The organism is Lentilactobacillus parabuchneri DSM 5707 = NBRC 107865 (genome assembly GCF_001435315.1).
GTDB lineage: Bacteria > Bacillota > Bacilli > Lactobacillales > Lactobacillaceae > Lentilactobacillus > Lentilactobacillus parabuchneri.
Map to the genome: position 1 here is coordinate 1 of NZ_AZGK01000013.1, position 53064 is coordinate 53064.

Genomic DNA, 53064 nt, shown 5'->3' on the forward strand with positions numbered 1-53064 from the left:
GCTTCAAAGGTGCCACTGTATGGCTGACCGTCATAGGTCTTGCTTGCAGAAGGAGCGGTAATCGTAATTGGTGCCTTGGTAATCGTATACTTACCACCAGTAATTTCAGAATTATCAATCGTGTAATTGGTGTTGGCCGCCTTTAATTTGGCAATTCCCGCTGCACTCAAGGTAACATCGTAACTACCGACATTTTGACTGGTAATTTGAGCGTCAAAGTNCCCGTCATAAACCTTGGTTCCGCCTTTAACTGTGACCGTCCCAGTCTCTGACTTCGGTGTGATGATCAACTTACCAGGAACCGTCTCAATCGTGTAGTTAGGGTTGTCGGTCGCGGTAGCAGTGACTGTCACGTCATACTCACCAACGTTAACGTCCTTGCTGATGTCGGTCATGGTATATTTGACATCATCGCCGTTAGCCGGCTTGCCATCAACTGTTGCTTTGAATTCGCCAGTATATGGTTGACCATCATAAGACTTAGTAGCTGAAGGAGCCGTGATCTTAATCTTGGCTGGGTTGATTGTAAATTTACCGCCAGTAATATCATCATCACTAATCGTGACGTTCTTATTAGCCGCCTTCAACTTCGCAATTCCTGCTGCACTCAACTTAACGTCATAACTACCAACATTTTGGCTGGTAATACCTGTTGTATCAAAGTCGCTGGCTTCCCAAGTACTTGGTGCTTTCAGGTCTGTCGGCAGGTTCACTGTGAATGTCTTAGGATCAGTGGTTGCATCCCCGTCATAAGTCTTGGAGCCCCCGTCAATTGAAACCTTACCAGCAACGATACCCGGTGTAATTGTCAGCTTTCCAGCTACAACTGTGATGGCGTAGTTCGGGTTGTCCGCATCCGTTTCAGTCACTGTAATTGGGTATTCACCCACTTCAGTATCCTTACTTACATCAGTTAAGGTGTACTTCGGATCAACACCGTTTTTCGGCTTGCCATCAACGGTTGCAACCACCTTGCTGGCATCAATTGGATTGCCATCATATTGCTTCGTCAAGGTTGGTGCTGTGATGGTCAGTGGTGCCTTCTTAATTGTGAAGGTTGTTCCGGTGACATCATCTTTGGTAATAATCTTGTCAGTGTTAGCGGCCTGCAGATCCTTCAATCCTTGATCACTCAAAGTAATTGAATATTCGCCAACGTTCTGGCTGGTAATACCAGTCGTATCAAAGTCGGCTGCAGTCCATCCCGCAGTTGGTGCTTTAACACCGTTAGCAAGCGTGACGTCAAATGTTGTTGGGTCAGTTGAAGCATCGTTATCATAGAACTTATCCTTAGGATTCAAGACCACGGAATTCTTATCGACAGGTGTCGAAGTGTAAGTAACTGTAAATACCTGTGTTGCAGCAGTCGCATCGGACTTCAAGTCAAAGGTTGGGTTGGCAACCAGTGCTTCTGCGAGGGTATCGTAATCCTTACCATCCGGACCCGTAACCTTGTAAGTTCCAGAAGCTGCCAAATCCTTATCGGTCGTCTTGAAGGTAATGTCATTGGTGCTGGTTGCAGTTGCTGCACCGGTATTCTCAGCAGTATCACCAAGTGCTTCATCAAGTGTCTTGCCATCTGAAGTCTTCAAATCTGCTTTTGATACCTGGAAGTGGTTAACAGCAACGGCTGAACCATCGAGCTTGATAGTCGTATCACCATCGGTATTAACAAATACATAACCAGGAATCGTTGGCACATTGTTGGCAATCGATGAGCCAGCAACACCAGTTGGTGGCGTTGCCTTGCCATCCTTGTCAAATCCACCAGTTGATCCAGGGTATCCATTAATGACCTTGCCATCTTGATCCACGTTCTTAATGGCAGCAGTGGTAGCAAACGAATCCTTAATTGAACCGGTAACGTTGTTCAATTTGTCAGCACGGAAGTAAGTTGGGATCGTGACGCTCTTACCTTTGTCATTGGCACTGTTTGGATCCTTAACAGGCAGAATCGTATCAGCCTGGTCTTGAGCACCAAGTTTCGGCATGATCGTCACAATTCCGACAATCTTGGACCAATCACCGTCCTTAACGGCTGATGCATCTACCAACTCATCAGCTGTCGTGTCACTGGTTCCATCGGCAGAATTAAAGTAGTACTTGTGCCCACTGGCCGTTGTGACATATTTACCGTCGCTTGATAAGGTAAGCTTTCCCGTTGAATAAAGGGTCTTAGTCGAATCACCTGCAGCACTCTTACCTTCAGTTGCTGGACCTGTAAGTTGTAGTGCAAACTTGCCCGGTGTATCTCCCGAGTTTTCAGTAACTTCTGTTGGTAAGTTGATAACGCCCGCAACATTATTACTTGTGTTAGATGTGTTGTTTGCTAAACGGAGCCGAATGGCTTGTTTGTCATTTGGAACTGGGTTGTTAATTCCTTCAGAACTAAAACTTGTTCCTGCGTGCTGGTTATCTTGAATGGTTCCCTGAAGGATCATGCTTTGAGGAGCGGATATATAAACCGTCCCTGCGAGTGACTGGTTATTTGTAAGTAATGCTGCCCCATTTGAGTTTGGATGGTAGTTTTGAATAGCAGATAATCCAGTAATCTTTTGCCCATCTGCCGTCTCAATATACAGATTTTGTAAATCTGCCTGGCTTGTTTGAAGAGAATTTGATAATTCTTTTCCTTGTACCATAACGACAGCAACTGATTCACCTGATGTTCCGAATTTTGTAGCAGCATTGTTACTTGACGTAAGTCCACTGTCCTTAAAGTCACGAGTATTAACGTAATTAACACCGTTAAAGCTTCCGTCACCAGTTGCTGTTGAACTATTCCACGGAACAAACGCAGAAACCGCATCATCATTTACCTTAAATGAAACAAGCATGTTTTGATTGATAGGCGTCCATTCAAATCCGGTTCCCGTATAGTCCAGCTTTGTTACAGTCAAACCATCCTTGTTAACAAAAGATGTTACTTTTGGAGTTGGTTTGACTGTCCAGCCTGCACCGTCTTCAGTTATTGGAAGTCCGGTTACAGAATCAGGAACTAATTTCATTTGTGCTGGTGTAGTGATATAGATAACAGGTTCGTAAATTGATCGACTATTTCCGTTAAAACCTGTCTGATCATTTAGATCTGTCGCCGAGGGCTAATTAATAACCTTTCCTTGGCTATCACGATATGCATTTGCGTTAAGGTTAGCCCCCACTACGCTATCTTTAGAAGTCCCATATGATGCACCAATTACAGTTGTGTATGTTTGACCAGGTTGTAAAAGCGATGGTAAATCTGAATCATTGCCTAATGTTAATTCGGTAGTAGCATCTTTGGTAGCAGTGAATGACAATATACCGTTTGATGAATAATTCGAATTTTTATCTGAGTAATCCATCTCGATTGACATCTTCTGCCCATCTGAAACAGGGTATGCCGGATCCGTACCAACATTCCCCAAAAGCGTGAAAGCATAGGTCATTGCATCGTTATCGTTTGTTTCGCTAGAACCGACATAATACGCTTCTCCACCATTGGAAATTGCGTCAAAATACCCCAGATAATTGTCCGGTTGAATCGGTTCAGATTGTGTGACAACATAACTGGTGACATGCGCGCCAGTTGGAATCTGCATCAATTGAACATCTGTACCATCAATAGACGAAACAGTTGTTCCAGATTTTAGACCAGTAAACGACTGCGACGCGTTATTGCTATAGTTGACAGTAACGTCATAGGTAGTATCTTTTGGCCAATTCGAATTGCCTGCTTCATTTAGAGGTAAATTAATTCCAGTTGATTCTACTCCATCCGGAATCTTGAAAGTAAAGATTGGATCAATCGCCGTGTTCCCAAAATTTGCCATTGTAAAATTGCCTAAAATATTATTAGTGTTAGTGGTTGCGCCGATCACTAATGAATCGGAAGTGTTAACCCACGCCCCTGTATTTAAAACGGTTACGTCCTTTGTCGTAATCGTATCTGTTAATGACAAATTTGGATATTTTTGCGGGTCAAGAGTATAAGTGTGGCCTGAATTATAATCAGATTGGGTCGATGTAACTTGACCAGTCGGATCAGATGTAAACTGTTTTTCACCACCATTGTCGGCCAGAACAGGAGCGTTACCACTCGAATCAGGCATATATGCAGTCTTAACACTTTCTAAATTGAAAGTCTGATTACCTGTTGTTCCAGCTGTATAATGACCAACAAAGTAGACTTTACCATTTGAGAAAGCATTAAAGTTATTCTTGCCACCAACAGTAATTTCTAGCTTGTTACCATCAAGAACTTTAAATGTATTTACGTCGATTCCTGTTCTGAAACTATTCTTTTGAACATATTCCGTCTCATCTGGGTCAAACACAAAGTTTGTTGGTAAATCAATAACTGCAGTTAAAGCGCCCAAATTATCGAAATCATTTGATCCATTGTATCCAAAAGTATAAATATAATTTTGCCCTGCTTTTTTTGTGGTAGTTGACTGTAATGAACCGACAGTTAATGCACGAAATTGTTGCTTATTGCTGAATGTAATTTTTTTATACTGCGTATTTTGATTAGTTCCACCATACGTAACTGGAATAATCAAGCCATCGGGGACACCACCATTGTAAGAACCTGCTCCAGTCCTGTTTGAACCTGGAATAAATTTACCAGTATCAGGAGACTTAGCAATATTGTCATAGCTGTCAGCATAGTTCCCACCATAACCAAAGGTAATGGTTTCATTCTTTGTTGATCCATCGGCATCGAGTGTCCACGTGATCGTTGATGATCCATCACTATTGGTCGTTTTTGTTGCAATTGATCCGTCAGTCCAACTGTTAACACTTGGAACAGTAATAAAGAATTTATCTCCTTTGTTACCGGAAATATTGAAAGAAGCAGTAATGGTTGAACCACTGAGCGCATTGGCTTTAGTCTGATCAATATCCATGTTGCCATCAGCATCAATCGTTGATGCACCATCAGGCCCGCTCAACGTCAATGACATTGCCTGCTGCGGATCCACCACCTGCCTAAAGCTCCCAGTCAACCCCTGCTTATGTAAACTGGCGAGAACTTTGTTGTAGGTCTTTGTGTTGCTGGCCGTGACGATTAAGTCGCCATAGGCATCGACTTTGGCTGAAGTGCCGCTGGGCATGCTTACCTTGTCGTATGCTGCTTTGGCGTTGGCAACAACGTGGGCTTGGACACCCTTTTTGTCTGCGGAGACCAGAGCGGTTGCCTGGTTCAATTCATCGTGCATGTTGGCAACGACTGCAAGGGCCGAATTCAGCTTCATGGTGGCCTGTTTCTTGTTCTTCACCGCAATCTTTTGGGCAGCTTTAACCGTCTTCAAGACTTGGGCTTGTTGGGCCTTTTGGTGAGTGCCGATTGCGGTTAAAGCGTCATCAGTTGGGATGTTGTCGTCAGCTTTGGCATTGGCGGCAGCGTTTCCCTTTTCAATCTGCTTTTGAGTTGATTGCATGAGCTTGTTGGCTTGGGCAACGATACTTTGAGCAGATTTTTTAGTATATTTAGTGACTTTTTTAGGAGTTGTCTTCTTCACTTTGAGATCGTTAGAAGTCTTGTTGGTGATCTTGGTTGACTTCGATGAAGAGGTGGCAGTTCGGCCAACGCTTGAGGCACTGGCATCACTCGACTGAGTGTCGCTGCTTGAAGATGCGGCAGGTGTTGTCGTGGAACTGCTGGTGGCGCCTGCTGATTGTGTTGAGCTGGCGGTTGCAGCTTGGTCCGTACCGGTTGTGGTGCTGGAACTGTTGGCAGCCGTTGTCGTAGAACTGTCTGAACTTTGGCTGGTGCTGGTAACGTCAGCTTGTGGTTGCGTTGCCGTTGCAGTTGCCGCGCTAACGTCACTCACCGATTGGGTGTTGGCGTCATCGTAGGTTGCAGTTGTATCGGCGTGTACCGGATGCGAGCTTAACATGCTGTAAGTCAGGCCGGAAGTGAAGACAGAAATGCCGGCAACCAACCACAGCTTGCCCTTCTTATAAAGCTTGTAGTGTTCCTGCTTTTCCAAGCTGTCACGATACAAGCGTGAGTTATATTTGTATCTATTCATGAATGATACCCCCTTAAAATATTGTTATTTCTCAATTCGTTTCATGCGGGGAAAGGTCCCCACGTCCACGATGCCATCCACTTCAAAAGTCGTTTTCAGATCGGTCATCCGAACGGTCGGCTTTTGTTTGGCATGTGCGACCGACACGGCAACCAGCGTCTGATGCTTGGTTGCTTGTCGTTTGCTTGGAACAGTGTGTCCAAATTTTTCCATTTAATACCCCCCAATGATTTATGAAGATAGCCAACCAGTCCGTTTGTAAAAGGCGTCGACATTGTGTTTGACCTCATCGCCTAAGCGCCCTTCCAGGCGACCGACGATGATGTCGGCGCCATATGGCAGATAGCGGTGCGCGGCCATTGCGAGCTTGCGGGACACCTTCACTTCAAAGTCGTTGGGTTTGCCGCGATAATCGACCAGGACTGTGTATTGATAGCTGTTATCGTTATTGGGCTTTAGCTTGATCAACCAAGCTGCTTTGGCTTTGCGAATGTGCCGAAGCGACTGGCTCAAAGTTTCCTCAAGCTTCGTAGGCGTCGGGTTGATCAATTGGTACTTGAAGTCTTCGTCTTGATTCTGCGAGGCGACGACTGGTGCGACTTGGTGAATGTAATCCCAGTACTCCAGGGTCAACGGAAAGCTTTGTTCTCCCGGATTGATCAGAATCCCTTTCAGATTGTACTGTTCGGCTTCTTCCATCAGCTCACTGCTGGTGAACTCAAACGATCGGAACGGATCCATGTTGGGTGATCCAGCCATGAACCGTTGCATTTTTGCCAAATCTGTGAAGACTGGAATGTACTTGTAGCCATCAGCCAGGTAAGTCGTAACGGCAACCGATAAGGTAAATGCCGGTCGCGGTTGTTTGGCTGACGCGTGTCTGCGGCCGGATTGAACCGGCGCGTAAAAGCTCATTTCCATTAAGGCAGCGGCGAAGCGATGTTCCAGCTCCGGATCCATCGGCTGATTCATAAAGGACTGAAGCCGCTGACTGAAGCCGGACGTCCGAAATGACATGATGCCGTCTGGATGACGGTCTGGGTCATGCTGCTGTTTTGGCTGCTGTACCGGATGGTTATTGGTTGCTGAATCAGTTTCCATCATATGATCCCCCCCTTGCGATACGAGCAGCTATTGATTCAGCTGTGAAATGGCTTTGAGTAGTGACTCAGCTGAATCAACCAGCTTGAGGACTTGTTGCTTATTGCCATCTTCGGCAGCGTCATCAATTGCTTTGGCAACGTTGTTCATGCTTTGACTGAGAACCTTAACTGGTGTGATGCTGGCCAGTGATTCGATATCATTTTCTGTTTGCATTTTGAATTCCCCCATTTATATTGTTGCGACATTAGTAGTGATCGAGATTGGCCAAGGTGCGGATGGCGGACAACATCTGATCGGCAGATTTTGTCAATCCAGAAATGGCTGCTGGATCGTTGGTGTCTGCCAGGCTCTGGCTGATCAGTCGAAGCGCGTGGGCCAAAAGCTTGATTGGTGTTGGCTGCGGCTCGGTGCTGATTGGCTCTTGGCTGGCGGCTGCGTCAGTTGGTTGGGCTTCGGTAACTTGAACGTTGGTGGCTTGAGCTTCAGGTACTTGTGGACTTGAGGCTTCGGCTTGTGGTGCCGGATTTGGTTCAAATGTCGATTCCGATGAGCTTTCAACTGGTGAGCTTGGCTGTTGTTGCGTCTGCTCGGTTGGATCGGGCTGCTCGGGTGACGGTTCCGATTGGTCATTTTCTGGAGTAGCTGGTTGATCGTCGCTCGATTCATCTTCCGGTTCCTCATCCCCCGGATAAGTTGCTTGTCCGAACGGTGATTCGTGATCCGGCTCATCGTCGTCGAATTCATCCAACGGTCTTTCAAGCTCACTCTTCAAATTATCGAAATCTAAGATACGTTCGTTATCACCTTCGCTTAACTCACGTTCCATTTTGTCCACCCTGGCTTTTTCGGCATCCGTCAAGCTGACTAAGCTGACTTTTGACGTCGGGTTTGCGGGTTGGTAGTTATTGACCTTGGTAATTTCTTCGCCAATTCCCTCCTCGTCCATGACGTAGTAATGATGGTCCTCGTCGATATCTGGTAATTTGACGGGGGCGACCTGATCGGGCTCGTCGCCATTTTGCAACGGTATTAATTCGCCTGTCATATCTGTCAGCCCGTGATAGATATGCAGTGAGCCAATCTCGCCGTACACCAGATTGATGATCGCGGGTTGGACGCCCATGACTCTGGTCAGGTGCTGCGGCTTGTTGACCAAGACGTAGCCGTTTAAGATTGGTAACGCGATGTGATACTCTTCGCTGACAGCTCGGAAAATTTTCAGCGGTTCAATAATTTCATCGCCATCGCGGGTGATAAAATGAATCTCCGCGTAATTCTGAACTTGTCGCGCGGCTCCCTCAGCTTCTGACATCACTAATTCCTCCCATCCAATTAAAAAAGTTAATATAAATAGATGAAAAACCGTCGCTTGGATCCCCGTCCATGTGCTTATGTATGAATTGGGTTCCCCTCAATATTCATTAACGGTTATTTATTTACACTCCTAATTCTAATTTAACGGGAATATATATCTATACGTATAGAACTGGTTTTGTCCGCACTTTTTTGCAGAAAATAAAAAATATAAAACTATATGCTAATTTTTTAAGAAAGTGATGATATTAAGATGTGTGGCTGGGGAAAAGTGTTGATATACCGCGGTTCATTGAACATATTAAGGATTGGTAATGATTTTTAGTAAGCATTCTTTTATGTATGTGTTCGCATTTTTTTGCGGGTTGACGGGCATTGTCGGCACGAAAAAAGCCCCCAGCATTTCTGCTGGGAGCCATGTTTTATATGTGAATTTAGATAGCGGGAGTGGGTTTATTGGAGTTTGCTGAGGCAGTTGTTGATGGCAGCCACTGTGCTTTCAAAACTAATATTTTCTGCAAAAGAATGCTTCTTTGCATACCCCTGCCATAAGGATTTCATCCGTACTGATGTTCTGATTTGGGCTGTGATCGAGTGCCACTCCTCCCATTCGGCCTGGGATTCACGTTCCAATAATACTCTCGTCCAAGCGGTCTGTAGGATTTTGAAATCAATTATCTCGGTCGTCATCAAAATATAAATATCATAAAAATCTTTCATCCTCGTATTGGCACTACGTCTGGACAACACAGTTTGTAGTTTCTCAGCTAGCATTCGTTCTGGCCGATAGATTAACAGATTAATCGTTTCTGTCCCCAGTAACGGTTTATACGCATAATTGACTTCACTCGGGATGAGCACTTCACCAGTAGCCACATCTAAATGAAACGAATCTTTAATTTTTGCCAAGCTGGCTTGAAAGCGAACGCGTTGTCCAACATATTCTTTTTCTTCTTGAATGGGTTGAATATCAATTAATTGATACCTTACTCCGTGATAGTCTCGTTCGGCAATAATTTCGTTGAACATCTTCTTTAAATTTTCGGATTCGATACTGACACCCTCAACCATTGTATCAAGATCAATCGTTGTTCGTTCATGAACGCCAGTGACTGCTGAAAGAACCATCCCACCTTTCCAAATAAAATGTGATTGATATTTAGATGTCGCCAGTAAGCTCAAGAAACCATCAATGAAATACTTTCTTTGTAAACTGGTGGTATTAATTCCAGTCTGAGCATGAATATTTTTCAGCTGATCACGCAGCCGGTCACGTAGTTCTTTATCATTCATAGAAGAATCCCCACAAGTGATTGAATTTTTTCAAGCACATTCAAACGTTCAGCAACTTCAAGTAACGTCCCCAAATCTTTTTGTGATGATTTCAAATATTGATTAAAGCCAAATTTTATTGCTTCGATATCATGATCTGGTGACTTAACCATCTCAACTAATACCCGTTCAGGTGAGTATACCTGTATCTTACGTGTCGTGTCCGGCACCGAGATTTCTCGCACATCCTCACTGAGTCGGGGTTCACGAACTTGTTTGAACTGAACGTTTTGCGTCCAATCAGGATATCGTCGACTTGGTGCCTGATATCCCATGCGAACCGCCATTTCAATCGTATAAGGAAAGTTTTCACTCAATTCCCATAGATAAAGTGCTGTGTCTCCAGTGTATATTCCCTGTCCCAAAATGAGTTGCCGCATCAACATATCATCGATTGGTACATCGTGAGTCGCATAGACTCGTTCATCCATATCCTCCAAGAGACCTGACTTCACCATATCCTTTGCAATACTTTTCTGAAATGGTGTCAGTTCTGAAGCAACCAATAGCTGATCTTGATCGAGCTTTTCTGTTACTTCATTAAGTTGAGAATAATAGGATCTCAATTTGCTGTGGATTGATTGCATCATTATCACCTCATCGAAAGTATATCATAATTTTTAAGTATTGTAATTGAATTCCATTTCATCATTACAATAGTAGTCTGGTGTAATCTTATTTTAATAAACCATTACATATATTTCTAAAACTAGAAAGGAGTCAAAATATTCATTTCAACTATTTGGTTGCTCTCATCCACTGATCAAACTTAGGTGGCTTTTTCCAGTGCACCTTGCTTTCCAATTCCGCAAATCCGTTTATAATTAGCGGCAAAAGATGCAGTTATCAGGAGGGGAACATGAAAAAAAGAGGACTGGCCGTACTCAGCGGCTTACTATTAATCGTGGGATTTCTCAGCGCCTGCTCGATGTCAGCCACGCAAACACCCAAAATTGCCGGTGCCAGCAAGGCCACTCCCACACTGTTTTTCCATGGCTTTGGGGGTAGCTATCACGCCGAAAATCATATGGCGCAGGCAGCAGTGACCGCCGGCGTCACCAAGACGGTCATTCGAGCGGACGTCACCAATAGCGGCAAGGTCACGTTGATTGGTAATTTCAAACCTAACGATCGGCATCCGATTGTTGAAGTCAACTATTTGAATAACCGCAACCCCAACTATCACACCGACGCCAAATGGGCCAAAAATGTGGTGGTCAAATTACAGCAACGTTATGGCATCAAGAAGTTCAACATGGTCGGCCATTCCGTCGGCAACATGTCGATCGTCTTCTACCTACTGGATAACGCCGGTAACACCAAGCTGCCGAAGCTTCAAAAACAGGTCGACATTGCTGGGCACTTTAACGGCATTATTGGAATGGACGATGCGCCGAACCGGATGAAATTAAAGGCCGACGGTGAGCCGACCAAAATTAACAGCCATTACCGCGAGCTGTTGGGATTACGACATGATCAGCAATTAAAATCATTGAAAGTCTTGAACATTTACGGCGACAAAAATGACGGCACGCACTCGGACGGCGACGTCAGCAATGCGTCCTCGAAGTCTCTGAGATACCTGTTGCCACAAGTAAAATCATATCAGGAAAAACGAATTGTTGGCCCCAACGCCCAGCACAGCAAGCTTCATAACAATCCCCAAGTGGACCGATTACTGATTCGATTTTTGTGGGGAAAATCATAAAAGAAGACCCGCAGCCATTTTGAGGTGGTTGCGGGTCGTTTTGATGAAACGATTTATTCTGAAGATGAAAGTGAGTCCAACATATCAATATTTTTCAACTTGTAATGGGTAATCACGCCGACAATCAGGCTGAAGCAAGCCGTCAGCACCGCCGACCAAATATATCCCGGATAATGAATGGTTAAAGGGAACAAGATCGCGCCGGTCTGGGCCTTAATCATGATGAAGTGGTGCAAAATCAAGCCGATGAACCAGCCGAAAACGATCCCGGCTAACGTTAAAACAACATTTTCTCTGGCGACGTAGGCCGTGACTTCATTATCGTAAAAGCCCAGCACCTTGATTGTCGACAGTTCGCGCATCCGCTCGGAGATGTTCACGTTGGTTAAGTTGTAGAGAACTACTAACCCCAATGCGGCGGACAATGCGATAAAGATCAGCACAACCGAGCTCAGGCCGACCGTGCCAAGTGAACTGCTGGCATACCTTGGATAAGTCACGTTGAGTACACCGCTTTGTTTGAGCAGATTGCGACTGGTGGTGTGTCGCTGAGCAGCCGATTCCTGCTTGAGCTTGAGCAGTCTGGCCGTCGGTGTGTAACGCGTTGTGGCAACTTGATTAAAATACTTGGGCGTCAAATACAGGTAGTGGCCGGCATAGTTCTTAGTAATTCCGGCAACCCGGACTTTGAAGAGCTTGTTACCCAGCTTGGCGGAGAGGACACTCCCCTTTTTGGCCGCCATATCAGTGGCTAGTTTTTCGGTGATGATAACACCTTCATCGGTTAACTTTTCTGATTGACCCGATTTGGAGTTGGTTAAGGTCACATACTTGCTAAAACGAGTCGTCGATTTTGGAGCGACCATTGTAACCGTGGCATTTCGCTTGGTCCCTTTGGTTGGTGAGACCGTAATTGATTGGACCATTGCCGGCAGCTGTGCGTCGATATTTTTATCATGAATATGCTTATTTGAACTGGATAGGGTGACAACTCCCTGATAGTGTTGAACTTGATTGAACTGATCCGGCACTAAGTCGTTGACGCTATCGCGAATGCCAAATCCCGCCAGCATCAAGCCCGTACAACCAGCAATCCCGACAATCGTCATCATCATCCGAGTCTTGTAGCGGAACAGATTTCGATAACTGACTTTTTGATTGAAGTTCATCCGATTCCACAGCGGCTTGATCCGCTCCAGCAAAATCCGTTTACCAGCTTTGGGCGCCCGCTCGCGCATCAGCTCGGTTGGCTTTTCCCGCAAATTGATGATGAGCACCACGGTGGCGCTCCCGAGAGTCGCAATCAGGCCAGCGATAATGGCTTCAATGATAAACGCCCACGGAATCACCCCTTGATACTGGTTCAAGTTATTATTACTGAGCATGCTGAAAATAAATTTAGGCAACGTCAGCGCGCCAAACACCCCACCGGCAACGGAACCCAACACACCGGCCAAAATCGAATAGATAACGTACTTCATAGAAATAAATCCCTTGGTGTAGCCGAGCGCCCTCATCAGGCCAATCTCCCGTCGATTCTTCTCAATCATCCGAGAAATCGTGGTAAAGGTAATCAGGACAGCAATAAAGAGAAAGAAGCCGGGGAAAATAACCGCAATTGCGGCAATACTCTTGGACTCGTCAAAATAGTCCTGGTAGCCGACATTGGCAGTCCGATCGTTATATAGATATGTCGCCTGTGGCGTTTGATTGAGCTCACGTTTGGCGGCCTGCAATTTGGTGATGGCCGCGCTCAACTTGGCTGCTGAAGCCTTGGTGCTGGTGGTCTGATAAGACTTGGGAACGGCATTTAGCTGCTTTTCCTGTTGCTGGAGGTTTGCTAACTGGGAATTGACCTTGGTCAGCGCAGGTCCGACTATTTCATGACGCCGCTGTTCTGGACGGTTGGCGAGTTGGTCTTCCAGCCGGTTCTGGTCTTGGTCGACTCGTTTGTTATACTTGCTGGTTCCGGCAGCCAGGTCCTGGGTGTTGTCAAAGCGCACCGCAATCGTCGCGTAGGCTGACTGGTTAAATGCCTGGTTAGGCACATAGGCAAAATAATCTACTTCACCGCTGCCAACGTTGGTGGTGCCACGATCCGTGGAGCTGACAAATAACGGCGAATTGACGAAGCCAACCACTTTAAACGTTTGGTGGCGTAACCCAGTCGTCTTTGGCAGCCGGTAAGTATCACCCAGTTGATATCCAGTGGCCTTCTTATCAAGGACAATCTGGTTGGCGTTTCGCGGCAAATGACCGGAGACGACTTTGAGCTTGTTTAACTGAGCTGTTTTTGAATACGAATAAATCTGGACCACTTGGCTTTGCGACTTTTTAACCGTCACCATGTGACTGGCTTCGGCCGTTTGAACGTGTTGGGCGTTTTGAATCAGATCAAGGTCTTTATGCGTCAATCCAAGCGTCGAAGTGACGTTGAGATCACCAAGGTGCTGCTGGGTAAAATAGGTGTCGGCTGAATGATCCAGATCAGGTCCCGTTGCCCGAATCCCGACATACAGCAAGGACCCAAGCATGATAATTAGGACAATCGAAATAAACTTACCCCAAGCGTAAGTGATTTCTCGAATGGTGGCTTTAAAGTAAGTTGAATTCAACTTCCCACCTTCTTTTTAGATAACATTTTTCTTGTTAAGTGCGGCGTAGATGTCTTCTTCCATCGACTCCGGCTTGGTAATCGGTGCGAATCGGTGAATCAGCGTGCCGTCCTTGCCAATGAGAAACTTCGTATAGTTCCATTTAATCTTGCCATGGCCGGATTGTTCTTTAAGATGGGTAAACAACGGATCTTCATTGGCACCATTGACCGCAACCCGCTGAGTCATTAGAAAGGTGACGCCGTAGTGAATGCGGCAGTAGTCGTCAGCTTCCTCATCGGTATCCAACTCTTGATGAAATTGGTTGGAAGGCAGGCCCAAAATGACCAGGCCGTCGTCCTTGTACTTTTTATACAATTTTTCCAAGCCCTCAAGTTGAGGGGCCAGGCCACATTTGCTGGCAGTATTCACAATCACAAGGACCTTATTTTTAAAGGCACTTAAATCAATGGTCTTGCCGCTCATTTCGGTTTCTTTGTAATCATAAATCGTCTTCATTTTGTTCACCTGTTTTCTGTATTTAAGATTAGTTTATACTAAAAGGCCCAAAAACAAAACTGGTTTTGTTTTTGGGCCTCATCATTAACAAATGATTCAGCAACAAATTTCTTTTCATATATTTGTTTAAATGCAACGCATCTAATTTACGTATATAACTATTAAGCACAAAAATTCACGCTATTCGAATTGGGCCTCGTACAATTGCTTGTAGTAGCCGTTTTCCTTCATCAACTCATCGTGCGTGCCCCGCTCCACAATTTTGCCATCATCTACTACCAAAATTTGGTCTGCATTATGAATGGTCGATAACCTGTGGGCAATGACCAATGATGTCCGTTGTTCCATCAGGTTTTCCAAGGCATGTTGGATCGTCTTTTCCGACTCATTGTCCAGCGAAGCAGTTGCTTCATCCAAGACAACAATCTGGGCATTTTTCAGTAACGCTCTGGCAATCGCAATCCGTTGCTTTTGGCCGCCGGACAATCGGATTCCGCGCTCACCAACTTGGGTCTTCATTTGATCAGGCAGGCTCTTGATAAATGTATCAATATCGGCCAATTTGGCGACGTCCCACATCTGCTCCTCGTTGGCGCCTGGCGTTCCGTAGCGGATATTATCGGCGATCGTGCCGTCGATAATGAAAATATCCTGGGACACAATGGCGATATTTTGGCGCAGTGACTTTAACTTAATATGGTTAATCGGGATGCCGTCAAAGTAAATCTGGCCACTGTTCACATCGTACAAGCGATCCAGCAAATCGGTTATCGTTGACTTCCCAGCACCCGAGTGGCCGACAAGTGCAGTCTGTTTGCCAAACGGAATATCAAATGTGACATCTCGAATTGCGGCTTTATGACTTGATTCCGGTTCGTCCGAGGCGTAGGAGAATGTGACATGATCGAATTTGACACCTGATTTGATGGTTGGAAACGCTACGGCATCCTTGTCATCGACAATCGCCGGCTTCAGACCCATGATGCTGACAATGCGGCCGTATGAAACCAGTGACTGCTGGAACTGATTTAGCAGTCTGGAAAATGCACTGATTGGGCTTTGCAAGATCCCGACATAGCTTAAATAGGCCACCAATTGTCCAACCGTCAACTGATTTTTGAAGACAAATAAAGTTCCAAGGAACAGCACGATTGCCGTTCCCAAATATTCAATAAATGTTACTAATGGTGAAAAAATCGCTTGATTTCGCGTTGCTTCAATAATATTATCCTTGTTCATATTGGCTAATTTATCAAATCGTCGTGATTCCAAATCTTCAGTTGTATAACTCTTAATCAGTTGAATTTGGGTCAAGGTGTTTTGCAGCTGATTGGTCATTAACGCTTGGGACTGGCGCGCCTTTCGATAGGAATTTCGAATCCGAGTCCTAAAGATACGGACAACGATAAAAATCAGTGGAAAGGTCAAACTGACAGCCAAGGCCATTTCCCAATTAACAAAGAAGATAAACCCCAGAACGCCGACAAACGTGAACAAGCTGCCAATCAACGATAACATGTTTGGCGAGATCAGGTTCTGCAGGTTGTTAATATCCGACGTCAGCCGGACCATCAAATCACCCGTCTTACTGGATTCGAAGAAATGGGTATCTAACCTGATGAGGTATTGATACAGCTGATTTCGCAAGTTGGTAATTGCACCCTGACTCATGACCCCCATGTAATAAGTAGAAATATACGTGAAAATGCCCGAAATCGTCACGGTGAGCAGCAGCAAGCCCACAACGATAACCAGTTGGGCGGTACTTTTATTTGGAATAACGTGGTCGATAATGTACTGATTAAATTGTGGCAGTAAAAAATCCATTAACGACAGAACGGTTAGCACGACAACGTTCACGATTAAAATCCACGGCCGCTTGAGGACTGTTCCAAAAACGAATTTGAACATCCCCATCATCGTCACGCCGGATTGAACCTCGTCGTCACTGTGATCTGGTGCCTGTTTCATATCCTCACCCCCGTATCTTACCGCATTACTTATGACGGTATATTATTCCACGAATGGGTAGGTGAGGTCAACGGATTAGCTTGACTGTGTGTGCTTAACTAAGTTTATTTATACTTGTATTAAGTCTCGTTCGACTAACAAAAAACAAATACAAAAATGCAAGTTAAGTGTTTTTACAATGAAAAATAAATATTCATACCTTCAGATAATTACCGGCAAACATCCTTATTGACGATTCATGATACTTCATGTATGATTTAGTTAATCAAATCAATGACCGCTTGCGGTCCACTAAGGCAGGCCCAGTTAATTCTGGGCTTGCTTTTTTATTTGCCGTGAAAGGAATTCCATTATGGGAGACAACTTGAAACCATTCAGACAGATCGAGGACCAGATCAATATTTTGAAAAAACGAAATATGATTTTTTTAAACGAAGATGCAGACGCCAATATTTTACGCGACTATGGATACTATGAAATTATAAATGGGTACAAAGATAAATTTATGATTGATCCTCAAAATGATGATAAAGGATTTAAACCTAATACGACTTTCGAACACATCTATGCACTGTACAATCTGGACAAGCAACTACGGGACTTGACTTTGCAGACTCTAGCCCAGTTTGAACAAATTTTTAAGCAACATCTGGCTTATGTAATTGCTCGCGATATATCAGATGATCAAAACCAATACACATTACAATTGCATTATAATGTGGGAAAAAGTTATCGTCACAATGCAACAGACAGAGACGGTCTCATCAAAAATTTTAACAAAACACTTAGGTCAACCTATCAGCCATACAAATACTATCGAGATGTTCATGGGAATATTCCACCATGGATTATGATCAAAAGTTTTACCTTTGGAAATAGTATTTACTGGTTTCAGCTCTCTAAGAAATCAATTCGAGAAAGGGTCATTGCCAGGATGTTTGGAATCCAGTCTGATTTATATCCCGAAATGGATCAACTATTCAATCTAAACCAAGCATTTGGAGACTTATTGGCACTCTACCTGGATTATAGAAACTTGACTGCTCACGGAGGTAGAGTTTACAACCATCGTTCAATTCGACATGGAATCCGGCACTATTCCCCGTTTATTTATCGAGAACAGATTTTACCCATCTCGAGGAGAAAATTTAACAGAGGCCTTTACAGAAGCAGCTTAGGCACATTATATAAATCCTTACTTGTTTTCAAAAATAAGGATCCATATGTGGAACTTCAATCATGGTTGACCATCAGGCTTGAAAATTACTTAAAACAATATCCCGACGATCAACAATATCTGATTGATGCAATGGAGCTAGACCTTACTGACATTCCCAAAGAATTAAAAACACAGTTATCTGAATCTTCTACAAAGAACGAATCATAGTCTATATTGTGATATTTTGGGACCAGGAAAAGTATCACCAATTGGTCGTCCGCTTTTAAGCCAAAATTTCAGTTATTTATGAAAACCCGTGCACATGAAAAAAAGAGTTCCACCTGGTTATACTGGAACTCTCCAAAAAAACATCACCACAACTAAATCTCAGTCTTCTCCAGCAATAAATCCGCCAATTCTTCCGCAGAAACATCCCCCAGGTTCGCCTTGATATCAACTTGATTCAAAGCGGCAACCAGTGCATCCTCGCTGAGTTCAACGCCTTTGAGGGCTTTTTCAATAATTGAAATATCACCACCCGTGATAAAGTCACCATAGATTTTAATATCAGAAATCTGATTGCCGCTCAATGAGTAATTAAAGCTAACCGTGCCGATATCGTAATGCTTGGAAACGTAGTAATCAAAGCCGGGATTCTTGCCGTAGTTCCATTCATCGGTATCGTATTTACCCTTCAATCGGTCGTCAATAATTGACCAATCATGATCGTTCAAATGATAGGTTTCAATATCATCCAATGATTTAGCGTCGAATAACCTAAGCAGTAACTGCTTCTTAAACCCTTCAATATCCAACTGCTGGAATTCTGGTTTCAAGAACGGCTTGACGTTTGTCACACGACTTTCAACCGACTTAACACCCTTGGATTCCAACTTGTCTTTTTCAGGCGTCAAGACTTTAGTGGCCACGTCCATGTCCAAATCAAACATTAACGTACCGCCAGCTGCATAAGACTTGCCAACTTTAAACATCGTCATGCCGGAGAACTTCTGGTTGCCGATGACCATATCATTTCGGCCACGCATTTCAGCATTCGTTGCCCCCATGTCGTGCAGCGCATCAATGATGGGTTGGGCAAAATATTTAAAATCGCCAAAGTGTTCATCGTCGTTAATCACTATGTTTTCAAAAATAATATTGCCATAATCATGATAAACCGCGCCACCACCGGATGTCCGGCGAACTAATTTGATGCCCTTTTCTTTCAAATAAGGCATGTTAACTTCTGCATAAGCGTTTTGATTAACCCCCACGATGACTGCTGGTTGATTCACATACATAATTAAGCCGTGACCAGGCAGCTTCAAATCATTAACTAAATAATTATCCAAAGACTGATTCACAATCGGATCATAGACTGGTTTGCCATTTCTTGATGTATCAATAAAGAACATAAAAGCGCCTTCCTTTCCAATCTGTTCAGTGAGTTCTGGAACCGCTACCATCATGATAGAACGAAAGTCGAAAAATGTATACACCGTTGCGCATTATTTGCATTAAGTTATAATAACCATATAGGGAGATGACTTGAATGACAATGCACCAACTCCGTGACAGAATGATTCACTATTTGATCTTTACAGTGCCAATCGTCGGGCTGATTTTAACCATTCTTGAACTTTGCTACTTCATGTGGTGGCATGGCGACCACTCAACTGGTGCGTTAATTTATAGTTTCATCCCAGTAGCCATGGGGCTTTTGCTTTCAATTCCCGGTTGGTTTTGGAAAAATGAAGCTGAAAAACACGATAAAACCAAAAAATAAAGCATTGACCTCACCAACTTGGTCAATGCTTTTTACTACTTAAATTCTGGATCATCACCGCCATGCGCCTTAGCAGTGTATGATTTCACAGCAATCTTGATAATCCCAACGTATTCAATCGTCTTCTCAGAAACATCAAAATCGCTCAACTTCTGGCCGGTTTCATGTGCCAGGATAACCTGAAGCGCGTGCTTTTTGATTTCTGGATCTTCGACTAATTCTGCATCCCCATAACCCATCACACTTCGATAAGCAAAGCTGGGAGTATTTTGCTTGGGATCCTTTGGCACCATCAATTGGCCGCCATCATCAATTTCAAAGCCCATTCGACCATCCTTTTGAATCAGCTCGCGTTTGGTGCCGACCGGTGCGCCGTGAATATATAAGGTTAAGTTGTTATCATCATTAAACTCATAGCCAAAATTAGTCGGGACCACGTATGGATAGTCATCCGTTCGAAACCCACTATGAATGACGTGGGAATCTTTGAGTATTTGCTTGATTTCATCAATAGCCGTTACTTCTCGATCTTTTCTACGCATGCGATCAGCTCCTTTGATTTGTCTTCAGTATAGTCATTTTATATCACCTCGTACATAGACACTTTTGCCCAGCCAAAATTTCCAAACCAATTCGTTGCGCACAATCGGTTTACAGGTTACGATTTTAGTAGTTGTAGATGTAACCGTTTCCGAGCAGAATTGGGAGGAATATTTTATGGCAAATTATGATTATGATGTCTTATACATTGGTAGCGGCCACGGCACCTTCGATGGGGCGATTCCATTGGCCGCCCGCGGCAAGAAAGTCGGCGTTATCGAATCCGGCTTAATCGGCGGCACCTGTCCCAACCGCGGCTGTAACGCTAAAATCACGTTGGATGCACCAGTTGCGCTTACCCGCTTAACTGAAAGAATGCAGGGCATTGTCAACGGTGATTTGGCAATTAACTGGACCGCCAACGAGAAGCACAAGCAAGAAGTCATTGAGGGCTTACCTGACATGATCGGCGGCTTGATGAAGTCGGTCAACATCAATATCATCAAGGGTCGTGGGACATTTGAAGATGCCCACACCGTCATGGTAGACGGAACACCACACACCGCTGAAAGCATTGTGATTTCAACCGGTCAACATCCACACCGTTTGGACATTCCAGGCACCGAATTAGCCCACGACAGTGCCGACTTCATGAACCTGACTCATTTACCGGCCAACATTACCATCATCGGTGCCGGCTACATCAGCTTGGAATTTGCCACAATTGCCAACGCTGCTGGCGCCAAAGTAACTGTTATCACCCACGGCGACAAGGTATTGCGAAAGTTCTACCAGCCATACGTTGAACAAATTGTCGCTGATTTGAAATCCCGAGGTGTTGACTTCATTAACAATGCCAATGTAACCAGCTTCGAGCAGGACGACAGAGATTTCACCGTCAACTACGACGGTGGAACGGTCAAAACCAACTGGATTTTAGACGCAACCGGCCGGGTTCCAAACGTTGACGGAATTGGGTTGGATAAAGTCGGCGTTGACTACAGCGAAAAAGGCGTCAAGGTCAACGATCACCTCGAGACCAACGTTGATAACATCTATGCTTCAGGCGACGTTATTGACAAAGATCAACCAAAGCTGACTCCAACCGCGATTTTTGAGTCCACTTACTTGATGCACGTCTTTGCCGGCGATACCAGCGACCCAATTGACTACCCGGCAATCCCGTCAGTTGTCTTCACATCACCGAGAATCGCCAAAGTCGGCGTTTCGGTTGAAGAAGCTCAGAAAGACGACCTGACAATTAAGGAAAATCATTTGCCAGACGACTGGTATCGTCAAGTTACCAAGGAATCAATTGGCGATAACGCTTTAATTTACGATAAGCAAAACCACCTGGTGGGCGCCACTGAAATCAGTGACCAGGCAGAAGATGCCATTAACGCCTTCCTACCGGCAATCGTGTTCAAGTTTGAACCAGCTCAACTGGAACGACTGGTCACACTGTTCCCTACGATTGCGGCAGATGCTTGGGGCCAGATTTAAGACTTGAGAACTGTTGTTTCCAAGTTCGTGCCATTGTCAAACATATCACTAGAATAGTCAAAAGAAGGGTTGCGACAGTTGTGTCGTAACCCTTCTTTTGACTATTCCGTAGATGAAAATAGATGCCGGAGTTTATCCGAGCCTTTGTCGCACTTTTTAATTATTCTGCTACTAACTTTCCGCCGCCATTTAGACTGTATGTCTTGCCATTCAACCATGAGTTTTCACTGTTACTTTTATCGTAATAAACATTGTGCCCATTTGACTTGATGTTCTTTAAATGTGCCTTGCTTGACTTGAGTACCGTCACGTGTGACGTTCCGGTTACATTCCAAGTGGAAGATCCGTCAATGGTGAGGCTAACAGTGCCAGACGTCTTTGTCTTGTTAATGTTGCCGGTCAGTTCACTACCGTTTTTCAATAACAGCTTGAGTGAACTTCCTTTATTGACCTGAACGTTCCCTTTAAGGGTTTGGTTATTGGCATTAAATGTTAATTTACCACCGTTCTTACCACTTGTTCCCCAGCGGTCACTGGCCAATCTGATTAGTGTATTTGATGCATTGCTTAACTTAACGTTTGTCAAAGAAACCTTAGCATCCGTATTAGTCACATAGAATAATGCACCGGTATTGTTGGTTGTTCCTTTTGCCCCGGCCTTAACCTTTGAAGTCAGTGATCCATTTGTCATGGTAAATGAAGCAGTTCCTGTTTCTGCGTCACCTGATTGACTCTGATACAACATCACACCATTATTCTTTGATCCGGTTAATGTTGAATCATTGACCGTGATATTGTTGTCCCCTTCAATAACGGCTGCTTCAGCTCCAGAAGCGACACCATCGATGTTGCTTGCCGAAATATTTCCGGTTGAATACAAAATTGGTGAGCCATCTCCCGAAGTTCTTAAAGTTCCCTTATTGATTGAAACTGTTCCACCGCCACGATCGGTTGCAACTGATGCTGAATGACTGCCTTGTGTGGAAATATTCGTATCAGTTGCGGTTACAGTTCCCTTTAAAGTGGCATCCAAGCCACGAGAAGAACTCTTGCTGGTTTTAATGTTGGAAGACGAAACCGTAACTTTGGCGTTGCTTCCACTTGCAAATATTGCATTGGCACCAACAGCATCAGTTGTTTCATTCAGGCCGGAAATTGTGGCTGAGCTATTTTTAGTGACCAATACACCAGCATTTTGGCCAAAGAAGTTACTATTGTCGGCGCTGGTGGTATCACCGGTTTTAGAAACAGTGGTGTTTTCCGAGGTCAAGTTCCCGCCATCATGAACATAGATTGCTGACTGGTTAGCTGTCGTGCTGTTAACCTGATTTGAAGAAACCGTTTGGGTTGAACTGACACTTAACTGACCACTTCTTTTGGCATCAGATTCCGAACTCTGACCAGGCGCAGAACCTGTTGGCTTTTTCCCAGGTTTTGAAGTCGGCTTAGACTTCTTCGTAGTTGATGTTGCGGCATAAGCCGTAGATTGACTCACGATTTCGGATGAGATGGTTCCAAGTAGTGCGGTGCTGATCAAGATTGTTGAGAGTAATTTGATTGGTTTATTCATTAATTGTGACCCCTTTAATTATTTTGATTCTTCATAGAATAGTCGTTATGTCATAAATGAAGCTTAAAATTGCAAATTTATAATTAAATTGTTTGAATGAATCACTCAAAGTCCTTCATATCGTCTATATGTATAGAAAAACCACCCAAACCGTTCGGCTGAGTGGTTATTTTGTCGATTGTATAGAATTTACCACGGGCTGCCAAGATCAACACCGCAAACTCAGTTCCTGACATAATGTCCCTCCGCTAAAACAATCACACTACCCGACCTCATGGGGGCTCTTTTCACCATTCAAAATCGTGACCACATCATTTAACGCAATTTCAATCATGTTTTGAACCGCTACTTCAGTATAAAAGCCAATGTGTGGGGTGACGTTAACGTTTGGCATTGCCAGTAACTTCTTTAAGCTGTCGTTATCAATTTCTTGGCCGGTCAAATCCTGACCCACAATGGTATTTTCACCTTCAAATGTATCAATAGCTGCAGCTGCAATCTCTTTATTTTCAAGCGCAGCAACCAACGCCGGAGTATCGACAACCGGTCCCCGTGAGGCATTGATGAAAATCGCTGACGACTTCATTTCTTTTAAAACGGCCGCATTAATCATGTGCTGGGTTTCATCGGTCAACGGCGTGTGCATGGTAACAATGTCTGCGGTTTTGAAAACTGTTTCGTGGTCCACGTAGGTCAACGTGTCGTTTAACTCTGGTCGATGAATCGGATCCGCCGCAATTACAGTGGCACCGAGTGCTCGGAAGATTCGGGCAACCGCGCTGCCGATTTTGCCGGCGCCAATAATGCCAACCGTTAAGGTGTGAATTTCCCGAGCTTCAACGCCTTTCCAACTGAAGTCGCCATGTTTTTCACGTTCGCCGACTTCGCCGATGTGACGCAGAAGCCCCATGACGTCAGCCAAAACAAGCTCACTGACTGATCGTGGTGAATAAGCCGGCACGTTGGTCACCACCAAGTCGTTTTTCTTGGCTTGGTCAAAATCAATGATTTCATAGCCGGTAATCCGCAACGTAATCTGCTTGATACCAAATGAATGGAGCTTTTCATAAATTGCTGGGTCGGCGACAGGCCCGTGTTGCTGGATGACAATGCCATCGTATCCCTTGGCAAGGTCAACGGTTTCTGCGTTCAGCGGTACTGAATTGGTATCGACTTGAATGCCATTTTTTTCAACCCAGGCATCAAGTGGGGTTTGTTCGTCTGGTCGAACGTTATACATTAATATTTTCAAGATAACTCAAGCTCCCTTTATTTGACTGACTTTTGATCAACGTATGTTTGAATGCGGCTGACAGCTGTTTGGATGGTGTCTTCACTAGCTGCGTAACTGATTCGAACGTAGCCTTCACCACCCGGCAGGAAGTATGAGCCCGGAATCAACGCCACTTTGGCTTCCTTAGCCAAGTCGTAACAGAATTCTTCACTATTTTGGTTCAAGCCGTCAGGAATCTTGGCAAAGACATAGAAGGCGCCATTTGGATTCGGGCAGCTAAAGCCGGCTTTTTCCAGCCCTGCTACCAACAAGTCGCGGCGTTTCATGTATTCTTCCTTCATTGGTAACGCATCGTCCATGCCATTCTTGAAGGCTTCTTCGGCTGCGGCTTGGGCGTTGGTCGTTAACGAGGTGATGGTAAACTCGCTGACCTTGGCCACCTCGTTGATAATATCTTCAGGCCCACAAATCATGCCGACTCTCCAGCCAGTCATCGCGTGAGACTTGGAAACCCCGTTCATGACAAGGGTTTGTTCCGGCAGAATGGTCCCCATCGAAACGTGGGCGCCGTCGTAGGTTAATTCGCTGTAAATTTCATCGCTCAAACAAATAATGTCGTGCTTGGAAATGACGTCTGCCAATTTTTGGAGGTCATCTTTGTGGTAGGTCACACCAGTTGGGTTGTTAGGGAAGTTCAGGATAACTGCCTTAACAGTATCCTTGTTAGCTTCAATGGCAGCCGACAATTTTTCGGGTGATAACACAAAACCGTTATCTGATGTGTCGACAAAAATCGGTTTGGCGCCAGCTAGCATCAGAATTGGGACGTATAGTGGGAAAATCGGTGTTGGCACGATGACCGTGTCACCGGGATTAATCATCGCGGTTAAAGCCGAGTAGATCGCACCAGTCGCACCTTCTGTCATGATCACCTGGGTGGCAGGATCGTAATTCAAGCCGTACTTGGTGTTCAAGAAATGAGCGGCCGCTTTGCGTAACCCATCCGTTCCCCGTGAATTCGTGTAGTGGCTTTCATTGTCTTCAATCGCATTAATTGCGGCCTGCTTCACGTGCTCCGGGGTGTTGAAGTCCGGCTCGCCCAGCGTTAATTTAACAATGTCTGGAATCGCTGAAATCTTCTGGTTGAAAGTTAAAATTGCTGCTGGGGTTAACGCTGCCACCCGTTTGTTCATTTTATCTGATAATTTGCTCATACTGTTTTCCTCCTAAAAATAGGGTCCTCAAAGTCAAGGGACTGACTGTGAGGACCCACCATTGGTATTATCCCGCACAGTCAATTGCAGTGATCTGTGCGGCCTTTAATTTGCATTACGAAATGCTTTTGGCTTATCCACAGATCACACTCGGAAAAACCAAAAGTAATATCGACAACTATTCATTTGGATGTTTAAATTACCGCTCATAATTAAAAACTCCTTAGAATATGTTAAACACATGATAACGTTTTTAATCTTGTGAATCAAGGGCTATTTTGTCATGGCTTGATTCCCAGGTGAAAAGCTGCAGCGCCAAAAGTAAAGGTACGGTAGTGGACGTCAGTCAGGCCGGCATCTTGAAACATCTCCACTAATTTTCCGGCAGACACGAATTCTGCGGTAGTTCGCTGCAGGTAATGGTATTGCTGGTACTTGTTAACGGTCAGCTTTGCCATAATCGGCACCAGGTTAAAATAAGCCTGCCAGCCCAACTTGATGATCGGATTCGTGGGCTTGGACGTTTCCAGGCAGGCCACTTGACCCCGAGCGTGGACAACCCGGCTCATTTCATGCAGGACGCGGTCGGCATCGGGCACGTTTCTCAAGCCAAAGCCAATCGTGGCAACATCAAAATAATTATCGGCATACGGCAGATTCATTGCATCCCCCTTCACCAACGTCACCCGATCCGAAAGACCGGCCGCCCGAACTTTTTGATCGGCAATTTTGAGCATTTCCTCACTAAAATCAAGCCCGACAACCTGACCGGATGGCCCAACTGCCTTGGCAAGGGCGATCGTCCAGTCCCCCGTTCCACAACAGACGTCAATCGCAAAGCTGCCGGGACGGACATTGAGTTGTTTCATCACCAATTTTCGCCAGTGCTTGTGATTGCCCAAGCTGATCAGTGAATTCATTTCATCATAGTTGGCGGCGATTTGGTTAAATAAAGATTCAACCTTTGCTTCCGGGGTTTTGTTTGTCAGACTCATTTTCCTGCTCCTTTGTTATAATAAGTTATGTTTTTGAAATTATTTTAGATTAATTTGGAGGTCAAGATGAGTTTATCAACTTTTACAGAGCTCGTCGAGTTGAGGGCCAAAGCCGCAAGCATTTTCCCATTCTTCACGGGACTTTTCTTCAGCTGGTACCTGCTGGACTCGGTCAACGGACTTTACGCCACACTCTTTTTTATCGCAATGTTGTTATTCAACATGACCGTGGATACGTTGGACAATTATAACGACTACATGCATTCCAACGAGGAAAAATGGAAAACCGGTACCAATATCATCGGTCGAGAACATATCTCGTTGAACCTGATTCGCACGATGATCGTGGTGATGGTCGTGCCATCCGCTTTGATTGGCATCTTTTTAGTCTTTAAAGTGGGCTTGCCACTGCTATGGATGGGCTTAATCTGTTTTGCCATCGGAATTATGTATTCGTCGGGTCCGCACCCGATTTCCAGTACCCCATACGGCGAAGTCGCATCCGGATTTGCCATGGGCATTATGATTACGCTGATTTCAGTATACGTCAACTCCTACCAGCTGTTCACGTGGAACGCGCCTTTACTGTTACGAATTCTGCTGGCATCGTCCCCGTTATTCTTCTGGATCGCCAATATCATGTTGGCCAACAACATTTGCGATGACCAGGAAGACGAGGTCAATCACCGTTGGACAATCGTTCACTACATTGGCGTTAAAAATTCATTGCTCATGTTCAATGCTGCCAACGTGCTGGCGGTTCTCTTAGTCTTTTACGCCATGTATGTCGGCGTCTTCCCGCTGGCCTTATTTTCAATCTTGTTAGCTGTCCCACTGATTATCAAACAATCACTGATTTTCAACCACGAACAAATTAAAACCAAAACATTTGTCTGCGCGGTTCAAATCATGATTTTTGGCTCACTCAGCTTGTGTATCGGCTTCTTGGGTTATTGGGTCTATACGCTGTTCATGCACTAATCAATCAGGTGATCGCTGTCCTTATTAAACCGGGCACCGATGAAGACAATCATCAATACGACAATGACCATCTGAAGTGCCGGGACGTATACCAACGCCACAACCGTCACAATGCCTTGAAGCAGATCCAATTTCCAATTTGCAATATATCGATAAATGACCATCGACCGAATTGCCGCTGCGGCTTTTGGTTGGTGGTCTTTTTCGTTTGCCTTGACCAGTTGATAGGACAGGAAAAAATACGCGGCCGTCCAAGAGGCAAAGACAATAAAATAAAAAATTTCAGGCCCCTGCTCATTTAGTCCTCGCCCAACCCAGGCAGTCGCCACCGGAACAAACGACGTGGTAAACAGCCACATATTATTCGCCCAGTAAACCCTTCGAGAAATCCACCGGGTTTTGGCAAACATATAGTGGTGGTTATACCAAGCCACCCCAATGAATAAGTAGCCAATCGCGTAAGATATCAGATAAGGAATTTGAGAATAAATCGCACTAAACTGGAATGATTCCGGCGTTTTGAACTCCAGGATCATAATGGTCAAAATAATTGCCAAAATTGCGTCTGTAAAAGCTTCGAGTCGTCCTTTTTTCATATGATCACCTCATCGGTTGATACTTCTAATATATACTAAATCGGGCCTTGAAACGGACAAAAGCCCCTCCAATTTTGGAGAGGCTTCGATATTGATAAGAAAAGCGGTGTTATTCTACCGCAAAATCCTTTGCTTTTGATTCTTCGAACTTTTCGTTAATGATAGTTGCACAGTTTTGCAGTTTATCTAATTCTTCATCTGTTAAGTCAAGTTGCAGCTGTTGGACAATACCGTCACGACCGACAATGGCCGGATATGACAGGTAGGCACCAAGTTCTTCACGATAGTTTGATACCGGCAGTTCAGTTCTGGCATCGTTTAAGACGACGTCGGCCAACCGGACAGCCGCACTGGCAATCGCATAATTTGTGTAGCCTTTGCCACGGAAGACAACGAAGCCACCCATTCGGGCATCCTCATCAATTTTATCAAGATCAATGCCTTCCTTGTCAGCTAATTCCGTGATCGGCTTACCCAAGACCCGAACCGTTGACCAGGCAGTAAATTGGGAGTTTCCGTGCTCGCCTAAGTTGTAACCAGATACTGAACGAGGATCAATATGTAATTTTTTTGCCACCGCCCGTTTCATCCGTGATGAATCAAGCAAGGTTCCAGTTCCGATAACATGGTTCTTGGGAAGACCCGTCACTGCTTGATAAATTGACGTGATCGCGTCAACTGGGTTGGTAATGACGATTAAAATCCCGTTAAAGCCGCTATCTTTGATTTTGCCAGCAACTGCAGCGGCTGCCTTTTGTGTAAACGGATATTCAATAAACCGGTCGTTGCTTGGATTATCGCGTTGCAGCTGAAGTTTGCCAACTGCTGAAATCACAATATCTGCATCCGCCAGTTCGCTGTAATCGTTCACGGCAATGTTAGTATGCGTTGGCAAGTTGGCCATTGCATCTTCAAAATCCAGCGCATCGGCTTTAACCTTTTTCTCATTTACATCAATTAATACCAAGTCGTCAGCAAACCCACCCGATACAATATAGTGAGCAACCGTAGATCCTACACTACCCATTCCAATAACACCAATTTTTCTTGTCATTCAATCACCTCAAAAATTTTTAATGGTAACAGCATAACACATTGAGAGGTGAGTTCAACAGTAAATTTTAATTTTATGAGACTTTTCTAAGACAACGTATTCCTCCAAATTTCATCCGTTAGATAAGGTAATGCCTGAAGCCGTTGCTGAACTTCCCTGAGCCGATATGTCAACATCCGGTTAAACGATCGCCGAAAATCCTTGCCATTTGTGGCGTAATCCGTCCCCTCGAATCGGGAAATTCCGCTATTATCCCGATAGTCAATGGCCACGTCCCGCATCAGCCACTCATGACTTTTCATGTAGCGCATGATGGCGGCTGGGGTTCTGACACTTAACAAAATCCGGGTGAGAAATTGCTGGTCTTCCGCATGCGTCTGGTAGTATTCCGCTTCCCGAGCTGAAATATAATTGGTGTCTGCGACGATTAATTGATTATCCAGCAATGCTTGATACTTATCATAAACAGCCAGTTCACGGGTCTGTTCCGGATTTGTATAGATAATTCGACTCAATTCGTATTCCTGATGCGCGTTCAGTTCCTGAATGACCTGTTGCTTGGTACCAGCCTCGCCGCCCATTTGGACGCGGAAATTATTCATAATCAGTGGCATGTCCAAGGTTAGATCAAGCTGTGACACTTGTGGGTGAACCATGATTGGCAAAACTCGCTCTACCAACAAAGTAATGAGCGGTTCAGCCATTAAATTCAAAAACCGGTTCGGCTGAATTGAGAGGGTCACCGTCAAATCGTGGTGCGGACTGCTTAAAGCCGGCTTGCTTGAAAGTGAAAAGTATTTGCTGACGGTGTACCCGAACCCCAGTGGATTGCGAACGACATACTGAGTGGCGTCGAACAACTGATAGTCGTCATATAAAATAATGCTTTGGTAGTCATCTTTACCAACGACTGGTGTCGTACCGTTTCGTTGCTTTTGTGGGAAAGCTTCCACAAAGCCCTGCAGCTTGAGATATTGCTGCTGGCTCATGGTACTGGTTATCTTGACGGTATCAACTTCAAATTCCAGCTGCTTCATTGGATAATCAATTTGTCGACGGGAGAATAAATCGGTCATTTTCTCCTGGTAGGAATGATTTAATGCGTGATAGGCTTCTGAGTGATAGCCGTTTGCTTTGAAAATATCTTCGTCGTTTTCCAAAATTTGTGGCTCCAATCGTCATTATTGGCTCAATTTTAAGCCGAATCTGCCACCCGGTCAAACTCGAATTTATTTTAGTGGCAACGTTGACAAAGGTGTTTTTTCGCGTTAAAATACAAGTATATTAACAATTCGAGTTAGATAAATTGATTAAAGCCTTCAGTTCTTAATTGCTGGGGGTTATTTTTTTGCCCCAAATGCGATCGGCAATGATTGAATGCTGTTAAAATAATAATCAAGTTGCTAACACTTCATTTCTGAAATTGGGATACTGATCCTAAATCTTTGTAAAGGCAGGTATTCATTATGCGATACACGATTACTGGCGCAACGGGCCATCTTGGCAGTGCGATCACGGAACAGTTACTGACTCAAACAGATGGTCATCAGATTCGCTTAGCGGTTCACACCGTTCAAAAAGCCGCTAAATTTCAAGATTCAGGGGTTGAAATTGTCCCAATCGACTTTTTTGACGAATCCAGCCTGATCAAGGCTTTTAGTGATACTGACGTCTTAATTTACGTTCCCAGCAAGAGCGACCAGGCCTTTGCGCGGGTAACCGAACTTGAACACGTCATTAACGCTGCAGAAAGGGCACGCGTCCACCATTTGTTATCAATGGGATTTATTGCCGATCAGGTCAATAACCCGTTTGCGCTCAGTCCGTTTTACGGGTACTTGCCACGCCGTTTAGCTGGCTCAGGTTTATCATACACGATCATTCGCAACGCGTTGTACGCCGATCCATTGAAGCCGTACCTTCCTGAACTCATTGAGCGGCATAATGTCATCTACCCTGTTGGTGATCAAGCCTTAACGTTTATCACTTTAGCTGACAGTGCCAAGGCGTTTGCCAAGGTTGCCGTCACACCGAAGCTTCTCAAAAATCACCAAATTTACACATTAACTCAGTCGCGAAACTACACAATGCCACAACTCGCAGCCCTGCTGTCAGAGGCATCCCACGCGCAAATTGGTTATTCCCCGGTTACATTGGCTGAATTTGAGGCAATGTATAACCAAGACGGAGAAGGCCACATGCTGGCATCGATGTATGCTGGTGGTGCACTTGGCTTACTGAATGAAGTTTCAGACGATTATCAAACCATCATGGGACATCCGGCGACGCCATTAGCTGAATTTATGGCGGAAAACTAATTATCTGGTCTCAATCAAAAAGGTTGACGTAAAATTTTTGCGTCAACCTTTTTGATTACCCTTATTTAATTTTCCATTGATTCTTTAAATTTCGTTTTAATGTAGTCTGCTGAAATCTGCAACTTTTTCTTTTCTTCATCAGTTAACTGAAGTTGAACCTGCTCGATGATTCCATCGCGGCCAACAACAGCTGGATATGACAAGTAAGTTCCCAGCTCTTCTCGATAGTTGGAAACAGCCAGTTCAGTATGCGCATCACTCATAACCGTGTTGGCAAGTCTAACTGCTGCGGTTGCAACGCCATAGTTGGTATATTTCTTACCATGGAAGACGTTAAAGCCACCTTCTCTGGCTGCTTTATCCAATGCATCAAGATCCAAGCCACGTTCTTCGGCAATTTCTGTGATTGGTTGACTCAAGACTCTAACAGTCGACCAAGCGGTGAATTGAGAGTTTCCGTGTTCGCCAAGGTTAAAGCCTTCAACTGAACGCGGATCCAAATTTAATTTCTTGGCAACTGCCCGTTTCATTCGTGATGAGTCCAACAACGTTCCGGTCCCAATGACGTGTTTCTTAGGCAGGCCGGTAATTTGTTGGTAAATGGACGTGATGACATCCACCGGATTCGTGATGGCCACAATGATCCCATTGAAGCCGGAGTCTTTGATCTTTTGAGCAACTGATTTAACCGCTTTACTGGTAAATGGCAGTTCAGCGAACCGATCATCGTTTGGATTGTCTTGCAGCTTGATGTTTCCAAGTGCCGAGATAATGACGTCAGCATCCTTTAATGCCGAGTAGTCATTTACCGTGATGTTGGTGTGGACGGGTAGGTTGGCCATTGCGTCTTCAAAGTCAATTGCATCAGCGTTGACTTTGTCTTCGTTGATATCAATTAATACCAAATCATCCGCATAGCCGTTTGCAACAATGTAATGTGCAGCGGTTGAGCCAACGTGCCCCATTCCGATAACACCAATTTTTCTTGTCATGTTTATCACCTCAAAAGTTTTTGTTGAGAAAAGTGTACCATGATAACCGGCTAAACGGTGAGAAACTTCTCATTTTATGACAATTTTTTAAGCCTTAATTAACAATATTACTGTAATTGGCCACTATTTATACCTAACCCGTACGAATTCCGAAGTACAAATCCACCATCCCAATTAAAAATAAAATGAGAACAACCACAAGTAACATGACAATGAAGCCAACACTGAAGTTCTTTAATTTGTAAGAACCGTCCATGACCCCTTTGTAAGCCTTTCGCCCCACATAAACCACACCAACTATGATGGCAATTAGTATGACCCATGAAATAACCACATAAATCAAATCAGGAACGTTCAAAATTGAACCCATCGTAATCTCCCCCCCTATAAATATGTTATAACATAGGTTAACTATTAACAGAATAGGCATATTTAAAAAGTGACGCAAAGGCGCCGGCTGCGTTTCTGATGTCACAAAAAGATCCAGCTAGAAACTAAAATGATCAATTTCTAACTGGATCGAATTTTTGATTTTTTGATTCAACTTAGGGTTCGCTTACTTCATATAAGCATACTTATAACTCCACTGAGTGCCAGCAGTGTTATGAATAACGCCCTTCACACTTGGTTTTTGCAGGTAAGAAGTTACCTGTTGATACAGTGGGGTCATGCCTTGGTCAGCGTTAAATAATTTCGCTGCTTTGACCAAATCATTCCAACGTTTGTCCGCATTGTTGGCATCCCGATTCTGCGCTTGTTTGATCAACTTGTCATACGCAGGGTTACTGTACTTGCCGCTGTTGTATGCCGTGCCGGTCTCTGGAATCTGCAGGAACGAGATTGGGTCGTTGAAATCAGCTCCCCATCCTGATAACGACAGGTCAAAGTCACCCTTCAGGACTTCTTGGTTGGCAACTTGTCCCGGCACGTTTCTAATGTTGAGTTTGAATCCCGGTAAATCCTGTTGCAACTCCGACTTCATATACTGAGTAATCGGGTTGCTGGTTGGGTCATCGTTTGAAGCCGTAATCGTCAAGGTGACGTTCTTGGTTCCCAACGCTTTCAATCCCTTTTGCCAATGCTGCTTAGCCAACTTGACATTGTAGTCCACGGTGTTTGGCACCGCCTGTTGTTTCGCAAAATCAACGCCAGTCTTTGGATCCTTGGCCAATCCCGATGCCACAAACCCAGTTGGCGTGTCCGAGCCGTCTCCCAAGACTTTCTTGGTCAGCTGCTGGCGGTCAATGGCTAACGAAATGGCGAGGCGAATGTCCTTGTTGCTCATCGCCTTACGTTTTGTCTGGTTGGCATCTTTAAAGTTGTACTTCAAGTATCCAACGTAAGAGTATGGGTACTGCTGGAATTCTTTATTGCCCTTATAATGCTTAACCTGTTCGTTTGACAGTGGGGTTAAATCAAGCTTGCCTTGCTGATACAGTTCGAGTCCGGTCGTTGGGCTGCTAACAACTGTGTATTTGATTTTGCTTAATTTGACAACCTTCTTATCCCAATACTGATTGTTCTTAACAAACTGCCACTTGTTGCCGGTTCCGTTCCAATTTTGAATCTTAAACGGTCCCGAGTAGACCATGTATTTGGAGTTAGTGCCGTACTTCTTACCGTATTTGTCGACCACCTTTTGATTCTGGGGGCCAAATAATGGATAGGCCATCAGGACCTTGAAGTAAGCGATCGGCTTGTCCAATTGAATCTGGACGGTCTTGCTGTTAAGGGCCTTGATGCCGATTTTATCCGGTGATAATTTACCGGCATTCACTTGATCGGCGTTCTTGATCCCGCTAAATAAATAAGCGTAAGTCGACTTGGTCTTTGGCGCCAACGTTCGTCGCCATGAATAGACAAAGTCTTGGGCCGTAATCTTGTCACCGTTACTCCACTTGGCATTTCTCAAGGTAAATGTCCACGTCTTACCGTCTTTTGAAACTTTGCCGCTCTTGGCCAAGCCCGGGGTGGTCTTGCCATCCTTTCCCAGGCGATAAAAACTTTCAAAGACATTACCGGTCTGCCCATAACCAGTCGCTTTGGAAATGTCAATTGTGTCCAGTGGTGCTGTGGTGCTGAGGTTTAACGTTTGTTTTTGACTACTGGTTTTGGTGGCTGACTTGCCGCAGGCGGCTAATGTCACAACCAGCACGGCAGCAAGTGTTAATAATAACAGGGATCTGAGTTTTCGCATGAATCATTCCTCCAAGAATTAAATTAGTTCATTTTCACTTCAATCAGCATCTGACTACACGAACACATATGACCGCCACCTTTAAAATATTTTTTAATGAAAGAGTTGTTTTGAACAAATAAAAAGTGCCCTCGTTCAGTGATTAACACTGAAACGAGGGCACTTTAGCCATTCAATGAGAGATGTGTCTATGTAAGTTAGACTCTTCTCCACAAATCGAATGTTTGACCAAAGAAGCCACGATCAGCGCTAACCTGAGCTTGACACATTGAACAGCACATGAAGTTAACAGCTGATGTTTGCATGAAATGGCTTCCTCCTCTTTCGATAGTTGTTGGCATTAATATAAATGATTCAAATTCGTTTGTCAAACAATTACTAAAATTGATCACTCACAACCCGGTTATAGTAGCGCAAATAATAAGCACTGGTGGCTGGGTCATAGGTAATCTTCGTCACGCTGGTATTGTCGGGTTCTTCAATGACCATCATGTTGTCCGGACGGCCAATCGCCGCTAAAACCGCCGCCTTAATCGTAAACCCGTGGGTAACGAGAATTAACTTCTGGTCGGCGTACTGCCGCGACATATCTGACATCAAATCAGCCACCCGATCAATCACATGCTCAAAGGTTTCTCCGGCAGCGGTGGGGGCATAACTTGGGAGAACGTCATTCAACGTGTGGTCAAACAGTTCGGGGTACTTGCTTATCAAATCAGCGTTTTTTTGGCCATCCCATTTACCGTATGAGATCTCGAGTAACCGTTTGTCATAAGTTACCGGAAGGTTTGCACTTTGATTAAGGGTGTCTGCGGTATCCTTAGTCCTTTGCAGCGGGCTTGCAATAATTCTGTCCGCAAACGAAATATCGAAACCTTTCCGCAAACTTTCCGCTTGTTTCTTTCCGGTTTCCGAAAGATATGTAATCTCGGTATTAATGGTCCCCTGCTTTAATCCAGCCGCATTAGCCGCCGTTTGGCCGTGTCGGACAAAGTAAAAATCAGTCATGTAAGTTCCTCCCAATAAGCAGTTTATCCATTGAATTTACCATGTTATTTATGCACTTGCAAACACCATCGTGTAAAAATATTCAAAATGGGTGTTGCTTTTATCTGTGAGTTCTGTTAGATTTTAGTTATAAGAAATGGAGGGCGTTCACATGAACAATCAATTAGCTGACTTAACAACAACTAAATCATCCTCCTGGTCTACAGTCACATCTATGTAGGCCATCTTTTGATGCATGTATTCAACAAAGGGCCTTACATGGATGAATGAATGATTTTCATCACTGTGAGACCGCTAAAACGAAAGTTAGAAGCTCTCACGGTGCCGGCTGTGGGGGCTTTTTAATTTATATAAAGGGGTTTTGGTAATGACTGTATATAATTTTGCGGCGGGTCCGGCAACGCTTCCTGATCCGGTCATCAAACAAATTCAAGAAGAACTGCCATCAATTAACGGCAGTGGTATGAGCATCATGGAGATTTCCCACCGCTCCGCTTTATTCGACGATATCATCAACGCAGCGGAACAGGATGTCCGAGAGCTGATGCATGTGCCTGACAACTACCACGTTTTATTCTTCCAAGGCGGTGGGACTGGTCAATTTGCGGCCGTTCCAATGAACCTTGCCACTAACCACCATAAAATTGCCTTACTGGATAGTGGCCACTGGGCAACCAAAGCAGGCGATGAGGCAACTAATTTAGGCTATCAGGTCGACGTTTTGGCTTCCACCAAGGACCAGCACTACCAAGCACTGCCACATGCTAACACCCCTATCTCCGCACAGGATTATGACTACCTGCACATTACCACTAACAATACGATCGAGGGCACGGCCTACCATGAGCTGCCTGAACACGGTGACGTCACGTTAGTCGGTGACTTATCTTCCAATTTTATGGCAGAAAACTATAACGTCAGCGATTTTGGTTTGATTTTTGGCGGTGTTCAAAAAAACTTGGGGCCAGCCGGAGTTACGCTCGTCATTGTCAGAGATGACCTGGTTAAACCAGGTGAACATATTCCAAGTATCCTCAATTACAATTTATTCGTTAAAAAGAACTCGATGTACAACACGCCACCCGTCTTCAATATTTACGCAACCGGCTTAGTTTTAAAGTGGTTAAAAGAACAAGGCGGGATCGAAGGAATTGAGCAGGTTAATCGACAAAAGGCAGCTCTGTTGTACGACTTCTTAGATGACTCCAAGTTATTTGCCAACCACATCAAGCCAAGCGACCGTTCACTCACCAACGTGCCATTTACCACTGGTGACGCTGCAGTCGACAAGGAGGCCATTACTGCCGCCACAGACGCTGGTTTAATGAACCTCAAGGGTCACAGAAGCGTCGGTGGACTGCGGGCCAGCCTGTACAACGCCATGCCGTTAGCGGGTGTCCAGGCACTGGTTGATTTCTTACACAACTTTGAAAAACAACATTAGGGGGAACTTAAAATGTATCAAGTAAAAACATATAATGCCATTGCCCAAGCCGGATTAGACCGGTTCTCCGATAATTATCAAATTAACAAAACAGACGAGGCCGACGCTTACTTAATTCGTTCGGTCAATCTCCATGATCAACCATTTCCCAAGTCTTTAAAGGTCATCGCCAGAGCTGGGGCCGGATTTAACAACATTCCGCTCGAACAGGCAACTGAAAATGGAACCGCCGTCTTTAACACGCCCGGAAGTAATGCAAACGCCGTTAAAGAACTGATCATCGCGCTGCTGGTGGCTTCATCCCGGAACTTATTTGCGGCTGCTGACTACGCTGCTCATAATAGTGGCGCTGACATTTCGCTGCGAACCGAAAAGGATAAAACCAAGTTCAAGGGAACCGAACTGACCGGCCGCACGTTGGCTGTCATTGGCGTCGGCCACGTTGGCTCACTGGTGGCCAATGCTGCCAGCGCCCTGGGCATGAAGGTCATTGGTTACGACCCATATTTGTCGGCTGATGCCGCTTGGCATATTTCAACCACCATCACTCGGGCTAACACCCTCGGCGAAGCCCTGCAGCAAGCCGACTACGTGACTGTCCACGTGCCAAAGAACGAAGAAACAACCGGCCTGATTGGCGCTGAACAGATGGCGATTATGAAGGATGGCGTCAAGTTGTTCAACTACTCTCGAGACGGAATTGTGGATAATGAAGCGGCCGTTGAATATCTGGACGCCAGAAAAATTCGTACCTACTATACTGATTTTGGTGAAAATATTCTCTTGGATCGAGAAGACGTTGTCGTTACCCCGCACATTGGCGGATCAACCCTGGAAGCTGAAGCCAATGGCGCAACTCAAGGGGCTAACACCATTATGACGTATCTTGAAACCGGAAATATCCAGAACTCAGTCAACCTCCCCAATCTCCAAGTACCGTTTAATACGCCATACCGACTGACACTGATTCATAAGAACATTCCAAACATGGTCGGCCAGATTGCCACCTTGTTGGCGGATGCGGGTATTAACATCGAAAGCATGAGCAATGCCGCTCGAAAAGACGTCGCCTATACGATCGTTGACCTGGATAATTTAAATAACGAAGAAGAACATGCCCTAGTGGAGCGGCTTGGAAAGATTGACGCTGTGTTCAGGGTCCGGGTGCTGAAAAAATAATCTTAATTGCTAACATGGGTTTGATTATCTGAAAATTCACTTTCAAATCCAAATGTGCTACACTATTAATAACTTGATATTCGACTGCCACCGGGCAGCAACAACAGGTACTTTTTGCAATTCCGTTAGGTCATAGAAGGAATTGTAAGGGGTACCCTTTTTCTTTAGGAGGACTTTTTATGAATTGGATATTTTTGATTATTGCGGGCATTTTTGAGGTGGTCTGGGCAACGGCAATGAAATACAGCCATGGATTTACCAACTTAACCCCATCGATTATCACAATTGTCGGAATGTTAATCAGTTTTTTCTTGCTGGCACACGCCACCAAAACACTCCCATTGAGCATCGCCTACCCTGTTTGGACAGGAATCGGGGCAGTCGGAACCGTCATTGCCGGAATTATTTTATTTGGCGACAAAGTGTCACCAATTACTTGGGGATTTGTGATCCTTTTGTTAGTTAGTATTGTAGGAATTAAAATCACCAGTTAAGCATGCTTGGTTTATCAAAATCTACGACTATAATCATTTTTGATACGTTCAATATAAGGAGATAATACATTGTTTAAAACATGGCACCAACCCGGAAAGGTCCTCGACCGCAAGAATGTCTACACCGGCCGAGTCTTTGCCGTCGATCAGCTGCATATTCAAACACCGGATGGCTTAACCATCGAACGGGACTTGATCAAAACCGACCCCACCATCACCATTCTGGCCATGACGGAAGATGAACGAGTTGTCATGAGCAGTGAGTATCGAGCCGGCGTTAACAGCGACTCGGTCTCGCTGCCGGCAGGAATTGTCAATTCTGGTGAAACCAGCGAGCAGGCAGCCGCACGTGAATTACGTGAGGAAACTGGCTACGTTGCCAAATCGGTCACCAAGATGACCCGCATCACCTCTTCAGAAGGTTTCATGGATCAATTTGCCGACCTGATGCTAATCAAATTTGACCCGACCGAACGGGTTTCACGTCACTTCGATCAAGACGAGTTTGTCAACAGTGAGCTCGTCCCCCTGAAACAAGTCCTCACCTGGATTCGGGAAGGGAAAGTCAACACCGCTCAGGCAGTTTCTTCAATTGGCTACTACATGATGTTTCTCAAATAAAATAAAGCTGCAGTCCACCGAGTTAGGAGTCTCGATGAACTGCAGCTTTGTTTTTTTCTTATTTTTTGTAGACGATTTCGCCATCAACTAAGGTCATCACAGTATCCCCATACACAGTTTCGCCTGTAAATGGTGAATTCTTACCTTTTGATAAATAGTCGCTTTCTTTGATTTCATGTTCATCTTTCAAATCAAAGATCGCAATATCTGCTGGCTGACCAACTTCTAAGCGACCGGCGTTGTTCATTTTAAAAACTGATGCCGGTTTATTGGTCATCCAGTCGATCAACTGTTCCAAAGTGAACCGACCGGTCTTGACAAATCTGGTGTACAGCATGCTAAAGGCGGTTTCACTGCCCGTGATTCCAAAGGCCGCCGTGCTAATTGATTGGTCCTTATCCGCCTTGGTGTGGGGCGCATGATCCGTGGCAATCATATCAATGGTGCCATCCAGCAGTCCATTAATAAGTGCCTGGCGATCATCCTCACCACGCAATGGTGGGTTCATTTTATAAAGTGCATTGTCTTCTTTAATATTGGCATCCGATAACAGCAAATGATGTGGCGACACTTCGGCAGTCACGTGGATGCCAGCTTGTTTCGCAGCTCGAATCACGTTAACTGTGTGCTTGGATGACGCGTGGCAAACATGGTAGTGAACGCCGGTTGCTTCAGCGAGAATCACATCTCTGGCAACCTGGGCAGTCTCACTAACCCAAGGCATTTCTTTCATCCCCAAGCGCGTGGCTGCTCCACCGTTCAAAACACCACCATAAGTCAGGTCGTCATCTTGAACGTGTTCGACAATCGCCATATCAAGTTCAGCTGCCTGCTGCATTGCCTCATACATTGTGCTGCTTTTTTGAATTCCGTTGCCATCGTTGCTAAATGCGAAGGCGCCGGCATCCTTTAAAGCTTTAAAATCAACTAATTCATCACCGCCACGATTGGTCGTAATGGTCGCATATTGTTTGATATGAATCACGCCATCAGTTTGGTTCAATTTAATTAAAGCTTCCATATTATTAACAGAGTCTGGTGCCGGGGTCACATTTGGCATCGCACAAACAGTGGTAAAGCCACCGTGTGCAGCTGCCAGACTCCCAGTTTTGATGGTTTCTTTTTGTTCCTGACCGGGTTGTCGATAGTGGACATGCACATCGATCAAGCCAGCACTGACAAAGTTTCCTTTGGCGTCAAGGATTTCATCAACCCCATCCCTGGTGATTTCAGAGGCAATCTTTGAAACCTTTCCATCTTCAATTAACACATCGCGTTTAACTAATTGACCATGTTCTAACAGTTGACCGTTGGCAATTATGCGTTTCATCAGTTGAAAGTCTCCTCGCTATTAATATTCTTCCTTAATAAGTCCACGGTTTCGAAGCATGCTGGTCATGATTGCCATGCGAACGAAGACGCCGTTAGCCATTTGTGGGAAAATCCGTGATTTGTCGCATTCAACCAATTCGTCAGCGATTTCAACGCCGCGGTTAACGGGAGCTGGATGCATGATAATTGAATGTTCAGGCATTCTTGATTCGCGTTCTTGAGTTAATCCATATTGTGCGTGGTATTTTTCAGCTGAGAACGTACCGTTTTCGTCATCAGCAATTCGTTCGTGTTGTACTCGGAGGAACATCATAACGTCCATGCGTTCAACCAAGTCGTCGATTGGCATCCATTCGCCATACTTGGCAAATTCTTCTGTGTACCACTTCTTAGGACCGCCGAAGAAGACGTGGGCGCCTAACATGGTCAATACTTCCATGTTTGAACGGGCAACCCGTGAATGGGTCAAGTCACCGACGATGGCAACGTTTAATCCTTCAAAATGACCAAACTCTTCATATATAGTCATCATATCCAGCAATGATTGTGATGGGTGTTGGCCTGATCCGTCACCACCGTTGGCAATTCCAACGTGGACATTTGGATCAGCGATTAAGTCTTTATAATATTCGTTCTTCTTATCACGGATGGCAACCAGATCAACACCAATAGCTTGGAAAGTCTTGACGGTGTCGCCCATTGATTCACCCTTGTTTAATGAACTGTTGGATGGGTCAAAGTTCACAACTTGAAGGCCTAATTTACGTTCTGCCATTTCAAAGCTGGTGTGGGTTCTGGTACTACTTTCAAAGAAAAGGTTGGCAGCATATACTGGCCGGGTTAACTCAATTTGCTTGCCTGCTTTGAAATCCTGTGCTTCATGGATAAATGATAAAACGTCTTCGGCTGAAAGGTCTTCCATACTTACAACATTTTCAAAACTTACCGGTTTAGTAATCTGCATCATTGTGATTTCCTCCTAATATTAAAAGCGCCTTGCCGTGTTCGCAAAGCGCTCCTTATGTGTTGGAACCACAATCCAGGACGTTTTGCTCTCACGGGAACAGTTAAATCGTCAATAAGAATGAGTTGATATGTAACAAAAAACCTCTTCACCGCGTTCGGTAAAGAGGTTTGAGTTTGCCCTGAGTCTCCTCAAGAGTCGCCATACCTTCTTAACCTCACGGGGTTAATGTTAAAGGTTCTGTTTGATTACTTAGAATCATATGCTATTTTCAATCAAAAAACAAGTCTAATTTAAAAAATATTTTTAAAAATGTGTTTTTATCCAAATTTGCGCATATCTGTTTTGATGATGATTAACTTATCTATAAGGACGGCATTTCAGCCCTATTAATATAATTTAATAAATATTCATATTTATTATAAAGCGTACATATTTATCCGAATATTGGAGAATTCTGCATAAAATCACTTGACAAGTGGGCCAAAAACTTCTATCTTAAATATTCAAAAGCGTTAACTGTAAATGTCACGACGTTGTTAGGACTATTTGAGGAGGTTCGGACATGAAAAAATATTTAACTTTAGAAAACGGAGATGTCTTCGTCGGTGAAGCCTGTGGTGATTTGGGCGCCGAGATCGATGGTGAGCTCGTCTTCACCACCAGCATGACCGGATATCAGGAAACATTGACGGATCCGTCGTACAAGAAGCAAATTATCACCTTCACATACCCACTTATCGGCAACTACGGCATCTCACTTGGGACCAATCAATCAGACACGGTCCAAGCCGCAGCCGTTGTTGTTAAAGAATTAACCGATCAAGTATTTCACTATCAAAGCGTCATCAGCCTCGATGCTTTCTTAAAGCAGTCCAAGGTTCCAGCAATCAGCGGGATTGACACCCGACAGTTAACCAAGATTATTCGCCGCTACGGTACAATGAAAGCCAGCCTGACTAACCAACCAATCGTCAAGGCCGAACCAGAGCACCAAACATCCATTATCAAATCAGCAACATTGTCCGCAGGCGACGCCAAAGATGTTGAACACGTTGTGGTCGTTGACTTCGGTGTTAAAGATAACATCGTCAAGTCACTACAACGCCCAGGAGTTGACGTGACCGTTGTCACCCCCGACTCCACATTTGAAGATATCGCTGCACTCCATCCAACCGGCATTTTGTTATCAAATGGCCCTGGTGATCCAACCGACTACGAAGACTTTGTCCCAGTCATCCAGAAGCTCCAAGATAACTATCCGCTGTTTGGTATTTGCTTAGGCCATCAGCTTTTGGCACTGGCTAATGGCGCAACTACTTACAAGATGACGTTTGGTCACCGTGGGATTAACCATCCGGTTAAAAATATCATCACGGGAGACATCTACATCACTTCTCAAAACCATGGCTATGCCGTCGACATTGACTCCGTCAAAGATACCCCACTGGAAGTCACCGCCATTGAAGTCAACGACCAGACGTGCGAGGGCTTGCGCTATCCCGGACGCCCAGTATTTTCAGTTCAGTATCACCCGGAAGCAGCTCCTGGCCCACACGAAGCAACCAAGCTGTTCACCGACTTTATCGAAATGATGCACGTAAACGGAGGGGTTCACTAATGCCAAAAAGAGAAGATATTAAAAAAGTTTTGATCATCGGCTCAGGTCCAATTGTCATCGGCCAAGCTGCTGAATTTGACTACGCCGGAAGCCAAGCCTGCTTGAGTCTCCGTGAAGAAGGCTACTCAGTCATTTTGGTCAACTCCAACCCTGCAACGATCATGACGGATGACGAAATTGCCGACAAGATTTACCTGGAGCCATTAACCGTTCCAAGCTTAAAGAAAATTATCGAAAAAGAACATCCAGACGCAATCTTGCCAACCCTAGGTGGCCAAACCGGCTTGAACTTAGCTGTTGAATTGAGCAAGGACGGCATTTTGGATAAATTGGGAATTGAATTATTAGGGACAAGTCTGCAAACCATCAACGAAGCAGAGGACCGTGAAAAATTCAAGGACCTGATGCAGGAACTCCACCAACCAATTCCAGATTCAAAAACAGTCTATGACCTCCAAGATGGCCTCGACTTCGCCCACCAGATCGACTACCCGGTTATTATTCGTCCAGCCTACACGCTGGGAGGAACCGGTGGCGGAATCGCGCATAACGACGATGAAATGAAGACCATTTTGAACCGTGGCCTAACCATGTCACCATCGACTGAATGCTTGATCGAAAAGAGCATCGCAGGCTACAAAGAAATCGAATTTGAAGTCATGCGTGACCATCATGGCAGCTCGATTATCGTGACTGGGATGGAGAACTTTGACCCAGTCGGTATCCACACTGGCGATTCCATCGTCTTCGCGCCAACCCAAACCTTAACTGATAAGGAGTATCAACGTCTGCGTGACGCATCCTTGACCATTGTCAACGCCCTTAAAATCGAGGGTGGCTGCAACGTCCAATTGGCACAAGATCCAAACAGCGAAGCCTACTACGTCATCGAAGTCAATCCACGGGTCAGCCGTTCTTCAGCATTAGCCTCAAAAGCAACTGGTTACCCAATTGCCAAGATTGCGGCTAAAATTGCCATTGGACTAAATCTTGATGAAATCATGAATCCAATAACGCAAACCACGTTCGCGATGTTTGAACCAGCTTTAGATTACGTCGTTGCAAAGATTCCACGCTTTGCCTTTGATAAATTCACAAACGCAGATCGCAAACTGGGAACCCAGATGAAGGCGACCGGGGAAGTCATGGCAATCGGCAGTACTATTGAAGAATCGCTGTTGAAAGCCGTTCAATCGTTAGAGCTTGACCAACAAGCGCAAACCGACCTGATTCCGACTTATACGCGCGATATGTCTATGGGCGACCTGTTGGAAAAGATCAAAACACCCACCGATTATCGTCTGTTTGAAATTTTTGCCGCAATTGGTAAAGGTGCCACGATTCAACAAATTAACCGTTCGACGCAAATTGATTTGTATTTCTTATCCAAATTAGAAAATATCCTCAAGATGCAGCAACAGATGACCGACGGCCTGCTTAGCGCCGACATGGTTTTAAAAGCCCGTAAGTTGGGCTTTAACAACACCATGATCAAAGCCATTCATCACGCTACTGACGATGAATTAGTTAAGTTAGACCAAATGGAAGATCAACACTTGGTTTACAAGATGGTCGATACCTGTGCTGCCGAATTCGAAAGCACAACGCCTTACTACTACAGTACTGTTGGCAACGAGAATGAGAGTAAGCCTCTGGGCAACAGCATCGTCGTGATCGGTGCCGGCCCAATCAGAATCGGCCAAGGCGTCGAGTTCGACTATGCGACCGTTCACTGCGTCAAAGCCATTCAAGCAGCTGGATACAATGCCATTATTATCAATAACAATCCAGAAACCGTTTCAACTGATTTCTCGATTTCAGACAAGCTCTACTTCGAACCACTCACGATTGACAGTGTCATGAACATCATCAACTTGGAACAGCCAATCGGCGTCATCGTTGAATTTGGCGGTCAAACTGCCATTAACCTGACCGAAGCGTTAACCAAACATGGTGTTTCAATTCTCGGGACTTCTCTTCACGGCATCGAACAGACCGAAGACCGTCACCAGTTTGAAGACCTGTTAATTGATCAAAATATCGCCCACCCTAAAGGCGACACTGCCACCAGTGCACCGGAATCCCTTGAAATTGCCAATAAGCTGGGCTACCCAGTCCTCGTACGTCCAAGCTTTGTTCTCGGCGGTAAAGGTATGGCGGTTGTTCACAACGATGATGAGTTAAATGAATACCTCATCCCCGCCCTTAAAAACAGTCACGGTGAACCAATCCTGATCGACCAATACATCCCTGGAACTGAATGTGAAGTTGATATCCTAAGCGACGGCAATGAAGTTTTCGTCCCAGGTATCATGGAACATCTCGAGGGCGCCGGGATTCATTCAGGCGACTCGATTGCGATGTATCCGCCTCAGACGTTGACGGATGACCAGAAAGAAAAAATCGTTGCCATCGCTACCAAGATTGGCAAACAGGTTCACGCAGTCGGCATGATGAACATTCAGTTTATTGTCGCAGACGAGGTCTACGTCATCGAAGTCAACCCACGGGCATCTCGAACCGTGCCGTTCATGAGTAAGATTGCCAAACTGCATTTGGCACAATTGGCAACGCAGTTAATCTTAGGCAAATCACTTGATGAAATTGGCCTGAAACCTGGTTTGCATCCAGAACCCGCTAAAGTTTACGTGAAAGCCCCAGTCTTCTCGTTTGCTAAGATACCTGGTGCGCCAACAGCATTAAGCCCAGAAATGAAGTCAACCGGAGAAGACATCGGCTCTGGCGACAGCTTACAGGTAGCTTTACACAACGCCCTATTTGACAGTTACCACATTGACACCAACAATTTAAGCGGCGACGTCTTATTATCAGAATTTGACGCCAACAACGCCAGCTTGGTTGGCCAACTTAAAGGAAGCGGGTTTGGAATACAAACCTACCACGAAAATATGGACTGGCCGGATGACCTCGCCTTTGTCCTGAGTTCAGAAGACGAAACGTCCGATCAAAAGCAGTTGGTTGCCAATGCCTTAAGTCATCAAGTACCCGTATTTACCGCACAGGACACGGTGATGGGTGTGTTTCAGCCACAACTGATTAAATAACTTGATTTAGAAATGACAAAGCACCTTCGGAGAATTCAACTCCGAAAGTGCTTTTTTGATTTGGTCATCATTTACCAAGTCGAATCACTTGCCCTCCCTTTTCAAACGCGGTTCAATGAACGTGAATAAAATATTGTTGATGAGTCTTAGGGAGGTAATGACATGTTAGACGTTATCAAATCATTGGATCGATTAACTTGGAACACCCAACACCATTTTGCCCACATCGAGGCGCAGCACGACTTCATCCGGGCTTGGGCAATTCAGTTTGAACTGGGCTACACCGACGTTCGAGTTGTTCAAATGGCTTTGCAATTAGACGGCAAGCACCATGATTTGCTGGTTAAATTCACTGCAGCCTACGACAAAGTATACGATTATGAGTATGCCTTTGTAGCCGGCGGTTTGGAAGGCTTCAACGAGAAGTATGGTGACAAAATTGAAGATTACCGCGCTGCAGCCAATGAATTCCTTGGTTTAATTGATCAGGTCCGTGAATTAAATGGCAAGTAATCCAATATCGAAGCACATGGTATACCTTACATTTGCCTTACTAACTTTTTTTGAATTATACTGTGTGTAAGGACAAGTAAGGAGGAAATGCTATGGCAAAACGTGATCGTCATATTGTGGTCATCTCTAAAATCACCGCAAAAAACCAAGTCACAGTTCCCAAAACAATTCGTGACGTCCTAAACGTCAAATCATCGGATGAAATTGAATGGGAACTAGGCAGTGATGGCCAAATTACTGTGAAGCGGACATCCCCCGAAAAAAATGATTTCTGGAAGATGGTTGATGCGCAAGAAAAGAAATACGGGCGTGTTGCCACCCCGGAAATAGATTGGGGCGAAGATGTTGGTTCGGAGGATTTTGATTAATGGAATTACATCAAGGAAATATACTGTTTATCAATCTTAATCCTGCCAAGGGAACTGAAACAAAAAAAGAGCGGCCATGTATGGTTGTTAGTAACGATGAGTATAACCGACATCTCAACACCGTCTTAGCCATCCCTATCAGTTCATCTGATAAGTACCAGGCGCAGGAAAGATTTGTTCAATCACCGTTTTTTCAAAGGATTGACTTGGAGTCAGTTCATGGAACCGCGCTTTTCCAACATGTTTGGGCAATTGATCCCGAAAAACGATCTAATGGGGAAATAGTCGGGCAAGCTCCGGCAGGGATCATCAAAACCATTTCAGGAGTCCTCAAAGAATTTTTTTAGAACGCCATCCGTTTCCCGAATTATTAAAAACGTTACGGTATCAATTTAATTGCTAACGGATATTGTAGAATCTAAAAATGTCCTTCACCGGATCTAAAATTGGTGAAGGACATTACTTTATCCATAGTTATTAATTTCACTTCGATTGGCATCCCATGGGAACGTATAAACCACGCCTTCCATATGAGACTTGGGCACAAATCCCCAGTAACGACTGTCATAGGAAATATTTCGATTATCACCCATCACAAAGTACTGACCCTTGGGAACCACGGCAGTCTGTCCACCTCTGCTCCACTTCTTGGAAAGAATCGATAAATTAAAACCATTATCGTCAACGTTGCTCAAAGTCCCGGTGGTCTGCTGCTGGCGAGAGATGAACGGCTGCTTGATGTACTTACCGTTTACGTATAAGTGCCCAGTCTTGGTATAGGTAATCCTGTCACCCGGAATGCCAATGACGCGTTTGACAAATTCAGTGTTCGGTCGCGTATCCGGCGCCAATTTATAAGCATTAAACACCACCACTGACAAACGTTTGATTGGTTTGGTCTTTAAGATAACCACGTGCTCGTTGTTCTGCAGGTTGGGCATCATCGAATCACCATCCACTCTGACTGGTGAAATAATGTAGGTTTTAAGTAGTAGTGCCAGTGCCAATCCAATTACGATTGGCAGGATCCAGCTGAAGATGCTCTTGATAACTTTCATCTTTTCCTCCTATTGTATGTATATTGCATGCCTATAAGTGTATGCCTCCGAGTCTAAATTTTCAACGTACAATGTAAAGGAGAGCGGGCTAACTTTTAGGCATATTTGGACAGTGAGAGCAGCCAACGATCTCCGAAAGTTTCTACTTAAAATTAATATATAGTCAAAATTCAGTTGATGCACAATGCTTGAATCTATGCGTAATTACATATATAATTACGCATAGAAAGGGTGATAACAATGACTGTAAAAACGCGGCGTCAAGGCAATTCAATTATGGTGACAATTCCTGCTTCGTTTAACATAGGGGAAAATGTTGAATTTGAACCAATCAAGGATGAAAATGGTGTGATCAGTTTGTTACCAGTTCGGCACAACATTTATACTGCAGAATCGAACTATGATCTTCGAAAAGCAATGGAAGAAGAAAACATTGGAGACAATGGCACGCCGGTTGGTCGAGAGGACATTTGGAATGACTAAAGACATCCCGCAGCAAGGAGATCTCATCTGGATTGATAGTGAACCACATGCCGGCCATGAATATGGTGGCCATAATCCAGATTCCAGTAATACTTTTAGACCGTTACTGGTTGTCAGTGATAAAGCATATAATCAACGGACAGGTATGATTGTCGGCTTTCCAATTACCCATGCAACTAAAATTAAGGCACCTTTTCAGATTACACTTTCTTCTCATAAAATAGAAGGCCACGTTATTTTAACCGGTCTTTTGGGTTATGACTACGTCGCCGGATCCGGCAAGATTGTTGATCATGTCAATGCGGCGGAATTAGCACAAGCTTTGACTGCTATTAAAGATATTTTTGGCTTTTTTGATTAATGTCTTAAGCCAATGCATTTCACTGAGTTGAATTAAATCACAGACGAGCGCTAACCACTTCAATATAGTTAGCGCTTTTTTATTATCACACAATTACCTAAACAAGACTAGGAAGGACTTAGCGGGAAAACAAAAGCCTCGAAGCATCGCGCTTCGAGGATCACATTGATGGTTAATATCGGATTGGCTTCGTCATCCAAAATTGAATGGTGTTCACAAATTCCCACTTATCATGACCGACCTTCATATAGTAGGTAATAATAGGTGTTTTGTGACCATGACGGAAAATCAACTTCCGATAATTGTACTTGGTCTTCAAATAGTAACGTTGCGGATTCTTATAGCGCATCACCATTGTTCTTGAGTGCTTTGTGTACTTGTACTCAACATGCTTGGTGTCCTTGAACAAGTCCTGGCGATCATCTTCAAATTCGCCCCAGTTCACCGAATTGTACTGAAGGACTTTTTGTTTGGTGGCATACCCTAATGAATTCATATCCAAGTGTTTCCAGTTGGTACTGGCAGACGCTGAGGTCTGGACTAAAACCAATAGAGAAAAGAATGCTAACATTAACAACCACTTTAAAGTAATCCGATGTTGTCTGGTAACTAACAAGTTCATCATCGACCTTTCATTAAATGGATGATTGTGAATAATGCTCATCCATAATCCAATGAATCTTAAATGCGACTGATCTAATTAGTGGTTAACCGGCTTGACCAACCAGAATCGATACGTCGCCGGATAGCCCACTTCCAAGGACTAATATTTGATTGGCTTAAACATCCAGTACTTAATCGTATACAGGAACTGAAACTTCTGATTACCAAGCTTGTAATAATATTGAATAACTGGCTGCCGTTTATTTCCATGGAAAACAAGTTTTCGATAATTGTACTTTGTATTTACTTCAGGGGATTTTGATTTGTTCAGATAGCGAATAACCATCACTCGAGATTGATGATTATATTTGTACTTAGTTGATTTGGTATCCTTGAAATACTTGTTCTCATAAATCTCTTCATAGTTGCCCCAGTTACTACCATCGTATTTAAGGATCCGCTGCTTCTTTGCATATCCCATAATTTTGAGACTGTATGGCTGCCATGCAGCAGCATGTATCTGATTGCATCCAATCAATAGTGCTCCAGCAAATGTCATGATCATTAGAAGAAATACTCGATACCATTCTTTTTTCATCTACTTTTCCTCTTTCCCTAGTGAAATCCAAATCACCATTAGCGCAGTCAGCTGTTCGATCTCCTACATTCTTGGAACAAGATGGTTGGCAATCTTAAAAACCGACACCTGACGAATCTTGAACTGGGTGACCATATATGACTCATCGCTTGAATCATACCCATCCTTATACGGAATGGTATACACAGTCTGATGAGGCGCACGGCTTTGCACTTTAGTGTACCTTGGGTCAGATCTGATTGCAGTCACTGGATGGCCATCAAATAGAATCCGTACTCGAACAGATCCCTTCGGCGAAAGTGACAACAGCAATACTGTGATAAAGCAGAGGAGAACAACGACACTCAGCATTTTAAATGACTTAATCAAGAATTTGTTCAGCTTCATCGCCCCCTCTACCCAAAGTATTGATCAGCCGTAACGGCAACGTGAAAAATCCCTAAATAAGTTCTGATGGCAAAAGTTGATGTGCGAACACCTGTACTGCCATCTTTGTATGGATATTTGTCAGGGACATAATATACGGGAATTTGAAGTGATTTGCTCGTCTTGGGAGAAAATTTTGGATTACAATGAAATGCAGAAACTGGTGATACACCATGCACCATCATATTGGCTCGAACGGCGTTTTTGACCGAGACTGTAAAAAATAAGCACACCAGGAAAAGAACGATCACTACACCCGCCAAGGCTTTTACCAATTTTCCTTTCATGATCAATCGCCACTTTCATAACATTTTTTATATACCGTTGCTGACTTTCCTAGTAGCAATACTACATTGTTAGAACTCTGGCTGAGTCGGGTAAGCAATGTGAAATACCCATAAGTAGGATCTGACGTCAAACATCGAAACCTTAAACCCGTTCATATCAGTAAATGAGTATTTTAGTGGAATGGTATAGATAGTGGCCTTGAAAGCTTTGCTGTTTGATTGGCTATATTTAGGATTGCATTTCAAAGCAGCTGAAAATGGAGCTCCTTCGATTGCCATGGTTGCTCTCACAGCATTTTTAGGAAACACAGTTATCAATAAACCCAAAATGAGTATTAAGGAAACTACGGTATAAATAATTCGTTTAATCCTGATTTTTATTTTTGTAGTTTTCATCATTACGTCCTGACTTCATAAATTATAGGACTCCATCAGTTACGGTAAGAATGGAATGGTTGGGGCCGCGAAATGAAAGATCCCCAAGTAGGTCTTCATGTGAAATAGTGAAATCTGTGTTCCATACCCATTTTTGTACGCATACTTATTTGAGATGGAATAGAGATTTTCGCCTAAACTTTTACTCGTCTTGGGAGCATATACAGGATCACATTGAAATGCCGCAACCGGTGATGCCCCGTGGAGTAACATGGTTGTCCGAACGGCATTTTTAGGCGATATTGTAGACACCAGAAATAGAAATAACACAATCACAACAATTGAATACAATGTTTTTCGAAGTACAGTGTGCTGATTATTTTTCATCACTTATATCCCCATTTCTATAACGCGCATCCGATTTGTTCTACTAAGACCAAATATTTTCTTGATTTTTGTTAGGGGTGCAAATAATCTGCTTCGCGTATGGGATGTATAATACACCATATGCTTCGTTACCTTAGAAACGGTTATTGTATGATGCCATCCATACTTCTTCGAATGTAGTTGGATTACATCACCAACGCGAACTTTTGACATCACCTTTCGCAAACTGCTTGTAACAAAATGTGGTCGATGCTTGGTTTTGGTCCAATATTTATAAAAGCCATTGACTGTTGACCAACTAGTAGAATAGTTCCAATGTTTTTCAATTACCTTCCCAAAAATCTTGGTTGACTTTGTTCTGCGACAGTACCACTTACGCGTATTCTTTGTCCATTTGTTCTGTGAATAAAAATGTGCCCCCTTTGCATGTTTACTAACCGAAGTCATTCTTGCTCCAGCATGGGCCCTATCTTGTGAGGCCAAATTTGTACAATCCCCGCCTCTAGCGTATGGGTTAAAATTAGGATAATACTTGTTATACTTTTTCCAATGCTTTCTTTCATACCTGACTTCTCTCCGCTGATTTCTATCCAGTTTTTGTCCCTTTCTCCAAGTCGTCTTATAAGGCTTTTGTTTCGTCTTATTGCTCGGCTGAAATTGGCCGTTTGAATGCATAGATTTCTGAGAATAATGATCAGAATGGGAGTTGCGAGTTTCCTTATTCTGTGGCTGTTTTTGAGAAGTAACAGATGCAGAAGCACCATTGTTCTTATTAGAGTTGTTACTTTGAAACTGAGTCTGGTTAGAACTTCTACCGGTGACAGCACTACCTGTTTTCGTAGTTGCAGAACCAGCAGAATCGTTGACACCTGTCATGCCCTCAGCAGTGCTGTTATTAGTCCCATTAACGGACTGACCTTGAGGATTGGATACAACAGTAGCAGAACCATTATTGGCTGTGGCACCAGCTGTTGCACCACCAGTAGAAATTCCGCCGCTTCCGTTGTTGACGCCACCCCCACCGGTGTTTCCACCAGGAATGTAGCCCCCGCCGCCACTATTGTTATTATTGTTATCGTCATTACCGTTGTCATTGTCGTTGTTGTCATCATTGGTTTGATTTTGGCTGTTAGTGACATTGTTGAATTGGCTCTGGTCATGAGCGGACGCACCAGTTGT

52 protein-coding genes and 1 pseudogene are annotated in these 53064 nt (G+C 44.3%); 17 read left to right on the forward strand and 36 right to left on the reverse strand.

Annotation, left to right across the window (positions count from 1 at the left end):
* The 9 genes and pseudogenes from FC51_RS12705 to FC51_RS09795 form a co-directional block, all read right to left on the reverse strand.
* Positions 1-220 (reverse strand): MBG domain-containing protein (locus FC51_RS12705; RefSeq protein WP_420865354.1); only part of this gene is annotated, 220 nt, incomplete at both ends.
* A gap of 1 nt (position 221) precedes the next feature.
* Positions 222-3008: pseudogene (locus tag FC51_RS12710) on the reverse strand (MBG domain-containing protein); the annotation flags it as partial.
* Between the two features lie 93 nt (positions 3009-3101).
* Positions 3102-6017 (reverse strand): KxYKxGKxW signal peptide domain-containing protein, encoded by a 2916-nt coding sequence (locus FC51_RS09765; protein ID WP_057910752.1) that lies wholly within the window; start codon positions 6015-6017, stop codon positions 3102-3104.
* A 24-nt stretch (positions 6018-6041) separates the two neighbouring features.
* On the reverse strand, positions 6042-6230 hold the full coding sequence (locus FC51_RS09770) for a hypothetical protein (protein WP_057910751.1): 189 nt from the start codon (positions 6228-6230) through the stop codon (positions 6042-6044).
* 18 nt (positions 6231-6248) lie between these two features.
* Complete coding sequence (locus FC51_RS09775; protein WP_057910750.1) at positions 6249-7121, reverse strand: SseB family protein; 873 nt, start codon at positions 7119-7121, stop codon at positions 6249-6251.
* A 27-nt stretch (positions 7122-7148) separates the two neighbouring features.
* Positions 7149-7334: a hypothetical protein gene (locus tag FC51_RS09780; protein ID WP_057910749.1), complete on the reverse strand. Its 186-nt coding sequence runs from the start codon at positions 7332-7334 to the stop codon at positions 7149-7151.
* A 31-nt stretch (positions 7335-7365) separates the two neighbouring features.
* Positions 7366-8433, reverse strand: coding sequence for a hypothetical protein (locus FC51_RS09785; protein ID WP_057910748.1), 1068 nt, complete (start codon positions 8431-8433; stop codon positions 7366-7368).
* A gap of 455 nt (positions 8434-8888) precedes the next feature.
* Positions 8889-9728, reverse strand: a complete 840-nt coding sequence (locus FC51_RS09790) for a nucleotidyl transferase AbiEii/AbiGii toxin family protein (protein ID WP_057910747.1) — start codon at positions 9726-9728, stop codon at positions 8889-8891.
* A complete protein-coding gene (locus tag FC51_RS09795) occupies positions 9725-10357 on the reverse strand; it encodes a type IV toxin-antitoxin system AbiEi family antitoxin domain-containing protein (RefSeq protein ID WP_138491131.1) in 633 nt (210 codons plus the stop codon). Before FC51_RS09795 ends, FC51_RS09790 begins: the two co-directional genes overlap by 4 nt.
* Before the next feature lie 269 nt (positions 10358-10626).
* Between FC51_RS09795 and FC51_RS09800 the strand changes: the two genes are divergently transcribed.
* Positions 10627-11475 (forward strand): alpha/beta hydrolase, encoded by an 849-nt coding sequence (locus tag FC51_RS09800; RefSeq protein ID WP_057910745.1) that lies wholly within the window; start codon positions 10627-10629, stop codon positions 11473-11475.
* A gap of 53 nt (positions 11476-11528) precedes the next feature.
* On the opposite strand, the gene FC51_RS09805 is transcribed toward FC51_RS09800, so the two are convergent.
* The 3 genes from FC51_RS09805 to FC51_RS09815 all read right to left on the reverse strand — a co-directional run bounded on the left by FC51_RS09805 (position 11529) and on the right by FC51_RS09815 (position 16559).
* The gene (locus tag FC51_RS09805) at positions 11529-14090 is read right to left on the reverse strand and encodes an ABC transporter permease (RefSeq protein ID WP_057910744.1); all 2562 of its coding nucleotides are present in this window, start codon (positions 14088-14090) and stop codon (positions 11529-11531) included.
* A gap of 15 nt (positions 14091-14105) precedes the next feature.
* Positions 14106-14588, reverse strand: coding sequence for a glutathione peroxidase (locus tag FC51_RS09810; RefSeq protein ID WP_057910743.1), 483 nt, complete (start codon positions 14586-14588; stop codon positions 14106-14108).
* Between the two features lie 180 nt (positions 14589-14768).
* Complete coding sequence (locus tag FC51_RS09815; protein WP_057910225.1) at positions 14769-16559, reverse strand: ABC transporter ATP-binding protein; 1791 nt, start codon at positions 16557-16559, stop codon at positions 14769-14771.
* A gap of 352 nt (positions 16560-16911) precedes the next feature.
* Between FC51_RS09815 and FC51_RS09820 the strand changes: the two genes are divergently transcribed.
* Entirely contained in the window at positions 16912-17946 is a 1035-nt protein-coding gene (locus FC51_RS09820) for an Abi family protein (protein WP_057910224.1), read from the forward strand.
* A 152-nt stretch (positions 17947-18098) separates the two neighbouring features.
* Here FC51_RS09820 and FC51_RS09825 read toward each other — a convergent pair whose 3' ends face one another.
* Complete coding sequence (locus FC51_RS09825) at positions 18099-19133, reverse strand: lipoate--protein ligase (protein WP_057910223.1); 1035 nt, start codon at positions 19131-19133, stop codon at positions 18099-18101.
* A 137-nt stretch (positions 19134-19270) separates the two neighbouring features.
* Here FC51_RS09825 and FC51_RS09830 point away from each other — a divergent pair, with 137 nt between their 5' ends.
* Positions 19271-19504, forward strand: coding sequence for a hypothetical protein (locus FC51_RS09830; protein WP_057910222.1), 234 nt, complete (start codon positions 19271-19273; stop codon positions 19502-19504).
* A gap of 35 nt (positions 19505-19539) precedes the next feature.
* Here FC51_RS09830 and FC51_RS09835 read toward each other — a convergent pair whose 3' ends face one another.
* A complete protein-coding gene (locus tag FC51_RS09835) occupies positions 19540-20046 on the reverse strand; it encodes a pyridoxamine 5'-phosphate oxidase family protein (protein ID WP_057910221.1) in 507 nt (168 codons plus the stop codon).
* A gap of 175 nt (positions 20047-20221) precedes the next feature.
* Here FC51_RS09835 and FC51_RS09840 point away from each other — a divergent pair, with 175 nt between their 5' ends.
* The gene (locus FC51_RS09840; protein ID WP_057910220.1) at positions 20222-21547 is read left to right on the forward strand and encodes a dihydrolipoyl dehydrogenase family protein; all 1326 of its coding nucleotides are present in this window, start codon (positions 20222-20224) and stop codon (positions 21545-21547) included.
* Positions 21548-21707: 160 nt separating this feature from the next.
* On the opposite strand, the gene FC51_RS09845 is transcribed toward FC51_RS09840, so the two are convergent.
* The 5 genes from FC51_RS09845 to FC51_RS09860 all read right to left on the reverse strand — a co-directional run bounded on the left by FC51_RS09845 (position 21708) and on the right by FC51_RS09860 (position 26560).
* Entirely contained in the window at positions 21708-23117 is a 1410-nt protein-coding gene (locus tag FC51_RS09845) for an autotransporter outer membrane beta-barrel domain-containing protein (protein ID WP_057910219.1), read from the reverse strand.
* Between the two features lie 101 nt (positions 23118-23218).
* Complete coding sequence (locus tag FC51_RS12660; RefSeq protein WP_260154702.1) at positions 23219-23353, reverse strand: hypothetical protein; 135 nt, start codon at positions 23351-23353, stop codon at positions 23219-23221.
* 26 nt (positions 23354-23379) lie between these two features.
* A complete protein-coding gene (locus FC51_RS09850; protein ID WP_171031861.1) occupies positions 23380-24372 on the reverse strand; it encodes a D-2-hydroxyacid dehydrogenase in 993 nt (330 codons plus the stop codon).
* Between the two features lie 14 nt (positions 24373-24386).
* Entirely contained in the window at positions 24387-25565 is a 1179-nt protein-coding gene (locus tag FC51_RS09855) for an aminotransferase class I/II-fold pyridoxal phosphate-dependent enzyme (RefSeq protein ID WP_057910217.1), read from the reverse strand.
* 281 nt (positions 25566-25846) lie between these two features.
* Complete coding sequence (locus FC51_RS09860; protein WP_057910216.1) at positions 25847-26560, reverse strand: demethylmenaquinone methyltransferase; 714 nt, start codon at positions 26558-26560, stop codon at positions 25847-25849.
* A gap of 66 nt (positions 26561-26626) precedes the next feature.
* Here FC51_RS09860 and FC51_RS09865 point away from each other — a divergent pair, with 66 nt between their 5' ends.
* Positions 26627-27541 carry a 1,4-dihydroxy-2-naphthoate polyprenyltransferase gene (locus tag FC51_RS09865; protein WP_057910215.1) on the forward strand — a complete coding sequence of 305 codons (915 nt, stop codon included), beginning with the start codon at positions 26627-26629 and terminating at the stop codon, positions 27539-27541.
* On the opposite strand, the gene FC51_RS09870 is transcribed toward FC51_RS09865, so the two are convergent.
* The 3 genes from FC51_RS09870 to FC51_RS09880 form a co-directional block, all read right to left on the reverse strand.
* Entirely contained in the window at positions 27538-28137 is a 600-nt protein-coding gene (locus FC51_RS09870; RefSeq protein WP_057910214.1) for a TMEM175 family protein, read from the reverse strand. The genes FC51_RS09865 and FC51_RS09870 overlap by 4 nt on opposite strands.
* A 109-nt stretch (positions 28138-28246) precedes the next feature.
* Positions 28247-29191 (reverse strand): L-lactate dehydrogenase, encoded by a 945-nt coding sequence (locus FC51_RS09875; RefSeq protein ID WP_057910213.1) that lies wholly within the window; start codon positions 29189-29191, stop codon positions 28247-28249.
* Positions 29192-29277: 86 nt separating this feature from the next.
* Positions 29278-30351, reverse strand: a complete 1074-nt coding sequence (locus FC51_RS09880) for a hypothetical protein (protein WP_057910212.1) — start codon at positions 30349-30351, stop codon at positions 29278-29280.
* A gap of 306 nt (positions 30352-30657) precedes the next feature.
* Here FC51_RS09880 and FC51_RS09885 point away from each other — a divergent pair, with 306 nt between their 5' ends.
* Entirely contained in the window at positions 30658-31509 is an 852-nt protein-coding gene (locus FC51_RS09885; RefSeq protein ID WP_057910211.1) for an SDR family oxidoreductase, read from the forward strand.
* A gap of 65 nt (positions 31510-31574) precedes the next feature.
* On the opposite strand, the gene FC51_RS09890 is transcribed toward FC51_RS09885, so the two are convergent.
* From FC51_RS09890 to FC51_RS09905, 4 genes are all read right to left on the reverse strand, one after another.
* Positions 31575-32501: an L-lactate dehydrogenase gene (locus tag FC51_RS09890; protein ID WP_057910210.1), complete on the reverse strand. Its 927-nt coding sequence runs from the start codon at positions 32499-32501 to the stop codon at positions 31575-31577.
* A gap of 133 nt (positions 32502-32634) precedes the next feature.
* Entirely contained in the window at positions 32635-32871 is a 237-nt protein-coding gene (locus tag FC51_RS09895; protein WP_057910209.1) for a hypothetical protein, read from the reverse strand.
* 186 nt (positions 32872-33057) lie between these two features.
* A complete protein-coding gene (locus tag FC51_RS09900; protein WP_057910208.1) occupies positions 33058-34698 on the reverse strand; it encodes a peptide ABC transporter substrate-binding protein in 1641 nt (546 codons plus the stop codon).
* Between the two features lie 378 nt (positions 34699-35076).
* A complete protein-coding gene (locus FC51_RS09905; protein ID WP_057910207.1) occupies positions 35077-35706 on the reverse strand; it encodes a histidine phosphatase family protein in 630 nt (209 codons plus the stop codon).
* A 367-nt stretch (positions 35707-36073) separates the two neighbouring features.
* Here FC51_RS09905 and serC point away from each other — a divergent pair, with 367 nt between their 5' ends.
* The 4 genes from serC to FC51_RS09925 all read left to right on the forward strand — a co-directional run bounded on the left by serC (position 36074) and on the right by FC51_RS09925 (position 39444).
* Complete coding sequence (gene serC, locus FC51_RS09910) at positions 36074-37150, forward strand: 3-phosphoserine/phosphohydroxythreonine transaminase (RefSeq protein ID WP_057911292.1); 1077 nt, start codon at positions 36074-36076, stop codon at positions 37148-37150.
* Between the two features lie 12 nt (positions 37151-37162).
* Positions 37163-38329, forward strand: coding sequence for a phosphoglycerate dehydrogenase (locus FC51_RS09915; protein WP_057910205.1), 1167 nt, complete (start codon positions 37163-37165; stop codon positions 38327-38329).
* A 179-nt stretch (positions 38330-38508) separates the two neighbouring features.
* Positions 38509-38823 carry a DMT family transporter gene (locus tag FC51_RS09920; RefSeq protein WP_057910204.1) on the forward strand — a complete coding sequence of 105 codons (315 nt, stop codon included), beginning with the start codon at positions 38509-38511 and terminating at the stop codon, positions 38821-38823.
* A gap of 69 nt (positions 38824-38892) precedes the next feature.
* Entirely contained in the window at positions 38893-39444 is a 552-nt protein-coding gene (locus tag FC51_RS09925; protein WP_057910203.1) for an NUDIX hydrolase, read from the forward strand.
* 58 nt (positions 39445-39502) lie between these two features.
* Here the strand turns inward: FC51_RS09925 and FC51_RS09930 are convergent, their stop codons facing one another.
* On the reverse strand, positions 39503-40774 hold the full coding sequence (locus FC51_RS09930) for a dihydroorotase (protein ID WP_057910202.1): 1272 nt from the start codon (positions 40772-40774) through the stop codon (positions 39503-39505).
* A 21-nt stretch (positions 40775-40795) separates the two neighbouring features.
* The gene (locus FC51_RS09935; RefSeq protein ID WP_057910201.1) at positions 40796-41743 is read right to left on the reverse strand and encodes an aspartate carbamoyltransferase catalytic subunit; all 948 of its coding nucleotides are present in this window, start codon (positions 41741-41743) and stop codon (positions 40796-40798) included.
* 562 nt (positions 41744-42305) lie between these two features.
* Between FC51_RS09935 and FC51_RS09940 the strand changes: the two genes are divergently transcribed.
* The 5 genes from FC51_RS09940 (at position 42306) to FC51_RS09960 (ending at position 47654) form a co-directional block, all read left to right on the forward strand.
* Positions 42306-43361, forward strand: a complete 1056-nt coding sequence (locus FC51_RS09940; RefSeq protein ID WP_057910200.1) for a carbamoyl phosphate synthase small subunit — start codon at positions 42306-42308, stop codon at positions 43359-43361.
* The gene (carB, locus tag FC51_RS09945; protein ID WP_057911293.1) at positions 43361-46426 is read left to right on the forward strand and encodes a carbamoyl-phosphate synthase large subunit; all 3066 of its coding nucleotides are present in this window, start codon (positions 43361-43363) and stop codon (positions 46424-46426) included. Before FC51_RS09940 ends, carB begins: the two co-directional genes overlap by 1 nt.
* A gap of 162 nt (positions 46427-46588) precedes the next feature.
* Positions 46589-46939, forward strand: a complete 351-nt coding sequence (locus FC51_RS09950) for a hypothetical protein (protein WP_057910198.1) — start codon at positions 46589-46591, stop codon at positions 46937-46939.
* Between the two features lie 92 nt (positions 46940-47031).
* Positions 47032-47307 carry a type II toxin-antitoxin system PrlF family antitoxin gene (locus FC51_RS09955; RefSeq protein WP_057910197.1) on the forward strand — a complete coding sequence of 92 codons (276 nt, stop codon included), beginning with the start codon at positions 47032-47034 and terminating at the stop codon, positions 47305-47307.
* A complete protein-coding gene (locus tag FC51_RS09960; RefSeq protein ID WP_057910196.1) occupies positions 47307-47654 on the forward strand; it encodes a type II toxin-antitoxin system PemK/MazF family toxin in 348 nt (115 codons plus the stop codon). The genes FC51_RS09955 and FC51_RS09960 overlap by 1 nt, the downstream gene beginning before the upstream one ends.
* A 117-nt stretch (positions 47655-47771) precedes the next feature.
* On the opposite strand, the gene lepB is transcribed toward FC51_RS09960, so the two are convergent.
* On the reverse strand, positions 47772-48365 hold the full coding sequence (lepB, locus tag FC51_RS09965; RefSeq protein ID WP_057910195.1) for a signal peptidase I: 594 nt from the start codon (positions 48363-48365) through the stop codon (positions 47772-47774).
* A 240-nt stretch (positions 48366-48605) separates the two neighbouring features.
* Between lepB and mazE the strand changes: the two genes are divergently transcribed.
* Both mazE and FC51_RS09975 read left to right on the forward strand, forming a co-directional pair.
* Positions 48606-48848: a type II toxin-antitoxin system PemI/MazE family antitoxin gene (gene mazE / locus FC51_RS09970; protein ID WP_057910194.1), complete on the forward strand. Its 243-nt coding sequence runs from the start codon at positions 48606-48608 to the stop codon at positions 48846-48848.
* Positions 48841-49209, forward strand: a complete 369-nt coding sequence (locus tag FC51_RS09975; RefSeq protein ID WP_057910193.1) for a type II toxin-antitoxin system PemK/MazF family toxin — start codon at positions 48841-48843, stop codon at positions 49207-49209. Before mazE ends, FC51_RS09975 begins: the two co-directional genes overlap by 8 nt.
* A gap of 172 nt (positions 49210-49381) precedes the next feature.
* Here FC51_RS09975 and FC51_RS09980 read toward each other — a convergent pair whose 3' ends face one another.
* The 7 genes from FC51_RS09980 to FC51_RS10010 form a co-directional block, all read right to left on the reverse strand.
* Positions 49382-49834 carry a hypothetical protein gene (locus tag FC51_RS09980; RefSeq protein ID WP_225355054.1) on the reverse strand — a complete coding sequence of 151 codons (453 nt, stop codon included), beginning with the start codon at positions 49832-49834 and terminating at the stop codon, positions 49382-49384.
* 138 nt (positions 49835-49972) lie between these two features.
* Positions 49973-50410 (reverse strand): hypothetical protein, encoded by a 438-nt coding sequence (locus tag FC51_RS09985; RefSeq protein ID WP_057910192.1) that lies wholly within the window; start codon positions 50408-50410, stop codon positions 49973-49975.
* A 63-nt stretch (positions 50411-50473) separates the two neighbouring features.
* Positions 50474-50797 carry a hypothetical protein gene (locus FC51_RS09990; RefSeq protein ID WP_057910191.1) on the reverse strand — a complete coding sequence of 108 codons (324 nt, stop codon included), beginning with the start codon at positions 50795-50797 and terminating at the stop codon, positions 50474-50476.
* 8 nt (positions 50798-50805) lie between these two features.
* Positions 50806-51123, reverse strand: a complete 318-nt coding sequence (locus FC51_RS09995) for a hypothetical protein (RefSeq protein WP_057911294.1) — start codon at positions 51121-51123, stop codon at positions 50806-50808.
* Positions 51124-51192: 69 nt separating this feature from the next.
* The gene (locus FC51_RS12280) at positions 51193-51402 is read right to left on the reverse strand and encodes a hypothetical protein (RefSeq protein ID WP_143445256.1); all 210 of its coding nucleotides are present in this window, start codon (positions 51400-51402) and stop codon (positions 51193-51195) included.
* 156 nt (positions 51403-51558) lie between these two features.
* Positions 51559-51885, reverse strand: a complete 327-nt coding sequence (locus tag FC51_RS10005) for a hypothetical protein (protein WP_057910558.1) — start codon at positions 51883-51885, stop codon at positions 51559-51561.
* Positions 51886-51888: 3 nt separating this feature from the next.
* Positions 51889-53064: amidase domain-containing protein (locus tag FC51_RS10010; RefSeq protein WP_191982921.1), on the reverse strand; the 1176-nt coding region annotated here is incomplete at its 5' end.

What these genes read in the sequence shown, in the direction of transcription:
- FC51_RS09940 (WP_057910200.1), top strand. Translation starts at nt 42,306, where the DNA reads ATGAAAAAATATTTAACTTTAGAAAACGGAGATGTCTTCGTCGGTGAA.
- FC51_RS12660 (WP_260154702.1), bottom strand. Translation starts at nt 23,353, where the DNA reads ATGTCAGGAACTGAGTTTGCGGTGTTGATCTTGGCAGCCCGTGGTAAA.
- FC51_RS09765 (WP_057910752.1), bottom strand. Translation starts at nt 6,017, where the DNA reads ATGAATAGATACAAATATAACTCACGCTTGTATCGTGACAGCTTGGAA.
- lepB (WP_057910195.1), bottom strand. Translation starts at nt 48,365, where the DNA reads ATGAAAGTTATCAAGAGCATCTTCAGCTGGATCCTGCCAATCGTAATT.
- FC51_RS09935 (WP_057910201.1), bottom strand. Translation starts at nt 41,743, where the DNA reads ATGATGCAGATTACTAAACCGGTAAGTTTTGAAAATGTTGTAAGTATG.
- FC51_RS09825 (WP_057910223.1), bottom strand. Translation starts at nt 19,133, where the DNA reads ATGTTCTTTATTGATACATCAAGAAATGGCAAACCAGTCTATGATCCG.
- FC51_RS10005 (WP_057910558.1), bottom strand. Translation starts at nt 51,885, where the DNA reads ATGAAAAATAATCAGCACACTGTACTTCGAAAAACATTGTATTCAATT.
- FC51_RS09950 (WP_057910198.1), top strand. Translation starts at nt 46,589, where the DNA reads ATGTTAGACGTTATCAAATCATTGGATCGATTAACTTGGAACACCCAA.
- FC51_RS09995 (WP_057911294.1), bottom strand. Translation starts at nt 51,123, where the DNA reads ATGAAAGGAAAATTGGTAAAAGCCTTGGCGGGTGTAGTGATCGTTCTT.
- serC (WP_057911292.1), top strand. Translation starts at nt 36,074, where the DNA reads ATGACTGTATATAATTTTGCGGCGGGTCCGGCAACGCTTCCTGATCCG.
- FC51_RS09800 (WP_057910745.1), top strand. Translation starts at nt 10,627, where the DNA reads ATGAAAAAAAGAGGACTGGCCGTACTCAGCGGCTTACTATTAATCGTG.
- FC51_RS09770 (WP_057910751.1), bottom strand. Translation starts at nt 6,230, where the DNA reads ATGGAAAAATTTGGACACACTGTTCCAAGCAAACGACAAGCAACCAAG.
- FC51_RS12280 (WP_143445256.1), bottom strand. Translation starts at nt 51,402, where the DNA reads ATGGCAATCGAAGGAGCTCCATTTTCAGCTGCTTTGAAATGCAATCCT.
- FC51_RS09785 (WP_057910748.1), bottom strand. Translation starts at nt 8,433, where the DNA reads ATGTCAGAAGCTGAGGGAGCCGCGCGACAAGTTCAGAATTACGCGGAG.
- FC51_RS09865 (WP_057910215.1), top strand. Translation starts at nt 26,627, where the DNA reads ATGAGTTTATCAACTTTTACAGAGCTCGTCGAGTTGAGGGCCAAAGCC.
- FC51_RS09875 (WP_057910213.1), bottom strand. Translation starts at nt 29,191, where the DNA reads ATGACAAGAAAAATTGGTGTTATTGGAATGGGTAGTGTAGGATCTACG.
- FC51_RS09920 (WP_057910204.1), top strand. Translation starts at nt 38,509, where the DNA reads ATGAATTGGATATTTTTGATTATTGCGGGCATTTTTGAGGTGGTCTGG.
- FC51_RS09780 (WP_057910749.1), bottom strand. Translation starts at nt 7,334, where the DNA reads ATGCAAACAGAAAATGATATCGAATCACTGGCCAGCATCACACCAGTT.
- FC51_RS09835 (WP_057910221.1), bottom strand. Translation starts at nt 20,046, where the DNA reads ATGCGTAGAAAAGATCGAGAAGTAACGGCTATTGATGAAATCAAGCAA.
- FC51_RS09955 (WP_057910197.1), top strand. Translation starts at nt 47,032, where the DNA reads ATGGCAAAACGTGATCGTCATATTGTGGTCATCTCTAAAATCACCGCA.
- FC51_RS09830 (WP_057910222.1), top strand. Translation starts at nt 19,271, where the DNA reads ATGACAATGCACCAACTCCGTGACAGAATGATTCACTATTTGATCTTT.
- FC51_RS09775 (WP_057910750.1), bottom strand. Translation starts at nt 7,121, where the DNA reads ATGATGGAAACTGATTCAGCAACCAATAACCATCCGGTACAGCAGCCA.
- FC51_RS09840 (WP_057910220.1), top strand. Translation starts at nt 20,222, where the DNA reads ATGGCAAATTATGATTATGATGTCTTATACATTGGTAGCGGCCACGGC.
- FC51_RS09975 (WP_057910193.1), top strand. Translation starts at nt 48,841, where the DNA reads ATGACTAAAGACATCCCGCAGCAAGGAGATCTCATCTGGATTGATAGT.
- FC51_RS09820 (WP_057910224.1), top strand. Translation starts at nt 16,912, where the DNA reads ATGGGAGACAACTTGAAACCATTCAGACAGATCGAGGACCAGATCAAT.
- FC51_RS09985 (WP_057910192.1), bottom strand. Translation starts at nt 50,410, where the DNA reads ATGAAAAAAGAATGGTATCGAGTATTTCTTCTAATGATCATGACATTT.
- FC51_RS09885 (WP_057910211.1), top strand. Translation starts at nt 30,658, where the DNA reads ATGCGATACACGATTACTGGCGCAACGGGCCATCTTGGCAGTGCGATC.
- FC51_RS09855 (WP_057910217.1), bottom strand. Translation starts at nt 25,565, where the DNA reads ATGAGCAAATTATCAGATAAAATGAACAAACGGGTGGCAGCGTTAACC.
- FC51_RS09860 (WP_057910216.1), bottom strand. Translation starts at nt 26,560, where the DNA reads ATGAGTCTGACAAACAAAACCCCGGAAGCAAAGGTTGAATCTTTATTT.
- FC51_RS09915 (WP_057910205.1), top strand. Translation starts at nt 37,163, where the DNA reads ATGTATCAAGTAAAAACATATAATGCCATTGCCCAAGCCGGATTAGAC.
- FC51_RS09795 (WP_138491131.1), bottom strand. Translation starts at nt 10,357, where the DNA reads ATGATGCAATCAATCCACAGCAAATTGAGATCCTATTATTCTCAACTT.
- FC51_RS09790 (WP_057910747.1), bottom strand. Translation starts at nt 9,728, where the DNA reads ATGAATGATAAAGAACTACGTGACCGGCTGCGTGATCAGCTGAAAAAT.
- FC51_RS09845 (WP_057910219.1), bottom strand. Translation starts at nt 23,117, where the DNA reads ATGAATAAACCAATCAAATTACTCTCAACAATCTTGATCAGCACCGCA.
- FC51_RS09905 (WP_057910207.1), bottom strand. Translation starts at nt 35,706, where the DNA reads ATGACTGATTTTTACTTTGTCCGACACGGCCAAACGGCGGCTAATGCG.
- mazE (WP_057910194.1), top strand. Translation starts at nt 48,606, where the DNA reads ATGACTGTAAAAACGCGGCGTCAAGGCAATTCAATTATGGTGACAATT.
- FC51_RS09815 (WP_057910225.1), bottom strand. Translation starts at nt 16,559, where the DNA reads ATGAAACAGGCACCAGATCACAGTGACGACGAGGTTCAATCCGGCGTG.
- FC51_RS09890 (WP_057910210.1), bottom strand. Translation starts at nt 32,501, where the DNA reads ATGACAAGAAAAATTGGTGTTATCGGAATGGGGCACGTTGGCTCAACC.
- FC51_RS09980 (WP_225355054.1), bottom strand. Translation starts at nt 49,834, where the DNA reads ATGATGAACTTGTTAGTTACCAGACAACATCGGATTACTTTAAAGTGG.
- FC51_RS09870 (WP_057910214.1), bottom strand. Translation starts at nt 28,137, where the DNA reads ATGAAAAAAGGACGACTCGAAGCTTTTACAGACGCAATTTTGGCAATT.
- FC51_RS09960 (WP_057910196.1), top strand. Translation starts at nt 47,307, where the DNA reads ATGGAATTACATCAAGGAAATATACTGTTTATCAATCTTAATCCTGCC.
- FC51_RS09990 (WP_057910191.1), bottom strand. Translation starts at nt 50,797, where the DNA reads ATGAAGCTGAACAAATTCTTGATTAAGTCATTTAAAATGCTGAGTGTC.
- FC51_RS09895 (WP_057910209.1), bottom strand. Translation starts at nt 32,871, where the DNA reads ATGGGTTCAATTTTGAACGTTCCTGATTTGATTTATGTGGTTATTTCA.
- carB (WP_057911293.1), top strand. Translation starts at nt 43,361, where the DNA reads ATGCCAAAAAGAGAAGATATTAAAAAAGTTTTGATCATCGGCTCAGGT.
- FC51_RS09810 (WP_057910743.1), bottom strand. Translation starts at nt 14,588, where the DNA reads ATGAAGACGATTTATGATTACAAAGAAACCGAAATGAGCGGCAAGACC.
- FC51_RS09900 (WP_057910208.1), bottom strand. Translation starts at nt 34,698, where the DNA reads ATGCGAAAACTCAGATCCCTGTTATTATTAACACTTGCTGCCGTGCTG.
- FC51_RS09930 (WP_057910202.1), bottom strand. Translation starts at nt 40,774, where the DNA reads ATGAAACGCATAATTGCCAACGGTCAACTGTTAGAACATGGTCAATTA.